34 protein-coding genes, 14 pseudogenes and 1 other annotated feature are annotated in these 46,414 nt (G+C 56.6%); of the genes and pseudogenes, 30 read left to right on the top strand and 18 right to left on the bottom strand.

Annotated elements, in window-relative coordinates:
• Nucleotides 1-690, top strand: a 690-nt coding sequence (locus tag AC4ANK_RS29210; protein WP_031599088.1) for a ParA family protein, incomplete at its 5' end; no start/stop codon positions are given.
• Entirely contained in the window at nucleotides 687-1,019 is a 333-nt protein-coding gene (locus AC4ANK_RS29215) for a hypothetical protein (protein ID WP_031599086.1), read from the top strand. The genes AC4ANK_RS29210 and AC4ANK_RS29215, both read left to right, overlap by 4 nt.
• 241 nt (nucleotides 1,020-1,260) lie before the next feature.
• On the opposite strand, the pseudogene AC4ANK_RS29220 reads toward AC4ANK_RS29215, so the two are convergent.
• Nucleotides 1,261-1,914: pseudogene (locus AC4ANK_RS29220) on the bottom strand (transposase); the annotation flags it as partial.
• Between the two features lie 93 nt (nucleotides 1,915-2,007).
• Here AC4ANK_RS29220 and AC4ANK_RS29225 point away from each other — a divergent pair.
• Both AC4ANK_RS29225 and AC4ANK_RS29230 read left to right on the top strand, forming a co-directional pair.
• Nucleotides 2,008-2,289 carry a hypothetical protein gene (locus AC4ANK_RS29225; RefSeq protein ID WP_460384945.1) on the top strand — a complete coding sequence of 94 codons (282 nt, stop codon included), beginning with the start codon at nucleotides 2,008-2,010 and terminating at the stop codon, nucleotides 2,287-2,289.
• A complete protein-coding gene (locus AC4ANK_RS29230) occupies nucleotides 2,270-3,499 on the top strand; it encodes an IS91 family transposase (RefSeq protein ID WP_460382827.1) in 1,230 nt (409 codons plus the stop codon). The genes AC4ANK_RS29225 and AC4ANK_RS29230 overlap by 20 nt, the downstream gene beginning before the upstream one ends.
• 1,028 nt (nucleotides 3,500-4,527) lie before the next feature.
• On the opposite strand, the pseudogene AC4ANK_RS29235 reads toward AC4ANK_RS29230, so the two are convergent.
• The 3 genes and pseudogenes from AC4ANK_RS29235 to AC4ANK_RS29245 form a co-directional block, all read right to left on the bottom strand.
• Nucleotides 4,528-4,707 (bottom strand): annotated as a pseudogene (locus AC4ANK_RS29235) (hypothetical protein); the annotation flags it as partial.
• Complete coding sequence (locus AC4ANK_RS29240) at nucleotides 4,688-4,969, bottom strand: hypothetical protein (protein WP_460385274.1); 282 nt, start codon at nucleotides 4,967-4,969, stop codon at nucleotides 4,688-4,690. The gene AC4ANK_RS29240 and the pseudogene AC4ANK_RS29235, both read right to left, overlap by 20 nt.
• A gap of 208 nt (nucleotides 4,970-5,177) precedes the next feature.
• Nucleotides 5,178-5,474: pseudogene (locus AC4ANK_RS29245) on the bottom strand (Tn3 family transposase); the annotation flags it as partial.
• Between the two features lie 76 nt (nucleotides 5,475-5,550).
• On the opposite strand from AC4ANK_RS29245, the gene istA (AC4ANK_RS29250) reads away from it, so the two are divergent.
• Nucleotides 5,551-6,573 (top strand): IS21-like element ISPsy4 family transposase, encoded by a 1,023-nt coding sequence (gene istA, locus AC4ANK_RS29250; RefSeq protein ID WP_002551322.1) that lies wholly within the window; start codon nucleotides 5,551-5,553, stop codon nucleotides 6,571-6,573.
• The gene (gene istB, locus AC4ANK_RS29255) at nucleotides 6,570-7,379 is read left to right on the top strand and encodes an IS21-like element ISPsy4 family helper ATPase IstB (RefSeq protein WP_005741073.1); all 810 of its coding nucleotides are present in this window, start codon (nucleotides 6,570-6,572) and stop codon (nucleotides 7,377-7,379) included. The genes istA (AC4ANK_RS29250) and istB (AC4ANK_RS29255) overlap by 4 nt, the downstream gene beginning before the upstream one ends.
• Nucleotides 7,380-7,798: 419 nt before the next feature.
• Here the strand turns inward: istB (AC4ANK_RS29255) and AC4ANK_RS29260 are convergent, their stop codons facing one another.
• From AC4ANK_RS29260 to AC4ANK_RS29275, 4 genes and pseudogenes are all read right to left on the bottom strand, one after another.
• Nucleotides 7,799-8,188: a hypothetical protein gene (locus AC4ANK_RS29260; protein WP_460385275.1), complete on the bottom strand. Its 390-nt coding sequence runs from the start codon at nucleotides 8,186-8,188 to the stop codon at nucleotides 7,799-7,801.
• Between the two features lie 572 nt (nucleotides 8,189-8,760).
• On the bottom strand, nucleotides 8,761-9,300 hold the full coding sequence (locus AC4ANK_RS29265; RefSeq protein WP_460385276.1) for a hypothetical protein: 540 nt from the start codon (nucleotides 9,298-9,300) through the stop codon (nucleotides 8,761-8,763).
• 58 nt (nucleotides 9,301-9,358) lie between these two features.
• Nucleotides 9,359-10,108 carry an IS5 family transposase gene (locus AC4ANK_RS29270; protein ID WP_460382697.1) on the bottom strand — a complete coding sequence of 250 codons (750 nt, stop codon included), beginning with the start codon at nucleotides 10,106-10,108 and terminating at the stop codon, nucleotides 9,359-9,361.
• Nucleotides 10,109-10,897: 789 nt separating this feature from the next.
• A pseudogene (locus tag AC4ANK_RS29275) lies at nucleotides 10,898-11,038 on the bottom strand (recombinase family protein); the annotation flags it as partial.
• A 467-nt stretch (nucleotides 11,039-11,505) separates the two neighbouring features.
• Between AC4ANK_RS29275 and AC4ANK_RS29280 the strand changes: the two are divergent.
• From AC4ANK_RS29280 to AC4ANK_RS29325, 10 genes and pseudogenes are all read left to right on the top strand, one after another.
• Nucleotides 11,506-11,838, top strand: coding sequence for a type II toxin-antitoxin system RelE/ParE family toxin (locus tag AC4ANK_RS29280; protein ID WP_010216246.1), 333 nt, complete (start codon nucleotides 11,506-11,508; stop codon nucleotides 11,836-11,838).
• Between the two features lies 1 nt (nucleotide 11,839).
• A complete protein-coding gene (nadS, locus tag AC4ANK_RS29285) occupies nucleotides 11,840-12,124 on the top strand; it encodes a NadS family protein (protein WP_024421129.1) in 285 nt (94 codons plus the stop codon).
• A gap of 152 nt (nucleotides 12,125-12,276) precedes the next feature.
• Nucleotides 12,277-12,690, top strand: a complete 414-nt coding sequence (locus tag AC4ANK_RS29290) for a TrfB-related DNA-binding protein (protein WP_060402554.1) — start codon at nucleotides 12,277-12,279, stop codon at nucleotides 12,688-12,690.
• Nucleotides 12,691-12,993: 303 nt separating this feature from the next.
• The gene (locus AC4ANK_RS29295; protein WP_060407305.1) at nucleotides 12,994-13,908 is read left to right on the top strand and encodes a hypothetical protein; all 915 of its coding nucleotides are present in this window, start codon (nucleotides 12,994-12,996) and stop codon (nucleotides 13,906-13,908) included.
• Between the two features lie 474 nt (nucleotides 13,909-14,382).
• Entirely contained in the window at nucleotides 14,383-14,760 is a 378-nt protein-coding gene (locus AC4ANK_RS29300; RefSeq protein ID WP_002556034.1) for a hypothetical protein, read from the top strand.
• Nucleotides 14,761-14,856: 96 nt separating this feature from the next.
• Nucleotides 14,857-15,387, top strand: a pseudogene (istA, locus tag AC4ANK_RS29305) (IS21-like element ISPsy4 family transposase); the annotation flags it as partial.
• A gap of 48 nt (nucleotides 15,388-15,435) precedes the next feature.
• A protein-coding gene (locus AC4ANK_RS29310) for an IS3-like element IS51 family transposase (RefSeq protein ID WP_095178853.1) occupies nucleotides 15,436-16,658 on the top strand; the annotation gives its coding sequence in 2 pieces (ribosomal slippage) (nucleotides 15,436-15,721 and nucleotides 15,721-16,658; 1,224 coding nt in all).
• Nucleotides 15,714-15,830, top strand: a sequence feature (AL1L pseudoknot). Its footprint overlaps the gene before it by 117 nt.
• Before the next feature lie 41 nt (nucleotides 16,659-16,699).
• Nucleotides 16,700-17,194 (top strand): annotated as a pseudogene (gene istA / locus AC4ANK_RS29315) (IS21-like element ISPsy4 family transposase); the annotation flags it as partial.
• A complete protein-coding gene (istB, locus tag AC4ANK_RS29320; protein WP_460383631.1) occupies nucleotides 17,191-18,000 on the top strand; it encodes an IS21-like element ISPsy4 family helper ATPase IstB in 810 nt (269 codons plus the stop codon). The pseudogene istA (AC4ANK_RS29315) and the gene istB (AC4ANK_RS29320), both read left to right, overlap by 4 nt.
• Nucleotides 18,001-18,050: 50 nt before the next feature.
• Nucleotides 18,051-18,770 (top strand): annotated as a pseudogene (locus AC4ANK_RS29325) (IS5 family transposase); the annotation flags it as partial.
• Here the strand turns inward: AC4ANK_RS29325 and idi are convergent.
• Together idi and AC4ANK_RS29335 are read right to left on the bottom strand one after the other, a co-directional pair.
• Nucleotides 18,730-19,224 (bottom strand): isopentenyl-diphosphate Delta-isomerase, encoded by a 495-nt coding sequence (gene idi / locus AC4ANK_RS29330; protein ID WP_460385277.1) that lies wholly within the window; start codon nucleotides 19,222-19,224, stop codon nucleotides 18,730-18,732. The pseudogene AC4ANK_RS29325 and the gene idi sit on opposite strands and share 41 nt — an antisense overlap.
• Nucleotides 19,225-19,246: 22 nt before the next feature.
• Nucleotides 19,247-20,920, bottom strand: a complete 1,674-nt coding sequence (locus AC4ANK_RS29335; RefSeq protein ID WP_015060867.1) for a B12-binding domain-containing radical SAM protein — start codon at nucleotides 20,918-20,920, stop codon at nucleotides 19,247-19,249.
• A 108-nt stretch (nucleotides 20,921-21,028) separates the two neighbouring features.
• Between AC4ANK_RS29335 and AC4ANK_RS29340 the strand changes: the two are divergent.
• Nucleotides 21,029-21,412 (top strand): annotated as a pseudogene (locus AC4ANK_RS29340) (IS5/IS1182 family transposase); the annotation flags it as partial.
• 99 nt (nucleotides 21,413-21,511) lie between these two features.
• Here the strand turns inward: AC4ANK_RS29340 and AC4ANK_RS29345 are convergent.
• The 3 genes from AC4ANK_RS29345 to istA (AC4ANK_RS29355) all read right to left on the bottom strand — a co-directional run bounded on the left by AC4ANK_RS29345 (nucleotide 21,512) and on the right by istA (AC4ANK_RS29355) (nucleotide 24,372).
• The gene (locus tag AC4ANK_RS29345) at nucleotides 21,512-21,994 is read right to left on the bottom strand and encodes a hypothetical protein (RefSeq protein ID WP_460385278.1); all 483 of its coding nucleotides are present in this window, start codon (nucleotides 21,992-21,994) and stop codon (nucleotides 21,512-21,514) included.
• A gap of 87 nt (nucleotides 21,995-22,081) precedes the next feature.
• The gene (gene istB, locus AC4ANK_RS29350) at nucleotides 22,082-22,837 is read right to left on the bottom strand and encodes an IS21-like element ISPsy14 family helper ATPase IstB (RefSeq protein ID WP_002552598.1); all 756 of its coding nucleotides are present in this window, start codon (nucleotides 22,835-22,837) and stop codon (nucleotides 22,082-22,084) included.
• 20 nt (nucleotides 22,838-22,857) lie between these two features.
• Entirely contained in the window at nucleotides 22,858-24,372 is a 1,515-nt protein-coding gene (gene istA / locus AC4ANK_RS29355; RefSeq protein ID WP_054082386.1) for an IS21 family transposase, read from the bottom strand.
• 190 nt (nucleotides 24,373-24,562) lie between these two features.
• Between istA (AC4ANK_RS29355) and AC4ANK_RS29360 the strand changes: the two genes are divergently transcribed.
• Nucleotides 24,563-25,408 (top strand): type III effector, encoded by an 846-nt coding sequence (locus AC4ANK_RS29360; protein ID WP_460414702.1) that lies wholly within the window; start codon nucleotides 24,563-24,565, stop codon nucleotides 25,406-25,408.
• 49 nt (nucleotides 25,409-25,457) lie between these two features.
• On the opposite strand, the gene AC4ANK_RS29365 is transcribed toward AC4ANK_RS29360, so the two are convergent.
• A complete protein-coding gene (locus AC4ANK_RS29365) occupies nucleotides 25,458-26,003 on the bottom strand; it encodes a recombinase family protein (RefSeq protein WP_460385280.1) in 546 nt (181 codons plus the stop codon).
• Between the two features lie 121 nt (nucleotides 26,004-26,124).
• Between AC4ANK_RS29365 and AC4ANK_RS29370 the strand changes: the two are divergent.
• Nucleotides 26,125-26,667: pseudogene (locus AC4ANK_RS29370) on the top strand (DUF4158 domain-containing protein); the annotation flags it as partial.
• Nucleotides 26,668-26,850: 183 nt separating this feature from the next.
• Here the strand turns inward: AC4ANK_RS29370 and AC4ANK_RS29375 are convergent.
• On the bottom strand, nucleotides 26,851-28,080 hold the full coding sequence (locus tag AC4ANK_RS29375) for an IS91 family transposase (protein WP_460385261.1): 1,230 nt from the start codon (nucleotides 28,078-28,080) through the stop codon (nucleotides 26,851-26,853).
• Nucleotides 28,081-28,129: 49 nt separating this feature from the next.
• Nucleotides 28,130-28,342: a hypothetical protein gene (locus AC4ANK_RS29380; protein ID WP_460382897.1), complete on the bottom strand. Its 213-nt coding sequence runs from the start codon at nucleotides 28,340-28,342 to the stop codon at nucleotides 28,130-28,132.
• 93 nt (nucleotides 28,343-28,435) lie between these two features.
• Here AC4ANK_RS29380 and AC4ANK_RS29385 point away from each other — a divergent pair.
• The 6 genes and pseudogenes from AC4ANK_RS29385 to AC4ANK_RS29410 form a co-directional block, all read left to right on the top strand.
• A pseudogene (locus AC4ANK_RS29385) lies at nucleotides 28,436-30,862 on the top strand (Tn3 family transposase); the annotation flags it as partial.
• 201 nt (nucleotides 30,863-31,063) lie between these two features.
• A pseudogene (locus AC4ANK_RS29390) lies at nucleotides 31,064-32,485 on the top strand (TraM recognition domain-containing protein); the annotation flags it as partial.
• Nucleotides 32,486-32,608: 123 nt separating this feature from the next.
• Complete coding sequence (locus tag AC4ANK_RS29395) at nucleotides 32,609-32,767, top strand: hypothetical protein (RefSeq protein WP_460385281.1); 159 nt, start codon at nucleotides 32,609-32,611, stop codon at nucleotides 32,765-32,767.
• Nucleotides 32,768-32,921: 154 nt separating this feature from the next.
• Nucleotides 32,922-33,371, top strand: coding sequence for a GntR family transcriptional regulator (locus AC4ANK_RS29400; protein WP_460385282.1), 450 nt, complete (start codon nucleotides 32,922-32,924; stop codon nucleotides 33,369-33,371).
• Nucleotides 33,372-33,428: 57 nt separating this feature from the next.
• Complete coding sequence (locus AC4ANK_RS29405) at nucleotides 33,429-33,647, top strand: hypothetical protein (protein WP_460385283.1); 219 nt, start codon at nucleotides 33,429-33,431, stop codon at nucleotides 33,645-33,647.
• Between the two features lie 399 nt (nucleotides 33,648-34,046).
• Entirely contained in the window at nucleotides 34,047-34,865 is an 819-nt protein-coding gene (locus AC4ANK_RS29410; protein WP_460385284.1) for a hypothetical protein, read from the top strand.
• A 913-nt stretch (nucleotides 34,866-35,778) separates the two neighbouring features.
• Here AC4ANK_RS29410 and AC4ANK_RS29415 read toward each other — a convergent pair.
• Nucleotides 35,779-37,008, bottom strand: coding sequence for an IS91 family transposase (locus AC4ANK_RS29415; RefSeq protein ID WP_460382827.1), 1,230 nt, complete (start codon nucleotides 37,006-37,008; stop codon nucleotides 35,779-35,781).
• On the bottom strand, nucleotides 36,989-37,270 hold the full coding sequence (locus tag AC4ANK_RS29420) for a hypothetical protein (protein ID WP_460384945.1): 282 nt from the start codon (nucleotides 37,268-37,270) through the stop codon (nucleotides 36,989-36,991). The genes AC4ANK_RS29415 and AC4ANK_RS29420 overlap by 20 nt, the downstream gene beginning before the upstream one ends.
• Nucleotides 37,271-37,354: 84 nt before the next feature.
• Between AC4ANK_RS29420 and AC4ANK_RS29425 the strand changes: the two are divergent.
• From AC4ANK_RS29425 to AC4ANK_RS29445, 5 genes and pseudogenes are all read left to right on the top strand, one after another.
• Nucleotides 37,355-37,516, top strand: a pseudogene (locus tag AC4ANK_RS29425) (2OG-Fe(II) oxygenase family protein); the annotation flags it as partial.
• A 1-nt stretch (nucleotide 37,517) separates the two neighbouring features.
• Nucleotides 37,518-37,904: a VOC family protein gene (locus AC4ANK_RS29430; protein ID WP_002553400.1), complete on the top strand. Its 387-nt coding sequence runs from the start codon at nucleotides 37,518-37,520 to the stop codon at nucleotides 37,902-37,904.
• A 921-nt stretch (nucleotides 37,905-38,825) separates the two neighbouring features.
• Nucleotides 38,826-44,485: pseudogene (xopAD, locus tag AC4ANK_RS29435) on the top strand (XopAD/skwp family type III secretion system effector); the annotation flags it as partial.
• An 89-nt stretch (nucleotides 44,486-44,574) separates the two neighbouring features.
• Nucleotides 44,575-44,856: a hypothetical protein gene (locus tag AC4ANK_RS29440; RefSeq protein ID WP_104720438.1), complete on the top strand. Its 282-nt coding sequence runs from the start codon at nucleotides 44,575-44,577 to the stop codon at nucleotides 44,854-44,856.
• Nucleotides 44,837-45,730, top strand: a pseudogene (locus AC4ANK_RS29445) (IS91 family transposase); the annotation flags it as partial. The gene AC4ANK_RS29440 and the pseudogene AC4ANK_RS29445, both read left to right, overlap by 20 nt.
• Nucleotides 45,731-46,414: the final 684 nt, after the last annotated feature.

Consider the following 46,414-nt stretch of genomic DNA (forward strand, 5'->3'; position numbering starts at 1 on the left):
ATGCCAACAGTGCCTTTTATATGCCCGAAGGGCGGTGTCGGGAAGACAACAACCTGTCTTACGGTAGCTTTGCAGCTAGTAAAAGAGGGAGCAAGCGTCACCATCATCGATGCAGACCCCAATATGCCGATGACAAAGTGGGCAGCCGGTGGCTTTTGTCCGCCTGGACTTCGGATCATTTCGGGCATAACCGAGAACAACATTGCAGGAAAAATTCGCGAGGCTGCGAAGGTCGATCCTTTCGTTTTTGTGGACCTTGAAGGAACAGCTGCAAAAATCGTTGTCCATGCGCTGATGGAAGCGGATTACGTCATCGTACCAATGCGCGGTTCGTACCTGGATGCGGAGGAGGCGGCTAAGGCGATTGCACTCATTCATGACCAAGAGTTATCCCTTCAAAGGCACGCACCAAACTACCGACTTCCGTACGCGATCTTGTTCACGGGAACGCCAACGGCTTATACAACGCGTACAACGACCAGTTTACGGAAAAGCCTCACCAGCCAAGGTATCTCCATCTTCGACACCGAAATGTGCGAGCGGGATGCTTTCCGGGCACTGTTCACGTTCAAACGTCCGTTGGAGCAACAGGATCCAGACTTGGTACCCGGTTTAGAGCAAGCTTCTGCGAATGCGAAAGCTGTGGCGTGTGAAGTACTTGAAAGGTTATCGAAGGAGATAGCAGCATGACCAATGAAGACAATGGCGGCCGGCCAAATCCGTTTGAGTTGCTGACAAAATTCAAGGCTAAAGAGGGTGATCGCGCACCAGTGCTATCAGCTGATATTGATCGACTATCGATTAATAACGATTTTCCATCGCGTGAGGCGCCTTCGTCAGAACCCGCGAAAATCAAACGTTTCAGAGACGCAATCCCACCGAAAGCCCAATTAAACTTCCGGGCAGAGGTCTCGGATAGAGAGCGTTTTTATGAACTTGCACAACAGCACGGCTACCAGAAGCTCGGCGATTTGTTCAAACAATGCCTTGATGCCTTTGAAGAAAAAATGCGGAAGTAGGGGGCCGGGGAGCAATGGAACAAGGGTGGCAATCCTCTGTGCAATTAGTGGCCCACTCTTGATGCATAGGAATTTCAAAATGCCTATGCATCAAGCTGACGCTATGAAGGAGGCGTCATGCCTTCATAGCGATGCGTAGTAAGACGCAGATGCGTTACTTATGCAGTGAAAATCCCTATCAAAAAGCGTTAATACAGGTTATTTCACCGCGAAGCCTAGGTGCGGACGCACCTTCCCCCTGTCAGGGCTTCACGTACCTCATCTGCGCGATCGCCTGAGCGTTGAGGACCAGTCCCTGCACCGTCAGCCCGCTGATTGCCGCCGTGTATACCATCCGTGCGCCACACAGCACGCAACGGAACGGATCGACGTTTAGAAAGGCTTTGGCCATCTGCGCAAAATACAGCTTTGGTACCGGTCCTGGCGTCGCCATCTTCAGTGCTTCATAGACCTTCGGCAGGTATTTCCCACACACCCGATTGGCCAGAAAACCAAAATACCGGATCATCCGGAAATGCTTTTCCGGGATGTGCTGCACCACCCGGCGCAGCATGTCGGCCTGGCTCAGCGTTTCCTGCTGATAGGTCTGCGTGCGGTGATCCAGGTAGGTAAAGCTCAACGTGGCTCCGGAGGTGTAATGCGCCAGACGACTGCCCGAGATGGGCGGTTTTTTCAGGTAGCGGCCCAGGTAATTGACGGTCTTTCGGCCGTTTTCCGTCTTCTTCGACAAGTGGATGTGCCAGTGCTGGCCGCCAGCGGTCAGTATCAGACGGCGCCAGTCGCTTTCACAGAGGATGTGGGCCAGCGGCGGCGGCATCGTCAGTTGCGAAAGCGGCTGTCCCAGCAGGTAATCGCGCACCAGCCACATCCAGCGCCGCCGCAGGGCCTCTTTGTGGAACTGGGCAGCCTGCGGCTGCAAATTGTGGGATTTTGAAATCGGTTATCATAGCCAAAATTGAGTCGATCCCTCCTCAGCACAGGCTTACACATGGCGTCAGAGACAAAAAAACGTAAACGGGCAAGCCGGGCAAAAGCCAAGGCAAAGCAGACCCGTCTCCAACGCGCCGGGCATACCACCTTCGTTCCCGATACCGACTTTTCCTTCGATGTCGATCCTTTGGGTGATGTCGATCTTTGTAGTTGCTGCCAGACAGCGTATCTGAACGACAGGTTTCCCGACGCTTCTTGCGTAAGCGTTTCGATGAGAGAAGGGCCAGGCGGATTCGCCATCACCGCCGTCATTCACCACGATGAGGAGCCATCCTGCTGACGTGGCCTCTGCACCGCCTGCTTACAAACCTCGACCGCTCAAAAACCTCTTCACGGCCAACGGCTGCTGGGCAGATTTGCTGGAAGCCGGCGGTCTGCGCCAAATCGAAGTGGAGTCGATCAGCAAAATGCTCGCCTGCGGCACCTCGATACTGGGCGTCAAACACTACACCTGTGGCAATGAGCATTGCCCACACGTCAAATACCTGTGCAACACCTGCCATTGCCGGGCCTGTCCTTCCTGCGGCAAAAAGGCCACCGACCAGTGGATCGCCGTGCAAAACAACCGTCTGCCCGACTGCCCCTGGCAGCATCTGGTGTTCACGCTGCCCGACACGCTGTGGTCCCTGTTCTTCTACAACCGCTGGCTGCTCGATGCGCTGTTTCGTCTGGCGGCCGATAACCTGATCTACACCGCCAAGCGGCGCGGTTTGCGCGTCGGGATTTTCGGTGCGCTGCACACCTATGGCCGGCGGCTCAACTGGCATCCCCACGTCCACCTGTCGGTGACCGCGGGCGGCCTGGATGAGCAGGGCGTCTGGAAAAATCTGTCGTTCCACAAAGAGGCCCTGCGGCGGCGCTGGATGTGGCTGGTGCGCGATTACCTGCTGGGACAGCCGCTTTCGCAACTGACGATGCCGCCGCAGCTGGCCCACATCCACTGTGAAAGCGACTGGCGCCGTTTGATACTGACCGCTGGTGGCCAGCACTGGCACATCCACTTGTCGAAGAAGACGGAAAACGGCCGAAAGACCGTCAATTACCTGGGCCGCTACCTGAAAAAACCGCCGATCTCGGGCAGTCGTCTGGCGCATTACACCTGCGGGGCCACGTTGAGCTTTACCTACCTGGATCACCGCACGCAGACCTATCAGCAGGAAACGCTGAGCCAGGCCGACATGCTGCGCCGGGTGGTCCAGCACATCCCGGAAAAGCATTTCCGGATGATCCGGTATTTTGGTTTTCTGGCCAATCGGGTGTGTGGGAAATACCTGCCGAAGGTGTATGAAGCACTGAAGATGGCGACGCCAGGACCGGTACCAAAGCTGTATTTTGCGCCGATGGCCAAAGCCTTTCTAAACGTCGATCCGTTCCGCTGCGTGCTGTGTGGCGCGCGGATGGTATACACGGCAGCGATCAGCGGGCTGACGGTGCAGGGACTGGTCCTCAACGCTCAGGCGATCGCGCAGATGAGGTACGTGAAGCCCTGACAGGGGGAAGGTGCGTCCGCACCTAGGCTCAGCGGTAAAATAAACTGTGTTAATGCGGATTTATAGGGATTTTCACTGCATAAGTAACGCATCAGCGTCTTCCTACGCATCGCTATGAAGGCATGACGCCTCCTTCACAGCGTCAGGTTCATGCATAGGCATTTTGAAATTCCTATGCATGAACTGGTCCTCTTCACTGAAAGACCGGTTTGTGCTCAATGCGTTTAGATTGACGTTGGGGATTCTCATGCCTGCAATTAGTCCATCCGAATTTAGTCGTTGTCACGGTTGAGTTGCACTGGGCCGTGGTTCTTGGCGGTCAAGGCGTTGTGGATCTGATGCAATACGACCTTTAGCTCTTGCACCTTATCCGCTCCTCCAACAGGGTCACCTCAGTGGCCAGTGGCGCGTCCAGCCAAGGTGCCGTTTGGCCGCTTCACGCCTCGCGTTCGAACTGCAGTGATGTCTCTACGCGGCTGTGTAATAAGCGAGCCAGCCTCTTGCCGGGCCTGCTGAGCGGTTGGCTATTTTTGCAGCGTTGCCTTAAAAAGGTTTTTGACCGCCGACGCAGAAGTTATGTAGCCACCAAATTTTCATTAAAAGTGTCGCGTTGTGTGGCCTTTTGGACGGATTCGGTTCCTTGCGAACGTGGGCCAACGCCAAAGCTTTTAAACGTCGGTGGGGGGGGCATATCAGGGAGCACGAAACATCAAACGCGCGACGCCCGGGAGACCGTGCGTGAAAACGAGGGTTCTTGCTACATTCAGACCTTAACTTTAGCCTGGTTCTGTGCCCAGACACGCTTTAGGGGTTGTAAGCCGGAATCCCAGAAATTTCCGTCATGGGCGAGAAGCCAGTACTGGTGCGGATTGACGCCAAACAGTTATTTTCCGGCTGCGACGTCGCCAAGCCGAAAACTGTTTGATTGAGCGGCCAAAACATGTACGGAAAACCGTGTCGGATAGCAAAAGCAGCCGTAAACCGCTCTGGTGACGTTTTCCGACGGAATTTTCCGGGGTTCCGGCTTACACCCCCAGTATCGAGGTGCCGCAGGCGAGCATTTTGCTGATCGACTCCACTTCGATGTGGCGCAGACCGCCGGCTTCCAGCAAATCTGCCCAGCAGCCGTTGGCCGTGAAGAGGTTTTTGAGCGGTCGAGGTTTGTAAGCAGGCGGTGCAGAGGCCACGTCAGCAGGATGGCTCCTCATCGTGGTGAATGACGGCGGTGATGGCCAATCCGCCTGGCCCTTCTCTCATCGAAACGTTTACGCAAGAAGCGTCGGGAAACCTGTCGTTCAGATACGCTGTCTGGCAGCCACTACAAAGATCGACATCACCGAAAGGATTGATATCGAAGGAAAAGTCGGTATCGGGCACGAAGGTGGTATGCCCGGCGCGTTGGAGACGGGTCTGCTTTGCCTTGGCTTTTGCCCGGCTCGCCCGTTTACGTTTTTTGGTCTCTGACGCCATGTGTAAGCCTGTGCTGAGGAGGGATCGACTCAATTTCGGCTATGATAACCGATTTCAAAATCTCACAATTTGCAGCCGCAGGCTGCCCTGTTCTTGAGCTGACACCAGAAGGAACACAGGCCGGCGAGTTTTTGATGCCTTGTCCAGCAGGGCGTACCGCACTGCTGACGTGGATGGGGTCGCCTCAGAAAACGGATTTTAAAGTACGTTAAGCTGATTTCTGTCGTCGTAATGGCCGGAATCTTCCTCCACCAACCTTGACGGTGCTGCGCCACAGGTAATCACCAGTTAGGTTGATGTGCTCCCAGCCCAGCGGCGACAGGTACTGCAGCAGCGATTCATCGACAGCGGTGCTATGTCCGCGTAATGCGTTTGCGGACCGCTCCAGGTAAACCGTGTTCCACAGCACTATTGCAGCAGTCACCAAGTTGAGGCCGCTGGCACGGTAGCGTTGCTGTTCGAAGCTACGGTCTCGGATTTCGCCCAGCCGGTTAAATGTCACCGCCACTGTAAAAATGACCCCCTAACGCCAACCTAGAATTGACCCCCCTGGGTAAAACTGGCGGCTTTGAGCTGCCAATATGTTGACCCAGGAGCAGTCTGTGGAAATTAAAGTGTTGGCCCGTCAGGGCCATGGCATCAAATTCATCGCCCGTGAGCTGGGTATTTCGCGTAACACCGTGCGCAAGTACCTGCGAAAGGCCCGGTCGCTACCCAGTGACAAGGTGAGACCCGCACGTCCGTGCAAAATCGACCCCTTCAAGGACTACCTGCACGAGCGTATTGAGGCGGCGCGCCCACACTGGATTCCGGCGACCGTCCTGCTGCGTGAGATCACGGCATTGGGGTACAGCGGCGGCGTCAGTCGTCTGAAGGCTTATATTCGCCCCTTCAAACGTAAGGCAGAAGAGCCGGTGGTACGTTTCGAGACACTGCCCGGCAAGCAGATACAGGTGGACTTCACCACCATTCGACGAGGCCGTCAGCCGCTTAAGGCGTTCGTGGCGACACTTGGTTTTAGTCGAGCAAGCTTTGTCCGTTTCTCCGAGCGAGAGGACAGCGAAGCCTGGCTGACAGGGCTTCGGGAGGCGTTCGCTTACTTTGGCGGCGTGCCCGAGCAGGCATTGTTTGATAACGCCGGAACCATCATCACCGAGCGAGATGCTTTTGGGGAGGGCCAGCACCGTTGGCATCCCCGATTGGCTGCGCTGGCCGATGAGTTTGGTTTTATTCCCAAGGTCTGCCGCCCTTACCGTGCCCAGACCAAGGGCAAGGTTGAGCGCTTCAACGGGTATCTGAAGGGCAGTTTCATTACCCCGTTGGCCGCTACGCTCAAGAGTGCGGGTCTGACGCTGGATGTGGTGACGGCCAACGCACATATCGGCCAATGGCTCGACGAAGTCGCTCATCAGCGGATTCACGGCACGACGGGTGTTCAACCGGCGGTACGTCTGGCCCAAGAGCAGCAGGTACTATTACCACTGCCAACACAGAGCCTGCGCCCACAACCCGCCCAAGGCCTACGCCTGGGACGGGTCCTGCCGTACGAGAGCTTGCAGCATCCGCTGTCGGTTTATGAGCAACTGCTGGAGGTGAGAGCATGAACCTTCAACATGCTCGCCTGACAGAACTATGCAAGGGGCTAAAGCTTGAGCGCGTCGGGGTGGACTGGCCGCACCTGGCCCAACAAGCAGCAAGCGGCGAAGACAGCTTTGCCGACTTCCTCGAAAAGCTGCTGGCTGCCGAGACCGATGCCCGAAGTGAACGCTCTCGACAGGCCCTGCTGAAAACTGCCGCGCTGCCCGCTGTGAAAACGCTGGAGCAATACGACTTCGCGTTTGCCACCGGCGTCCCCCGGGCACAGCTCCAGGAGCTGGCAGCACTGAGTTTTGTTGGACGTGCCGAGAACATCGTGTTCCTGGGGCCTAGTGGTGTAGGCAAGAGCCACCTGGCTATCGCCCTGGCCTACCGGGCAGTGATGGCCGGTATCAAAACCCGCTTCGTCACGGCGGCTGACTTGATGCTGCAACTGACCGCTGCGCACCGCCAGGAACGGCTCAAGGAATACTTCAGTCGTGTGGTGATGGCCCCTGGGTTGTTGGTCATCGATGAAATCGGCTACCTGCCGTTTGGTCGTGATGAAGCCAACCTGTTCTTCAATGTTGTCGCCAAGCGCTACGAGCAAGGCAGCCTGATCCTCACGAGTAACTTGCCGTTTACCCAGTGGGCCGGAACCTTTGCGGATGATCAAACACTGACAGCGGCCATGCTGGACAGGCTGTTACATCATGCCCATATCGTGCAGATGACAGGTGAAAGCTATCGACTCAAGGACAAGCGCAAAGCAGGAACCAAATCTTCTCGGGCCGAACCGGCTCGAAAATATGAACCCGAGGGGGGTCAAAACTAAGTTGGCGATTTAGCACGGAAGGGGGTCACTTTTTAGTTGGCGTTGACAGCAACTGAACCAGCACCGGTTAGCACGTCCAACAAACGAGGGTTTGTTGGACAAAAACCGCGCTCCAGGCGCAGGTATGGTAGGGCTGGGGTGACGGAGTCCAGCAAATCTGTATATATTTCAACGTCCAGAAAATGTGTATTACCACGAGTTTCTGCACGCACATTCAGTTGCAAAAAGCGTGAGCCGGGCAACCTGAAATTTGAGCTGGTCGCAAATATCGTGAGCTGGAATGCAGATAATCTGAGCCAGCTGCACCGGATACATGCAAATAATCTGAGCCGAAAAAGGCGCTGATTGCGAGCACGCGTGTTTTCCAACGCGAGCCGCTACAGCTAGCGTACGTTTTTTTCCGTTTTCTCTATTCGCCCCTAGTAGGCCGAACCAAACGAGCCCATTGGGCGCTTGCTTACTTTTGCTGCTTCTGCACTTTCGTAAGCATCAATCACAGCCTGTTTCTTCTTTTGTACCGTGTCTCTTTCTTGGAGCAATGCCTGCTGCTTCCTAGTGCATTTGAGGTCTTCGGCGTCTATGTATGCGGCCCCCTTGGCCTTTATTGCTTCAATACGGGAAAGAGCTTGGGGGATGTCTTCAATTTCATCACTCCCACTCCATGGGTGAGCATTCCCGAACTGCTCGATTGTCGCAGCATCCCTACGAAAATCTGCATCTGTCTGGGCTTTGGTCTTTACCGGTATATTAGCCTGGCATCCACTTACCAAGAACCCTAATGCAATTGTTACTGCTATCCCTGCTTTCATGGCTGCTCTTTAACTGAATGTGCTGTCCGGCAATACTACCTGCAATGGCCTGCGACAAGCGTGGCTTCGGGCAGATCAACTGCAAATGGCCTGGGCCTCAGATCGGCAACCCCGCCGCCAGCATCCTGTCGCGCAGTTCTGTAGTGCAAGCCGGATCGAGTGCGTTGCTGAACGAAATCTTGATCGCTTGTGGAAACGCGAGCGTATCCGTAAAGGGCCATCGTCAAGTTTGTCTCTTTAGGCTCTAGAAGCTGAGAACTTACCATATCAGAAATGAAAAGCCACCCTATTGAGACGCAAAAAGCGCCTCAGCCAAGCGTCTCACAAGGGTGTACTTAAATGAGACAGAAACCGCGAGTGGTCACTCGCAAATAATTCCGGTTCATGACGGTCGATTGCAGGTCTAACCAGATGAATGCAGGTTCATTCGCAAATAATCCCGGTTTGCTGGCTCGGATAGACGCAATCAATCCCGGTCGAAAAACGCGATGATTGCAGGTCGAGGCCATTTCGATTGCAGGTCGTTACAGCTAACAGCTGCCTGACAAAAACCCCTCTTCGGAGGGGTTTTTTTATGCTGAACCAGCGCTGGTATAGCGCACGTACTGATCAGTGATCATCTTCAGCATGTGTTCATTGGTTAGCGGCTCTCCGTCTTGGACGAACAATCGCGTGTGCAACAGAGATGCCTGGTTACGGTCGACCGCCGAAAACTCTGGCAAGGCATCGAATACCGAAGTCATTTGAATTTGAAATTGGGGGCTGTTGTCGGGCATGGACGATTTAAAGAAGAAGCCGCCAACAATTTTTTTAGATTGAGGACCGTTGATGGCCACGCTTACACAGTAAAGACTGGTCATAGCGCGGTACATGTCGATGTCGTAGGCTCGGTACTCCGTATAATTGATGTCCTGAACAGCATCTATGGAGCATGAATACAGCAGCAGTGGAGGCGCATTTACTTGGTCGTCGACCAGCTTCAAGATCTGATCCAGAAATCCACCGTCTTGGAGAGCGTTCGCTGTCCAGCCAAGTATCAGTACGGGAATTCCGGGGTCCATAGCGATCGTTTGAATCGAGTTATCCTGCCTAAAAATCAGATTTAGGTTCAATACGCCTTGTTCGATCGAGCACGTCATGTGGCTAACGATACTAGGGTCTGTTCCCGTTTCACATTGGCAGCCACAGAAAAGCGCAGGCCATTGCTATGACGCTTTCATAGTTTCTCTTGAGTTTGTCGAACCGAGAAGCCGCCGCCCGGAAATGCTTCAACCGGGCAAAGGCGTTTTCTACGAGATGTCGATTGCGATATAACCCTTTGTCCAGATCTGCGTTCCCTTTCAGAGAATTGCGCTTTCGTGGAATCACCACTTTGCTGCCTTGCTGCTCGACCTGAGCGCGTATCGCTTCAGTGTCGTAGCCCTTGTCCGCAATGATCACTTCTGCATTGGGCATCTTGGCAATCAACGAGGCCGCCTGCGAACAATCATTGGTCTGGCCTCCGGTCACGTCAAATGCAATGGGCAGCCCACAAGCGTCTACAGCCAGGTGAATCTTGCTGGTGTTACCGGCTCGGCTTTTTCCGATGGCCTGGTCCTGCGTGCTGGCAGCACCTGCACTGTGCTGATGAGCCTTTACATAGCTGCCATCAATGAAAACCCACTCCATGTCAGGATCGGTCATCAGCACCTCAAGCACCTTGACCCACTTGCCTGAAGCAGACCAGGCATTGAACCGCTTGTAGACCTTGCTCCAGTTTCCAAACGCTTTCGGCAGGTCTCGCCAAGGGCAACCCACACGCATGCGGTACAGCATGCCTTCAACCGTGGTGCGCAAATCTCGCTTGTTGTAGATCGATTCGTGCAGCAAAATTTCTCGAAGCTTCGGCCAGTGCTCATCACTGAGCATTAATCGGGGCATTGCAGGCTCGTATTGGTGTTGTGTGAGAACTCCAACAATACGGGCCTGTTCTCATAGAGATCAATGGGTTACGTCGAAACGGGAACAGACCCTAGCTAGGCAGGGGGCTTCGACATCGTCTCGCGTCATTTCAGGGGTGTTCTGTTTGAAGAGTTCTTCATCAGCGTCAGAGGGTTCAGGCAGCTCCCCTTTATTGGCGTGATGGGTGAGAAGCGCAATCATCTGGGCTACAGCAGATTGGCCCCAGCTCGCCAGGAGCTCTGAACCGTCATCGAACTTGAACCTGTGGACTATGGCAGCGAATTGCCCCTTGTGCGTCGTAAGACCGACAGCTGAACCTATCAATTTCCTGCTCATTCCCTTACCTCAGTGAACTCTGTCTCATCGTTGAGAAGCCCAACCTACCTTAACTGCCGTTCAAAAAAAACCGCCGTTCTCCGGTCCATATTGTTTGATGCCATCCGGTTACCGCTTTGCGAAGGTGCGCACATCATCGTGCGAGGAACCCTTGATGAGCGTCCCAAAATTACTCCCTTCCCGAACCACCAGACGTCGCAAGGGGTTGCAGGAAGGTGCTTGGCTTAAGTGCACTTTCTGTTCCGTTATTCCCCAGACCCCTATGACCCCCTTGATAGCCTCGTCCTGAACCGGTGGGTTTTTTCAAAAGCGGGCTGGGTACTTCGTGACGTTGAGTAGGTCAGTGCCATTGGCCTTAACCGACTAACGTTGCGCCAGCTCGTCGCGGACCTTCATGACGGTCGTAGTTGAACACGCAGCGTGCCTCGCTACTGCGCGGATACCACTGGCATTTTCCATGTAGCACGATGCGATGGCCTTGCCGTAGCCGGAGACAAACGTTTCCAAATAATCACGCGCTCGACTTGCGTCCTGGTCATCGGTCGATGCTCGAAGGTATGCACGAATGAACATCGGTAGATCTGTCTCATTTTGGGTGTAGTCAAATCATTGTATCAAATTGGGTGTGCGTTAAGTGCGCAAAGCTGAAATCGGGTCGTGCTGATTTTCGTGTCACTTGGGGTAGACCCAAAAGTGACGAGATAAAAAGGTTACAAGTAGTGACATTTTTTGCCTAGCGCTAGAGTACCATTTTGGATACACCTTAAGTTGACATGTGTATCGGTGGCTAGAAGCGGTGCCCCAGTCGCTGAAGTCTTTTGGAGCGTTAGGAATCATTAGCTAGCCTATAGCGCCTGCCGATGTATTTTTGGAATGGGCGGATGGCGGCTTCGGTGTTACCGATGATATTCACCATGACTTCCCGTTTGACTGCGGAATCAGGTCAGCTCTTCGTATGCGTGTGGCCGGATGACGCTGCTGGTCTATGCTGGACACTGTTTTTGGTGTACTATGTACTCCTATGGACAAGGATCGCATCTGTGAGCAACGCTATTGAATTCATCGAAACTTCGATGTTCACACGCCAGATCAAGGCTCTCGCAACAGATGATGAACTGAGAAGCCTTCAGGCGATTTTGATCGAGTCTCCGGACAGAGGTGATTTGATCACCAACACAGGAGGGCTCCGCAAGGTACGCATGGCCACGGGTAACCAAGGCAAGAGCGGCAGTGCGAGAGTAATATACTTTCTGGCTACACCTGAGGTGATCTACCTGGTGATGGCATACCCGAAAAGCACCAAAGACAGCCTGACTGGTGCTGAAAAAACAGAGCTGAAGCTGCTCACTCAAAAGCTGAAAAAAGAGGTGTGATATGAGCTTTTTTAACGAGTTGAAGGCCTCTCTTGAAGAAGCCGTAGATATCAAGAGCGGTGTTAAGCCGGCTGCTCGGCGAACTCAATACGAGTTGGCCGACGTGAAAGCGATCCGAGCCCAGTTGAATGTTACCCAGGGTGAGATGGCAAAGGTCTTGGGCACCAGTATTGATACGGTGAAAAGCTGGGAAAATGGACGGCGTAATCCTACGGGCCTTGCAGCCAAGGTTCTTGCCACGGTGAAGGCAAATCCTGATTTTTTCCGAGAGCTGTCCGTACATTAAGACGTGCCGCGCTTGAACGCACCGAGCGGCCCCTCCCTGCGCTCAGGACTGGTCTTTTGGCCGCGTGTGAAGACTCGAACTGCGGCTTGTTACAGGTTACATGTGGTTGCGGTTACGGTAGATTCGACTTTCATCAACCTGGACCTATTATCATGGCTGTCGATCCTGACCCGCTAGGTCTTGCAACAAAGATCATCCAACACTACAGCAACGCCCAGATCGCCCAGTTGATCAGGATGATCAGTCCTGTTTCACCCTGCGCCCTGATGGCCGCGGACGAATTTGAGCGGGTCATGGCCGTGCTTGCGGGCCAGAATCGACGTCGGGCGTTCTCTGATCGTTCGATAAATGCTGCCAGGCTTGTCCTGGTCATGGGTGCCAGCGTTTCCGAAGCAGCCTTGGAGACTGGATTGACCCGGCAGGTGGTTCACAGGCTTATGGCACGCATTCGGGCGCGCCTGGAGGATTTGCCGGCTGATTGGGTCAAGGTTGAAGCCTGGCTTCCCCCTGCAGCTGCAGGTGACGTTCTGGCTTTGGCTCAATCACTCAGATCTGCTCGATCGTAATAGGAGAGGCGTGCCCTGGCTGTTTCAGCCTCGGTGCAGCTTGACCGCTGACAACCTCTGACGTGCGTTCCCTTCGCTGCGCTCAGGGCCGGGCTTTCGTGCTGCGCATCGAGCCAGGCCTTGAAGCCGACCCGTCTCGCCCCTTCGGGCTTCAATCCACGCCGGCAAGCCGGCTCTAACGCCTCCGGCCTCTTGGCCTGCGCGCTGTGCAGACCAAGCGCGCCCGTAATCCTCTATCCGAGCGGGTTGGGGGAAGATCATTGATGCGATACCCTTGCGATCTTTGGATCCAAGGACGCAGGTATGAAGCTCTATCACTACACCTCAGTGCCCCTTGCGGGCGTGATTTTTAACACCGAACTCAAGGGATCACCTTACCGAACCCAGGATGGTCGGACTGTCGGCCCGTGTGTCTGGCTTACGACCAGCCCTAGCCCCCTCGGTCATGGGCTTTTGACGGGTGAGAAACTGACCCCCTCCAACGTGGAGTATCTGAAGAGGATCGGGCGTCCGCCCAAAAATCTTACAACCCATAAAAAAACGTTGGTGCGCATTCAGATCGAATCTGAGTCGCTATCTAAATGGGCACTTGAAAGCTCTACTCCTTCTGGTCTGATCCCATATGTGAAGTTCAGCAAGCTGCTCGGAGAAAGCAAGCTCTGGAGAAAATCCATGGGGTTGTCGTGTTACTACGATCTGAAGGCATTGAGTGACGAGGAGTTAGTTCGGCACTATAAAAAAACCAAAACTATGGAGGAGACCTGGTGGTTGAACTTCGATTCAATACCTGCAGAACTCATCGAAGCGGTAGCGTTTCAGACCCAAAGTGGTTATGTCCCGTACGACTTTGAGGAGCATGGCCGGGCACAGTTCGAAGATAGCGGGCTTTACGTGGCGCCCAAGCCTCTCCTGGATGAGTTTCATGAGCTGTGCCCGCCGTTGAACAGGTTTGATACTCCACAAGCTACAGTTTTCTGTGCCTCCGCTGACAGTCGACCGACCGTGGCATTCCAAGCAAGAGGCGCCGCCTGGGACATCGACCTCGAAGCGCTCACTATTAGCACGCGGATAGGACCTCTCCCTTCCAACATCAGCGAAATCGTCGGTTGGGTGGACCGGCATCGCAATACACTGCTTGGGCTCTGGCCGGCCGCTGTGGATACATATAATCGGTATTACCCCGATCTACCCGCTGAGCTGCCGTCGAAAGCTATTTAGGGGTCTTTGTTGTGCGCCTTAACCACATTGGTATGAGGCGCTGCGGTGCAGCTCGATCGCTGACAACCTGTGACGTGCGTTCCCTTCGCTGCGCTCAGGGCCGTGCTTTCGTGCTGCGCATCGAGCCAGGCCTTGAAGCCGGCCCGTCTCGCCCCTTCGGGCTTCAATCCTCGCCGGCAAGCCGGCTCTAACGCCTCCGGCCTCTCGGCCTGCGCGCTCCGCTTGCCGTCGCTGCCTGTACCTCCCGTATCACCTGCAGGCTTTGCTGCGCACCTTTCGCCGTGCGCTTGACGGTAGATCGAGCGCGGCACCTGACAAGGGTTCGGCTGCGCCCGCGACACTCCCCCGTTCAGACTCGCTTCGCTCCCTTAGCTGCGGCCTCGCATCGCGCCCTTGTCACGCACCTATGCGCCCGATCGACCTAAGCGCATCGGCGAAAGGCACTCAGCTAAGCCAGCACAGAGGTGAGACGAAATGAACAGACAAGCAAAGCAACAGCTGATGAAGCGCTTCACAAGCGGTCAGGTCGAGATCTGCAAAAAGCTGCTGAAACTGAGTCGCCAGGTACACAAGTTCAATGCCCGCGTCGAGTTCCTGGTGCTGACGTTCAAGCATGACCTGGTAGACGCCGTAGTCCGGTATGAACTTTGGGACAACGGTTTCGAAGGCCTGGGCGAACGCCAGTTCGACAACTGCTTTGAAATGGGTGACTCGGCCGAGGTGGTCGCCGAACTAATCACCACAGCGCGTCGTGAAGGCTTCGTGGAAAAAATTCAGACCTGGTGCGGCAACGAATCGTTTGCCCGCTGGTGCAGCTACGCCGACCGCCAGGGTGACCTTTTCGCCGCTTAACCCCGCTTACGTGTCACCGCCACTGTAAAAATGACCCCCTAACGCCAACCTAGAATTGACCCCCCTGGGTAAAACTGGCGGCTTTGAGCTGCCAATATGTTGACCCAGGAGCAGTCTGTGGAAATTAAAGTGTTGGCCCGTCAGGGCCATGGCATCAAATTCATCGCCCGTGAGCTGGGTATTTCGCGTAACACCGTGCGCAAGTACCTGCGAAAGGCCCGGTCGCTACCCAGTGACAAGGTGAGACCCGCACGTCCGTGCAAAATCGACCCCTTCAAGGACTACCTGCACGAGCGTATTGAGGCGGCGCGCCCACACTGGATTCCGGCGACCGTCCTGCTGCGTGAGATCACGGCATTGGGGTACAGCGGCGGCGTCAGTCGTCTGAAGGCTTATATTCGCCCCTTCAAACGTAAGGCAGAAGAGCCGGTGGTACGTTTCGAGACACTGCCCGGCAAGCAGATACAGGTGGACTTCACCACCATTCGACGAGGCCGTCAGCCGCTTAAGGCGTTCGTGGCGACACTTGGTTTTAGTCGAGCAAGCTTTGTCCGTTTCTCCGAGCGAGAGGACAGCGAAGCCTGGCTGACAGGGCTTCGGGAGGCGTTCGCTTACTTTGGCGGCGTGAACCGCCCCGGGTTTCTCGGAGACTCCAACCTTTGAGAGGATGGAGCGATGAAAAAACTACCGAAGTATTCCCCAGAGGTCCGTGAGCGGGCCATCAGGATGGTTTTCGAACACCTTCCTGAGTACGAGTCGCAGTGGGCCACCATCAGTGCCATTGCCCCCAAGATCGGCTGCACGCCCGAGACATTACGGCTGTGGGTTCGCCAATCTGAGCGCAACAGCGGCCAGCGTGATGGGCTGAGCACAGTCGAACGTGAGCGAGTCAAGCTCTTGGAGCGTGAGAACCGTCAGTTGCGTCAAGCTAACGAGATCTTGCGTAAGGCCTCAGCCTATTTTGCCCAGGCGGAGCTCGACCGCCCATTCAAACGATGAAGACGTTTATTGATGAAAACCGCCAGTCTTACGGGGTCGAGCCGATTTGCAAGGTGTTGCCAATCGCCCCGTCGACGTACTACCGGTACGCTGCTCAGCAGGCTGACCCCAGCCAGCAGTCAGCGCGTGCGCAGCGTGACCAGGAACTGGGTGAGCACATCCAGCGAGTCTGGGATGAGCACTTCCAGGTATATGGCGTGCGCAAGGTCTGGCGACAATTGCTGCGTGACGGACTGCAAGTCGCCCGCTGTACGGTGCAACGTCTGATGGGAGAGCTGGGCCTGCAAGGCGTGGTACGCGGCAAGCCCGTCAAGACGACGGTCAGCGACCAAGCCAGGCCGTGCCCGCAGGATCATGTCAACCGTCAGTTTGTGGCTGAGTGCCCGAACGCCCTATGGGTATCGGACTTTACCTACGTCAGTACCTGGCAGGGTTTTGTTTACGTGGCCTTCATCATTGATGTCTTTGCCCGATTCATCGTCGGTTGGAAGGTGTCCAGTTCAGCGCGTACCGATTTTGTACTCGATGCACTGGAGCAAGCCCTTTACGCCCGTCGCCCAGTCAAGCAGGGTGGACTCATTCACCACAGTGACCGTGGCGTGCAGTACGTGTCCATTCGCTATACCGAGCGTCTTGTCGAAGCCGGTATTGAGCCATCGGTCGGGAGTGTCGGTGACTCTTACGACAATGCTTTGGCTGAGACCATCAATGGTCTTTACAAGGCTGAAGTGATTCATCGACGCTCTTGGCCCACACGGGGGGCGGTGGAGCTGGAAACCCTGAAATGGGTGGACTGGTTCAATCACCGCCGCCTGCTGGAGCCAATCGGTCATATTCCACCGGTCGAAGCAGAAGCAATCTATTATCAGCAACTCACCGAGTCTGCCCAGGTGGCATGACTCAAACAAAAGGGTCTCCGAGAAACCCGGGGCGGTTCAGCGTGCCCGAGCAGGCATTGTTTGATAACGCCGGAACCATCATCACCGAGCGAGATGCTTTTGGGGAGGGCCAGCACCGTTGGCATCCCCGATTGGCTGCGCTGGCCGATGAGTTTGGTTTTATTCCCAAGGTCTGCCGCCCTTACCGTGCCCAGACCAAGGGCAAGGTTGAGCGCTTCAACGGGTATCTGAAGGGCAGTTTCATTACCCCGTTGGCCGCTACGCTCAAGAGTGCGGGTCTGACGCTGGATGTGGTGACGGCCAACGCACATATCGGCCAATGGCTCGACGAAGTCGCTCATCAGCGGATTCACGGCACGACGGGTGTTCAACCGGCGGTACGTCTGGCCCAAGAGCAGCAGGTACTATTACCACTGCCAACACAGAGCCTGCGCCCACAACCCGCCCAAGGCCTACGCCTGGGACGGGTCCTGCCGTACGAGAGCTTGCAGCATCCGCTGTCGGTTTATGAGCAACTGCTGGAGGTGAGAGCATGAACCTTCAACATGCTCGCCTGACAGAACTATGCAAGGGGCTAAAGCTTGAGCGCGTCGGGGTGGACTGGCCGCACCTTGCCCAACAAGCAGCAAGCGGCGAAGACAGCTTTGCCGACTTCCTCGAAAAGCTGCTGGCTGCCGAGACCGATGCCCGAAGTGAACGCTCTCGACAGGCCCTGCTGAAAACTGCCGCGCTGCCCGCCGTGAAAACGCTGGAGCAATACGACTTCGCGTTTGCCACCGGCGTCCCCCGGGCACAGCTCCAGGAGCTGGCAGCATTGAGTTTTGTTGGGCGTACCGAGAACATCGTGTTCCTGGGGCCTAGTGGTGTAGGCAAGAGCCACCTGGCCATCGCCCTGGCCTACCGGGCAGTGATGGCCGGTATCAAAACCCGCTTCGTCACTGCGGCTGACTTGATGCTGCAACTGACCGCTGCGCACCGCCAGGAACGGCTCAAGGAATACTTCAGTCGTGTGGTGATGGCCCCCGGGTTGTTGGTCATCGATGAAATCGGTTACCTGCCGTTTGGTCGTGATGAAGCCAACCTGTTCTTCAATGTTGTCGCCAAGCGCTACGAGCAAGGCAGCCTGATCCTCACGAGTAACTTGCCGTTTACCCAGTGGGCCGGAACCTTTGCGGATGATCAAACACTGACAGCGGCCATGCTGGACAGGCTGTTACATCATGCCCATATCGTGCAGATGACAGGTGAAAGCTATCGACTCAAGGACAAGCGCAAAGCAGGAACCAAATCTTCTCGGGCCGAACCGGCTCGAAAATATGAACCCGAGGGGGGTCAAAACTAAGTTGGCGATTTAGCACGGAAGGGGGTCACTTTTTAGTTGGCGTTGACAACTGGCCGAAGCTTCGAGAAATTTTGCTGCACGAATCGATCTACAACAAGCGAGATTTGCGCACCACGGTTGAAGGCATGCTGTACCGCATGCGTGTGGGTTGCCCTTGGCGAGACCTGCCGAAAGCGTTTGGAAACTGGAGCAAGGTCTACAAGCGGTTCAATGCCTGGTCTGCTTCAGGCAAGTGGGTCAAGGTGCTTGAGGTGCTGATGACCGATCCTGACATGGAGTGGGTTTTCATTGATGGCAGCTATGTAAAGGCTCATCAGCACAGTGCAGGTGCTGCCAGCACGCAGGACCAGGCCATCGGAAAAAGCCGAGCCGGTAACACCAGCAAGATTCACCTGGCTGTAGACGCTTGTGGGCTGCCCATTGCATTTGACGTGACCGGAGGCCAGACCAATGATTGTTCGCAGGCGGCCTCGTTGATTGCCAAGATGCCCAATGCAGAAGTGATCATTGCGGACAAGGGCTACGACACTGAAGCGATACGCGCTCAGGTCGAGCAGCAAGGCAGCAAAGTGGTGATTCCACGAAAGCGCAATTCTCTGAAAGGGAACGCAGATCTGGACAAAGGGTTATATCGCAATCGACATCTCGTAGAAAACGCCTTTGCCCGGTTGAAGCATTTCCGGGCGGCGGCTTCTCGGTTCGACAAACTCAAGAGAAACTATGAAAGCGTCATAGCAATGGCCTGCGCTTTTCTGTGGCTGCCAATGTGAAACGGGAACAGACCCTAGAGAGAATTGAACGTGGATATTCTAAGTGGATTTCGGAAACCTCATCCGGATTCAAGCTGTAAGAGCCCGTGAAGCAGCCAGTGAAAAGGTGCACATATTCGTTTTCTTTCATTTCTTCGTTAATTATGGCCTCATAACAAATATGTCCCCATGAGTTAAGCTCGGAATGAATACCCAATTCTTCCTGGAGACGCCGAACTGCAGCGTCTATCGGCAGCTCCCCAGGACGCGGATGTCCGCAGCAACTATTTGCCCAAAGTCCTGCCGCGTGATATTTGCTTGCCGACCTACGCTGCAGAAGCAGGCGTCCGTCTTTGTCAAAAAGAAAGACCGATATAGCTCGATGCAAAAGACCTGATTGATGAGCCTCAATCTTCTCAGCCATCCCGCAAGGATGGTCGTCGTTGTCGACTAATACGACATACTCATCACTCACTACCGGCTACTCCCTTTCGTTATTATTTCTCAGCTTTTTGCATATAACCGCTCAAACCGGCATCAGGGACAACCGATATACCATGCGCAGTCAGCTTGCTTGTAATCTCGACTTCAAGTTTGCGCGCCTGTTGCTCACTGCTAATGTCCACGCTGATCATGCCAAGTCGATCAACTAGTTTTTCCAGGCTGGTGTTCTCCTGCCGTGTCCTATCAGGAATCAGCGGAGACTCGAAATCATGTTGCCATGACCTGAAGATCGCGTTGTCATTGTTCCAACGAACTTCACGCAATGTCTCCAATTGCAACTGCCTCGCAGTTTTAGAGTCCATGCCGCTGTGGCTCCAGATACGCGCCTCTCCGCTAGGGTCATCAACCTGTATATTAAACTTTTCCGCATCGTCCCAAAGCGGCATAGTCTCGTCTTGCAACATACAAACATACAAAGCAAATTCGCCAGAAAACTCATTTACAAGAAATCGTCTGGTCGCCTCGAAGAGCTCAGGGCTTTCTCCAGGATAGCCGACTATAAAAGAGACAAAATGTTTTATCGAGCTTTCAGTCAAAAGCTCAAGCGCTAAACGATTCGCACGTGATGTCACTTTTTTATCCATGTACTGCAAGGTAGTGTCACTCATTGATTCGAACCCCAGAAACAATGAACTGCACCCGGAGTTTTCGAGCTGATGAACAAGCTCCGTGCTGTTGATGGAGTTGGCACGTGTATAGGCTTCCCACTGAATCTTAATGGCCTCGACCTTCGGAAGCAGCGACCTGAGGCGTGTTGGCGGAACGGTGAATGTAGAGTCAAGTGCCTTAATGTAGTGAGCACCGTTGTGGATCTTGTACCGCTCCCAGTCTCGCGCGATCTTGTCGGCTGACTTGTACCTCCATTTAGGTGACGCGGCCGGGAATGAACAGAATTTACAGGTGAATGGGCACCCCCGCATTGACTCATAGGGCACAACGGGCGAAAAGCCATTGGGTGACGGGGAGGGTTGCAAATCAAGATCAACATACCCAATTGGCGTCAGGCATATCTCGTCGTTGGCGCCACGGAAGACAAGATTGGGAACGCTCGCTATATCACCCCGTTTCCTGAGCTTTCGAAGCAAATCAGGCAGCGCAATCTCCGCATCGCCTCTAATAATAAAGTTGACCGCTTTATGTTCTCTCATGATTTGATTAAACTTAAGATTACTGTATTGCCCGCCCAATATCAGTTTACTGCCAGGGAAACGCTGTCCGATCCACGCGATGGCTCGCCGCAGCGTTTGCTGATCCCAAATAAAGGTGGTCGACAAAAGGACCGTATCGTACTCGCCTGTCGGTTCAAATCCAGTATTATTCCAAATGTGTTCGGTCGACATTGAATCAAAGTCAATATCGGCGCCCGTGAGAATTGACTCTAATGTAAAACTGGTAAGGTGAAAGGTTCTCTTGGGCTCTTTTGATATTTTATCGTCGACGGACATGGGCACACCGGCCGCCCTGGCACCGCCCCCGTCCTTACGTTTACGGAGCAAGGGTAAAACCAGGCCGCCTGCTGTCTTATAATGCAGCCTATTTAGGTCAAACTTAGACCGCCCCGCGTTGGCAGCTACCGCAGGATTAAGCAGGGCCTCGAACGATGAATCTCGAAGCAATTGATTATCAGGGTACTCGGGCCCCATTCCAGAAATGAGTAACGCCGTCATAATTCTCTCCTGGGCTCAACGATGGTTTCGGCCATCATAAAGGAAATCCTGAAAAAGACTTCCTGATTTGGCAAAATCTCCGGATACCAATCGCCGAGCTTTTCGATGATGAAGCAGATGACCTTCGCCGACGCCGAATACGCAGGCAAGCGCAAGCAGACCCGCAAGGAATTGTTCCTGATCGAGATGGATCGGGTCGTACCCTGGAAGGGGTTGATTGCCCTGATCGAACCTCATTACCCGAAGGGCGAAGGTGGTCGTCCGGCCTATCCGTTGATGGCGATGTTACGGGTTCATCTCATGCAGAACTGGTTCGGTTACAGCGATCCTGCGATGGAAGAAGCGCTGTACGAGACGACGATCTTGCGCCAGTTTTCCGGTCTGAGCCTGGAGCGGATTCCGGATGAAACCACCATCCTCAACTTCCGTCGCCTGCTGGAAAAACACGAGTTGGCCGCTGGTATTCTCGGCGTGATCAATGGCTATCTGGGGTCGCCTCAGAAAACGGATTTTAAAGTACGCTAAGCGATTTCACTCGTCGTAATGGTCAGAATTTCCCCGCGCTGTTGCCGCTAAAGCTGGATTTCCACATCAGTGAAAGCTCTGCGCGCAGATTAATGTTGCTTCAGCGGCTATGGCATAGATTAGGGAACTTGCTTGGTGGGAACTGACCCGGCCAAATGACGACATAGCTAGCATGATGAAAGTATTTAATTCGTTGAGATAAAATGAAAATACATAACGCTGGCCTAACCCCACCTTTGCCGGGCATTTCGAATGGAAACGTTGGAAAGGCGGCGCAATCATCAATGACTCAACCGCAGAGCCAACAAGGCTCTCATAGCTTGCCACCAGAAAGCTCTGAGACTCGCCCTGATAGAGCGCGTGCGAACTATCCATATTCATCAGTACAAACACGGTTGCCGCCCGTTGCGTCTGCTGGGAAACCGCTACCTGATACACCATCTTCTTTGCCCGGCTACTTACTGTTGCGAAGGCTGGACCATCGCCCTGTGGATCAGGAAGGTACCAAAAGTCTGATCCCGGCAGACAAGGCTGCGAATTCCACGTCATCCGGACACTCAGCCCACCAACATCCGGACACTCGTTCCACGCTTATCCGGACAGGCAGTCGGAGCGCAGCGACGCAGGTTTGCATTGTTAGTCTGAAGCCCCTGCCGCCGTCAATTTCGTTGCGCGCCTGCGCATCGATTCACCCTTCAGTTCAATTCGATAAGCGTTATGCACCAGCCGGTCGAGGATCGCATCGCCCAAGGTCGGATCGCCGATCAACGCATGCCATTTGTCCACTGGCATTTGGCTGGTCACCAGCGTCGAGCGGTTGCCGTAGCGGTCGTCCAGCAGCTCAAGCATGTCGCGCCGTTGCGCGGCGGTAAACGGTGCCAGGCCCCAGTCGTCCAGGATCAGCAGGTCAGTCTTGGCGTAGCCGGCCATCAATTTGGCGAAGCGGCCATCGCCGTGGGCCAGGCCTAGTTCTTCCATCAAGCGCGGCAGACGCAGATAGCGCACGCTGTAACCGTCGCGGCAGGCTTTGTGAGCCAGCGCGCAGGCAAGCCAGGTTTTACCTACGCCCGTCGGCCCGCCGATGATCAGGTTCAGGCCATCGCGCAGCCATTGGCCGCTGCCCAGTTGCAGGATCAAGGCCTTATCCAGGCCACGCGGGCTGCGGTAGTCGATGTCTTCCAGGCAGGCGTTGTGGCGCAACCGCGCGGCTTTGAGGCGGGTGGTCAGGCGGGCGTCTTCGCGCTCGGTCAGCTCGCGATCGACCATCAGACCGAAGCGTTCGTCGAAGCTCAGATCATTGATATCAGGCGTTGCGTGTTGTTCGCCCAGCGACTTGATCATGCCGTGCAGGCGCAAGGTTTGTAGCTTGTCGAGCGTTGGATTCGGTAGCATTTCGAAGCTCCTTTCTCAGGTCAGTGGTAGTAGCCCGGGCCACGCAGGTTGATGTGCTCGTCAGGCAGCAGCGGCAGGTTTTGCTGGGCCAGCGGCAGGCGCTCCAGCCCTTGGCGCAGGATCGACTCGAGGCTTTTGTAGCTGCATGCGCCCAGTGCCAGCGCCCGCTGGCACGCGGCTTCCAGCCGCGCTTCGCCGTGCTGTTTGCTCAGGCGCAGGATGCCCAGGCAGGCGCGGAAGCCGTGTTGCGGATGGATTCGGCGTTCGAGGATGTAGGTGATGACGCCGGCGGTGTTAGGCCCGGTCTGCTCTGCCCAGCGGATCAGCCGTTGCGGTGTCCATTCGGCGTGCTCGCGGTGGCTCTTGGGCATGTGCTCGGTTTGGGTGGTGTGGCGGCCTTTGTGCTGCGAGCGAAGGTGGCTGGCCACGCGCTGGTTGGCGTGGAAGCACTCGACGGTCTGGGCCGTGAGCCGCACTTCGACTTGGTGCTTCACCAGCTGGTACGGCACCGAGTAAAAGTGGCCATCGACCTCAACGTGATAGTCGATATGGACGCGTACCTTTTTCCATTCGGCATAGACGTACGGGTGTTCCGGCAGGCCTTCCAGGGCCGGTTGGTCGATGGCCTCGAAGGCTGACCGGCGTGAGCCGGGCAGCTTTTTGAAGGGCTTGTGGTTGAGGCGATCCAGCAGTAGCGCGATGGCTGTGTTGAGTTCGCCAAGCGAGAAGAACTGGCGGTTGCGCAGCACCGCCAGGATCCAGCGTTCGACCACTTGCACGCCGACTTCGACCTTGGCTTTGTCCTTGGGCTTGCGCGAGCGAGCAGGCAAGACGGCGACGCCGTAATGCTCGGCCAGATCGCGGTAGCTGGGGTTGATATCCGGCTCGTAACGGTGCGCTTTAGTCACGCCACTGCGCAGATTATCGGGCACCAGGATCTGCGTTGTGCCGCCGAAAAAAGCAAAGCATCGGACGTGCGAGCCCAGCCAGTCGGGCAGTTTCTGCGACCAGGTGGCCTCGGCAAAGGTGTAGCTGGACGCGCCGAGAACGGCGACGAAGATCTGAGCCTGACGGATCTCGCCGGTTTGTCGGTCGATGACCGGCGCTGTTTGCCCGGCGTAATCGACGAACAGCTTTTCGCCAGCACGATGCTCCTGGCGCATGACCACGTCGACCTTGGCGGTCCAAAGGCGGTAGTGCTCGCAGAACCAGCTGTATTGGAAGCCTTGCGGGTGAGCGAGTCGATATTCCTGCCAGAGCAAGGCCAAAGTGACGCCGGGGCGGCGCAACTCCGCGTGTACCCATGCCCAGTCAGGCATTGGGCGCTGGTCGGTCGGCACTGGCACTGCCGGTGGAAACAGCCGTCGATTCAACTCCGCGTCAGAAATATCGATGGGCCACTGAAGCCCACTGGCGGCGAACCGGCAAAGGTAATCCCCTGCACTCGAATGGCCGATGGATAAGCTGGCGGCGATCTTGCGCACGGACAGGCCAGCGTCGAACTTTAGGCGTAGTACCTCTCGGATTTTACGCATGGATAAACGCTCCACGACGACCTCTTCGCTTCGAAAAAAGAGGTCGATAGTAGTGAATAGTCCTGCGTTGCTGCCTGCCTGAAAGTGTCCGGATGGCCGTGGAATCGGTGTCCAGATGCTTGTGGAATGAGTGTCCGGATCAGCATGGAATCAGTGTCCGGATGTTGGTGGAATGGGTGTCCGGATAGTCGTGGAATCCGCAGACAAGGCTGTGGCTGAAGCGCGCCGTGCATTGCCCTTTGGAAGAGGCAATATTGATGTGGATGCGCAACTTTCCAATTTGGAAAGTGGAGCCCGCACCCTTGCAGCAAGGTGCTTGAGAAAAGATGCCGAGGCCGCCGGTCATGAGCCGATGCCTGCGAATGAGCCGATGAACTGGCATGTTCTTGTTGCGATGTCAGGCCAGGTGTTCGGCGCGGGCAACTGTGGCGAACATGCTCGTATAGCGAGCTTCGCCTATGGAGCTTTGGCCCAGGAAAACGGACGATCTGAATATGAAAACATCTACTTGGCTGCATCGACTGAGGAAGATCATGTGTGGGCTGAAACCGACGAATCCCAGTCTGGCACCTCAACGATTGTCATGGATCCGTGGTCAAATGGTTCAGCCATATTTGCGGAGGACAGTAGGTTTGCGAAAAATCGAAATGCTGTAGAGCGTACGGATACGTTTAATCTTTCAACCGCAGCCGAAGCGGGCAAAATTACGCGTGAGACAGCCGAGAAGGCTTTGACGCAGGTCACAACCCGATTGCAGAAACGCCTGGCGGATCAGCAGGAGCAAGTCTCGCCCATCAAAAGTGGTCGCTATCGACCAGAAAAATCGGTACTTGATGATGCATTTGTCCGCAGAGTGAGCGACAAGTTGACCTCCCCTGATTTGCGGCGTGCACTACAGGTAGATATTGAAGCGGTCGGAGTCGCAATGTCGCTCGGCACCAAGGGCGTCAAGGACGCTACTCGACAAGCCCGACCTTTGGTTGAGCTTGCAGTGAAGGTCGCCTCTCCTCAAGGCTTGGCGAGACGAGATGTCTGAAACCTGAACTCGCATTTTAAAGTACGTTAAGAATAAGCGCCCCATTCATTCACGATACCAGCGCTTTGTAGACCGTCGAACGACCGATCTTCAGCTGCCTGGCAATCTCCATCGCACTGACACCCTGATCGTGCAGGGTGAAGACATCGGCCTTATTCACCTTAGGTTTACGGCCAAATTTCACGCCCTTGGCCTTGGCTTCCAAACGACCTTCGTTGGTACGTTCCAGTATGCGCAGGCGCTCGGCCTGAGCCACCGCAGACAGGATGGTGACCACCATTTTTCCCATGGTCCCCTCTGTACTGATGCCATCATCCAGAAAACGGATGGCCACGCCCATGTCGTCGAACTCTTTGATGAGCTGAATCATGTCCGCAGTATTGCGACCTAATCGGTCAAGTTTTTTTACCAAGACAACATCGCCCTCTTCGACCTTGAGCCGCAGCAGCTTGAGGCCTTCGCGGTTCACATGACTGCCCGAGACCTTGTCAGTAAAAATCCTTGCTGCGCTGACGTTTTCAGCCTTGAGCGCGTTTATCTGTACGTCAAGGGACTGTTGGCTGGTGGAGACGCGGGCATAACCAAAAAGTCGCATGGGAAATGTCTCATAAGTCGATTTATAGATACCCCGTCTACGAAGTATAAGCAAACGAATTTATAGACGTGAGTGGAGGATCATTTTACCGTGTCCAGAAACTTATGAGTAAGGAGACTGCATGCCACGTCGCTCGATTCTTTCCCTTGCGGAGCGGGAAAGCTTACTGGCGTTGCCAGATTCCCAAGATGAAATGATTCGTCACTACTCTTTCAGCGAAACCGACCTCGCCATCATCCGCCAACGGCGTGGGTCTGCAAATCGGCTGGGCTTCGCTGTACAGCTCTGTTACATGCGCTATCCCGGGGTAACACTTGCTATGGATGAAGAACCATTCGAGCCATTGCTGCGCTTGGTGGCCACGCAACTGAAGGTGCCGCCTGAAGCATGGGCTGACTATGGGCAACGCGCCGAGACGCGCCGCGAGCACCTGTTGGAATTACAAGCTCTTTTTGAGTTTCAGCCATTCACAACAAGACATTATCGTCCCTGCGTTCATAGTTTGGATGAACTGGCATGGCAGTCCGACAAAGGCTTCGTGTTGGCGACGGAGTTGGTTGAAGGGTTGCGACGACAGAACATATTGCTTCCATCACCAGGTGTGATCGAGCGCATTTGTGCTGAGGCAATCACCCGCGCCAATCGGCGGATCTATGAAGCCTTGCAATGTATAGGAATTTCAATAATTCCTATACAAGGTAATCCGCCAAAAAAGGTCCCCTCGGCGTGATGCCAACGTGGCGTCGATGGCGGCAAAAAGCTTTTTTTACCCATCACCCACGCCGAAAAATGGATTGAAAGCGACTTTTCTTTACCTTTTCCAGATTTTGGACGCACCTCTCCCGTATCAGGCCGGCACGTACCTCAATTGCGCGATGCTGTGGGCATTGTTGACCAGGCCCTGCACGGTCAGGCCGGCGATGGCTGCGGTGTACACCATCCGCGCTCCGCACAGCACGCAGCTGAACGGATCCCGATGCAAGAACGCTTTACTCATCTGCGCAAAATACAGTTTTGGCGCTTTGCCACGCCTTTCCATGCGTAGCGCCTCATACACCCGGGGTAGCTGTCGGCCACAGACGCGGTTGGCCAGAAATCCAAAATACCGGATCATCCGAAAGTGCTTCTCCGGGATGTGCTGCACCACCCGGCGCAGCATGTCGGTCTGGCTCAGCGTTTCCTGCTGATAGGTCTGCGTGCGGTGATCCAGGTAGGTAAAACTCAAGGTCGCGCTGTTGGTGTAATGGGCCAATCGGCTGCCCGAGATGGGCGGTTTTTTCAGGTAGCGGCCCAGGTAATTGACGGTCTTTCGGCCGTTTTTCGTCTTCTTCGACAAGTGGATGTGCCAGTGCTGGCCACCAGCGGTCAGTATCAGACGGCGCCAGTCGCTTTCACAGTGGATGTGGGCCAGCTGCGGCGGCATCGTCAATTGCGAAAGCGGCTGTCCCAGCAGGTAATCGCGCACCAGCCACATCCAGCGCCGCCGCAGGGCCTCTTTGTGGAACGACAGATTTTTCCAGACGCCCTGCTCATCCAGGCCGCCCGCGGTCACCGACAGGTGGACGTGGGGATGCCAGTTGAGCCGCCGGCCATAGGTGTGCAGCGCACCGAAAATCCCGACGCGCAAACCGCGCCGCTTGGCGGTGTAGATCAGGTTATCGGCCGCCAGACGAAACAGCGCATCGAGCAGCCAGCGGTTGTAGAAGAACAGGGACCACAGCGTGTCGGGCAGCGTGAACACCAGATGCTGCCAGGGGCAGTCGGGCAGACGGTTGTTTTGCACGGCGATCCACTGGTCGGTGGCCTTTTTGCCGCAGGAAGGACAGGCCCGGCAATGGCAGGTGTTGCACAGGTATTTGACGTGCGGGCAATGCTCATTGGCACAGGTGTAGTGTTTGACGCCCAGTATCGAGGTGCCGCAGGCGAGCATTTTGCTGATCGACTCCACTTCGATTTGGCGCAGACCGCCGGCTTCCAGCAAATCTGCCCAGCAGCCGTTGGCCGTGAAGAGGTTTTTGAGCGGTCGAGGTTTGTAAGCAGGCGGTGCAGAGGCCACGTCAGCAGGGCGGCTCCTCATCGTGGTGAATGACGGCGGTGATGGCGAATCCGCCTGGCCCTTCTCTCATCTAAACGCTTACGCAAGAAGCGTCGGGAAACATGTCGTTCAGATACGTTGTCTGGCAGCAACTACAAAGATCGACATCACCGAAAGGATCGATATCGAAGGAAAAGTCGGTATCGGGCACGAAGGTAGTATGCCCGGCGCGTTGGAGACGGGTCTGCTTTGCCTTGGCTTTTGCCCGGCTCGCCCGTTTACGTTTTTTGGTCTCTGACGCCATGTGTAAGCCTGTGCTGAGGAGGGATCGACTCGATTTCGGCTATGATAACCGATTTCAAAATCCCACAATTTGCAGCCGCAGGCTGCCCAGTTCTCCGAGCCTCTTTCGAATACACACCGCCGTTGCCTCGATGGCCTCCTTAGACGCCGAGACAAAGGCCAGACCACCTGGTTGGCCTGGTTACGCCAGTCGCCAGTTAAACCGAACTCACGGCACATGCTTGAACATATCGAGCGCCTCAAAGCATGGCAGGCTCTCGATCTACCAGCAGGCATTGAGCTGCTGGTTCACCAGAATCGCCTGCTCAAAATTGCCCGTGAAGGCGGCCAAATGACACCTGCTGACTTGTCCAAGTTCGAATTGCAACGACGCTACGCTACCCTTGTGGCACTGGCCATCGAGGGCATGGCCACCGTCACTGACGAAATCATCGACCTGCACGATCGTATCCTGGGCAAGCTGTTTAACGCAGCCAAGAATAAACACCAGAAACAGTTCCAGGCATCCGGAAAAGCGATCAACGCAAAGGTGCGAATTTATGGACGCATCGGCCAAGCCCTGCTGGAGGCCAAGCAAAACGGCTGCGATCCGTTTGCTGCCATCGAAGCGGTCATGTCTTGGGAGGCTTTCGCCAAGAGTGTCACCGAAGCGCAAAAACTTGCACAGCCCGAAGACTTCGACTTCCTGCACCGCATCGGCGAGAGCTACGCCACGTTGCGCCGCTATGCTCCGCAGTTTCTCGACGTACTCAAGCTGCGGGCTGCGCCCGCAGCCAAGGACGTGTTTGAAGGCATTGAGGTATTGCGCGCAATGAACACTGACAACGCCCGTAAGGTTCCCGTCGATGCCCCGATCGGGTTCATCAAGAAGCGCTGGAAGAAACTGGTTATAACCGACGGCGGTATCGACCGGCGCTACTACGAACTGTGCGTGATGTCGGAACTAAAGAACGCGCTGCGCTCTGGAGATATTTGGGTGCAGGGATCGCGTCAGTTCAAGGACTTCGAGGATTACCTGATGCCATCCGAGAAATTCGCCCATCTCAAGCTGGCCCATGAATTGCCTCTGGCCGTAGCCACCGACTGCGACAAATACCTGAACGACCGGTTGACGCTGTTGGAAGCTCAGCTTGCCACCGTGAACCGCATGGCTCTAGCCAATGACTTACCGGATGCCATCATCACCGAGTCTGGTTTGAAGATCACGCCTCTGGATGCGGCAGTGCCAGATACCGCACAGGCGTTGATTGATCAAACCGCAATGGCTATGCCGCATATCAAGATCACCGAATTGTTGTTGGAGGTGGACGAGTGGACAGGATTCACCCGGCATTTCGCACATCTGAAATCGGGTGACCTGGCCAAGGATAAGCACTTACTGTTGTCCACCATCCTGGCTGATGCGATCAACCTAGGCCTGGCTAAAATGGCCGAGTCTTGCCCTGGCACCACCTACGCAAAACTGTCCTGGCTACAAGCCTGGCACATCCGTGACGAAACCTATTCGGCCGCGCTGGCTGAGCTAGTAAACGCGCAGCTCCAACATCCTTTTTCCAAGCATTGGGGTGACGGTACCACATCATCGTCAGATGGACAGAATTTCAGAACTGGCAGCAAAGCCGAGAGTACGGGTCACATCAATCCCAAATACGGCAGCAGCCCGGGACGAACTTTTTACACCCACATTTCTGACCAGTACGCCCCGTATCACCTGAAGGTGGTCAACGTTGGCGTGCGCGATTCTACCTATGTGCTTGACGGGCTTCTGTATCACGAATCTGACCTGCGTATTGAGGAGCACTACACGGATACTGCGGGCTTCACAGATCACGTCTTCGGTCTGATGCATTTACTGGGTTTTCGCTTTGCACCGCGCATCCGCGACCTAGGCGATACCAAGCTGTTCGTGCCCCAAGGAAATATCGATTATGACGCGATTAAGTCAATGATTAGTAAAGAAAAAATGGATATCCAGGCCATTCGGACGCACTGGGATGAAATTCTGAGGCTGGCCACCTCGATCAAACAAGGTACCGTGACTGCCTCGCTGATGTTGCGCAAGCTGGGTAGTTATCCTCGGCAGAACGGCTTAGCCGTTGCCCTTCGCGAAATCGGTCGCATCGAACGCACGCTATTCATTTTGGACTGGCTACAAAGTGCCGAGCTGCGCCGTCGTGTGAATGCAGGACTGAACAAGGGCGAAGCGCGCAATGCGCTGGCCAGGGCCGTCTTCTTTAACCGGCTGGGCGAAATCCGAGACCGTAGCTTCGAACAGCAACGCTACCGTGCCAGCGGCCTCAACTTGGTGACTGCTGCAATAGTGCTGTGGAACACGGTTTACCTGGAGCGGTCCGCAAACGCATTACGCGGACATAGCACCGCTGTCGATGAATCGCTGCTGCAGTACCTGTCGCCGCTGGGCTGGGAGCACATCAACCTAACTGGTGATTACCTGTGGCGCAGCACCGTCAAGGTTGGTGGAGGAAGATTCCGGCCATTACGACGACTGAAATCAGCTTAACGTACTTTAAAATCCGTTTTCTGAGGCGACCCCTACATCATCAACCTGATGGATTCGATGTTGCCTCCTGCGGGCAACGATGCGGGCTGGCAAGAGAAAGCCCGTGCCATGATTCAGGCTTTGGTGTTCTCCCTGGTGTACAAGTGCCGGCGTGAAGGCACGGTCATGTCCCAGCGCACGATCCAGGCGCATTTGCCGTTGCGGGCCATTGCCAAGCTCTACATCCAGTCGGTGGAACAGCAATGGCATGAAGACGCCCAGTTACCCCTGAAAAACTACCTGGGCACATTGTCCGGTTTTGACCTGGCCAAGGTGGATTCGCCGGAGGAATGGGCGACCACCGCGTTGGATCAGCATGGTTTTCTGATCCAGCAGTTCACCCGCATGCTGGCCTTGTTCAATGACACCTACGGCCATGTGTTTGCTCGTGACGCCGGCGACATAGACCTCAAGGACGTGGTGCATAACGATCGCATCCTGGTGGTCCTGATCCCTGCGCTGGAAATCTCCTCGACCGAGGCCGCGACTCTTGGGCGTCTGTACGTGTCGCAGCTGGCCATGATCCTGAGCCAGGATCTGGGGGAGAAACTGGAGGGCAAACCCGAAGACATCCTGGTGATCCGCAAGTACAAGGACCGCTTTCCGTTCTTGTGGATCTGCGACGAGGTCGGGGCCTACTACACCGAAAAGCTCGGCGAGCTGGGCACGCAGGTACGCTCCCTGGGGTTTTGCCTGCTCCTGGCCTGTCAGGAGGCGCAGCGCCTCAAGTCGGCGGCTGGCGACAAGGTGTGGACGCTGATCGGGAACATGGGGGTCCGAATCACCGGCAAGATCATGGACCCCAAGGACACTCTCGAAATACTGCAGTTGATGGCCGGTACCGAGTACCTGCCAGTGATGAGCGGTATGGTGCGTCAGGCCGGAATCATGGGGGCCAGCTGGGAGGAAGCAGACACACTGAGCCTGAAAGATGAGAAGAAAGTCAGCGTCGAGGAAGTGCAGCAGCTCAAGGAGGGGGAAAACATCACGCTGTTCAACGGGCAAGTGATTCGCGGCAGCTCCTTGTACATTCACGATGCTGACAAGCTGTCCAAGGAAGCGATCCGCATTAACCGCTTCATCGAGGTGGCCCCGCCAGCGCTGGACACCTTGTTGGCCGGTGCGCCTGCTCACATTCGGCGCAGCTATCCGCGCGCGGACCGCGTGCAGCAGATCCTGTACCACCTGGCGATGAAGCCTGGCCGTTCAGACCTTGAAAACCTGGTGCTGACAGATCCGACGTTGGTCGTCTTGAACGAGCTGGGAGAAGAGTGGCGGCTGATCTGGCGTCGCCGTCCTGGAGCGGCAGTGCGCAGCACCTTGTTATGGCACACAGCGCTGGAGCATGTGCCCAAGCGCGGAAGCGGCTACGTGGCGCAATCGTCCACGGCGCTGGATCTGACCGTCGGCAGCAAGCGGTTGCAGGCCTACCAGGCGCAGCACATCGATCCGGCCAGAGCGCCGAAAGTGAAGGGCAAGGCGACTGCACCTAGAGCCACAACGCCTGTGCCACCACGCCACGACCAGTCACCGCCCTATTTCGATGATGGATCTTATTCGCCGGCGCCGTTCGACTGGGATTAATAGACCGTAAGGGCAGGAGCGCGTCCAGGTCGCATACGTCAAAGAGGTCAAGGATATGAATACAGTGTTGCCAACTAACAGAGCGCCTGGAAGATACAGCGACAGGCACAGGCTGGCTTGCGTATGAAAGACTCTATCGCCTTGCTCGCCACCGCTGCTGTCATGGCGTTTTTCGCCTGGCTGTTCTGGAGCTCTCTGGGGCAGGATGCGTTCGCTGTTCTCGGAGTGCTGATGGTGGTCGTACTGATCGTCGACAACGTTCGCTTGCGCCGCCACCGCTAAAAGCCAGCCTGATCACCGACTGATAGATCCGCCCCGCTCTTCGGGGCTCTCAAGCGATTCCTGATACGCATCACAACCCCGCCAATCATGTGCAGCGCTGAGCCCAGCGCTACAGCGCAGGGGCCAGTTCGCATCCGTTAAAGAGGTGAAGGACATGATTAACCACAGAACGCAAAAACTGCACGCTCAGCAGGTGCTTGAACACCTGGCCTACGGCCTGGCACAGCCTATAGCGCTGCCCCGCGAGACCATCGAAGAAGCGCTTCGCGCAGCCATCATGGACGGACGACTTGAACCGGGTGAACGGCTCACGCAGCAAGCCATTGCCAATGCCTTCCAGGTCAGCCGGATGCCCGTGCGCGAAGCGTTGCGGTCATTGGAGACGCAGGGCTACATCGCGACGGCGTATCACAAAAGCTATCGGGTCACGAACGGCCAGGAACTGCCCCTGCACGGTCATCTGCCCGGCTTGCTGAGGTGCGTGGCAGAACGGCATACGCAGCTGGGCGACTTTGAAGCAAAAGTCGCCTTTGAAAACGAAATCCTGCGCGTCTTGGGCCGACTGCGCCCAACCCCGAGCGGATGCTCCTGTGGGGCGCTGTAGGTCTGGCAGTTCTGCATCCAGCTATTGGCACTGAAACGCGAACAAGGAATGACAACAATGACAAACCACCTTTGTGAATTCATCCACTACGACGATGGCTGCAACAACGAAGAGTCTCAGCTGGTCAGCCAGGATCGGCTCGGCGGTGCGCCTCGGGACGCCAGTGCCGCCTGGCTTGACGCTGCTGATTTTCAGCGGTTACGGCGCGGGCTTTACCCACGGCTGTTGAGCAAATCGAGCCATGAAGGGCCGGTGGAGTCCAGGAGAGCGTCCTAGCTCGTTGAAAGCAACGGATTTTGTAAGGCGAAAAGCGGAGGTCCCATGCTACTATCCGGCACAGTTTTATTTGCAGGAAAGCGACGATGTAGATTCACGAATCGCAGAAACCAAAAAGCCCCGCCTGGCAGCGGGGCTTTTTGGAAAATCTTGAACAGGCCGTTTGCAAATGGCGGAAACCTGTTCAACACACATAACGTGAGCTGATTATGGCGTTCACTGAGGCTTTGTGCAAGCCGTCAAAAGTGAAGCCTTCAGTTCACCGCTGAACGGTGGACTTATGGAAAAGATTCTTCAGCAGGCTGTGCCCCTTCTAAAGGCAGACCTGTACCCCCAGCATCACCAAAACTTGACACTTTTTACCGTAGCGCATGGCCTTCATGGCCAAGGCGGTGAAGCATGAGGCACCTCAAGGCCGTCAGGCTCTCCCCTTCTGACCCTCACTCTGCTTTACGTCGCCACGGTCGGGCAAAGCCTGCCCGTTACGCGGCTCCCCGTCACCTCTCTGAACAACAGCTTAAAAATCCCCTGATCCGCTCGGCCTATGAGCGCCTGAGCAACATGGACAGCTACCGGGGCCAATACCTGCGCCGCCTGGATGGCGTTCACGGCGATCGGCGTACCCGGCGAGAGAAGTTTCTGGCCATTGAGCGCGTGGCCGAGCAGCTGCTGGTGCGTCTGGACCTGGCCACCAGCGTGCTGGGCTACATCGACCCTGCCAATGGCCGTTATGTGCTGAACACTCAGTGTGGCATTGCCGAGGATGCCGGTATCTCTGCACCAGCGCTGTGTCGCCTGATGAAAACCCTGGATGATGCGGGGTATGTGTACCGCCGTATCGAGCGCATTCGCCTGGACGAGAAGGACGATAACGGTCTGCACCTGGTGCGCACCCGCGTCCTGATCCGCTTCACCAAGCTTTTCTGGAAAGACCTTGGCCTGGCCTATGTTCATGAACGCGTGCAGAAGTCGGCCAGGAAGCGTCGCGATGCTCAGCTGCGCGACATAGGGCAACAGCGCTTGGCGGACATGGAAAAGCACTCTCTGGAACTCCAGCGCCGTGAAACGTCGCGTCAGCGCTGGCAGGCCAAGGAAAATCGGGAGGCGGGCGTAGCCGGAACACAAGGTGCAGCGAGTCCCAGCACATCGCCGCCAGTGAGCAACACCGTGTCCAGTGCGCTGGATAGGCTCCTGGCGTCGAGGAGCAAAAAAGCCTAACAGGCCCCACGTTGTCTGAAAACTGCATCCGCTCACGCGGAGGCATTGTCACGCCTGCGATTTAAGGGCGGTTGGTGGCCTTATGGCCAGGCACCACAATAACCGCTCGACGGCGCTGGTTGTGCCGTTTTTTGGCTGTGCCAACGGCTCTTTTTGGCCACGCTGGAGGTGGCGCACTGGAGTGTTTGAAATAAATGAAATTTTATCCCCCCTTCAGTTACCCCTTTCAGGGAAAACAGGGATTTACGCGGTGGAAACCCACCTCATAAAGCGGTAATGCACGCGCAAGTCGTGCCTTCGGCACGGCGCGTATGTCTGCGCCTATACGTCAGTGAAACAGCCTGTCTAAGCGGCCCAGGGCGATGAAGCTGCCCTGCCCTGGCCTGCGGCCACCCTACGGGCGCTAAGACCCGGATAAATCGGCCTGGAACGGCAAGCCGCCCCAGTCCTCAACCGGGCGCGTGTGCGCGCAGGCTGCTCAAATAATTATGTGCATGGTCAATCGCCCTTTGCCTTCAATGAAGGCATGCGTTTTGCGCAGCTGGTCGGCTTGACATGAGTTACTTCTTGTTTGGTTATGCACTAGTTTGGTTATGCACTAGCCAAGCGCATGACCTTCAAATCGGTACGTGGGGTCTGGGGAGCAATGGAGCAGCCAACCGACTTAAGGAGCCGCAGGACTCTCCTGCGCTCACAGTAATCCGCTCAATACGCTGTCCGAAGAGGATCGTTCATGCATAGGAATTTCAAAATGCCTATGCATGAACCTGACGCTGTGAAGGAGGCGTCATGCCTTCATAGCGATGCGTAGGAAGACGCTGATGCGTTACTTATGCAGTGAAAATCCCTATAAATCCGCATTAACACAGTTTATTTTACCGCTGAGCCTAGGTGCGGACGCACCTTCCCCCTGTCAGGGCTTCACGTACCTCATCTGCGCGATCGCCTGAGCGTTGAGGACCAGTCCCTGCACCGTCAGCCCGCTGATCGCTGCCGTGTATACCATCCGCGCGCCACACAGCACGCAGCGGAACGGATCGACGTTTAGAAAGGCTTTGGCCATCGGCGCAAAATACAGCTTTGGTACCGGTCCTGGCGTCGCCATCTTCAGTGCTTCATACACCTTCGGCAGGTATTTCCCACACACCCGATTGGCCAGAAAACCAAAATACCGGATCATCCGGAAATGCTTTTCCGGGATGTGCTGGACCACCCGGCGCAGCATGTCGGCCTGGCTCAGCGTTTCCTGCTGATAGGTCTGCGTGCGGTGATCCAGGTAGGTAAAGCTCAACGTGGCCCCGCAGGTGTAATGCGCCAGACGACTGCCCGAGATCGGCGGTTTTTTCAGGTAGCGGCCCAGGTAATTGACGGTCTTTCGGCCGTTTTCCGTCTTCTTCGACAAGTGGATGTGCCAGTGCTGGCCACCAGCGGTCAGTATCAAACGGCGCCAGTCGCTTTCACAGTGGATGTGGGCCAGCTGCGGCGGCATCGTCAGTTGCGAAAGCGGCTGTCCCAGCAGGTAATCGCGCACCAGCCACATCCAGCGCCGCCGCAGGGCCTCTTTGTGGAACGACAGATTTTTCCAGACGCCCTGCTCATCCAGGCCGCCCGCGGTCACCGACAGGTGGACGTGGGGATGCCAGTTGAGCCGCCGGCCATAGGTGTGCAGCGCACCGAAAATCCCGACGCGCAAACCGCGCCGCTTGGCGGTGTAGATCAGGTTATCGGCCGCCAGACGAAACAGCGCATCGAGCAGCCAGCGGTTGTAGAAGAACAGGGACCACAGCGTGTCGGGCAGCGTGAACACCAGATGCTGCCAGGGGCAGTCGGGCAGACGGTTGTTTTGCACGGCGATCCACTGGTCGGTGGCCTTTTTGCCGCAGGAAGGACAGGCCCGGCAATGGCAGGTGTTGCACAGGTATTTGACGTGTGGGCAATGCTCATTGCCACAGGTGTAGTGTTTGACGCCCAGTATCGAGGTGCCGCAGGCGAGCATTTTGCTGATCGACTCCACTTCGATTTGGCGCAGACCGCCGGCTTCCAGCAAATCTGCCCAGCAGCCGTTGGCCGTGAAGAGGTTTTTGAGCGGTCGAGGTTTGTAAGCAGGCGGTGCAGAGGCCACGTCAGCAGGATGGCTCCTCATCGTGGTGAATGACGGCGGTGATGGCGAATCCGCCTGGCCCTTCTCTCATCGAAACGCTTACGCAAGAAGCGTCGGGAAACCTGTCGTTCAGATACGCTGTCTGGCAGCAACTACAAAGATCGACATCACCCAAAGGATCGACATCGAAGGAAAAGTCGGTATCGGGAACGAAGGTGGTATGCCCGGCGCGTTGGAGACGGGTCTGCTTTGCCTTGGCTTTTGCCCGGCTTGCCCGTTTACGTTTTTTTGTCTCTGACGCCATGTGTAAGCCTGTGCTGAGGAGGGATCGACTCAATTTTGGCTATGATAACCGATTTCAAAATCCCACAATTTGCAGCCGCAGGCTGCCCAGTTCTTCCATCAACCCAACTATGACACCTTGATCGAGTGCCTGCCCGGTTGCCTGCCGCCTGGCACCACGCCACGGCACGCGCCGGTGACTTCGGGCGATCACTTGCTGGCCAAGTTCGTCAAACAGACGACCTTCGGCGGCAGCAAGGTAGCCTGATATGAGCACACTTTCATACGTCAACGTGTTCGCGCAGGACATCATCGGTTTAAGCGGTTTTTACTCGAAGCTGTTCGGCTTCAGTGAAATAGAGGCCATCAGGTCGCCTATTTTTCGTGGGCTGGATACAGGCAAATCCTGCATCGGTTTCAATGCACTCGATGCCTACGAATTGTTGGGGCTGGATGAGTTTACTGGTAGCACCGGTTGCCGGTTTCTCCTCAACATTGATGTCGATGAGCAATCCGAGGTGGACAGGTTGGTGCCTCAAGCAGTGGCGCTGGGTGCGCGATTGATCAAGGCGCCGTATCTGACGTATTACCATTGGTATCAGGCGGTTTTGCTGGACCCCGAGGGGAATATATTTCGGATTAACTTCATGCTTTAAGTGCTGCGGGCACGTACAACAAAGGTGGCGGGTTGGGCAGTTCACCAGCCCTCACGTTTCAGGTTTTCACAGAAAAATCTACTGGCTGTACTGCTAGCTATCCGGCCCATGGAAGCAGGTCTTCAATTGTGCAACAGGCAAGGCATGCCTGATTCAACAATTGAGGATATGGAAATGAGTGAATCTGATAGTAAGCAACCCAGGCACGGTAGGGTAACCAATCCTGAATCCCGTGGTTCTTATGCCATAAAAAAAGGCCTATTGCTGGAATGGGAAGTGGTCGCTATGGAAGGTGGCAAAAACTTTCCCGACCTGGAACCTGGTCTTGCACACGACTTCCCTGGTGTCGATGAACCTAAGTTTGATCCTGCTTCGGCTGCTAAACCACCAGCAGACGGATTTATACTGAGTGGCGGGCAAACTGATAACCGGAGATTCGTAAATCTTACTGATAACGGTATTGTTGAAGAAATAAAAAAACAAAACCCGGGTCAGCAAGATGAGGCGTGGCCTCGCTTGAGCGTCAAGCGCGGAGAAGAGTTTAAGGTGACATGGTTCAGGCAGACCGGGGATCAGCCGGAAGCCAGTACCGGCACCAGCTGCAATGAGCGGCAGCCGGCCAAACGGCGACGGGTGGAGCAGGATGAACCTGGAGCCGGTGGCCGCGCACGGGACAGGGACGCTCGGCAACAGCCTACCATTCACGCGCACTTGCGCAACGATATCACCGACCGACATCGTACCAAGTCCGAGCGGCCCCATGACAGAGCGCCCGCTGACGTCAGTGCATCGTCATCGCATCGTAGGCCACAAAGAACAACGCATGGCTGGGAGGCGCGCTTGGCCGAACACACGTTCGACCGGGCGGAAGGAAAACGACCTCGGGAAGAGCGAGAGCCGTATCGGCAGCCAAAGCGGCCAATGCATGACTTGGAGTGGACGGCGGCGGATCTTCACCAGGCCGAACATCAGCTCGATCTAGCTGCAAAAGAGCAGCTGCAGGAACAGCGAGAGCAGTATCGGAAATGGCTGAGTGCCCCCAGCCGAGTGCCTCAGAACCACAACGCTCGCTTGTGCGTGTCGGTGGCAAAGGAAAACGCGCTGGCGCGTCACATCGGTTGCGGGCTGGCGCTGCCTTTCCTGGATGAGAGCGTCAAAGCGCAAACCAATGCGCAGTGGCTCGACAAATACCTTCTGATGATTGCCAGTGCAAGGCGCGCCACAGGGGCAGGCGTAACGCATAGCGAGCTCGATCGTTGCACGGAGGTTGCGGCGCAGTATCTCTGCAAGACCAAGTGGTTTGACGGTGCATCGCTGACGCAGCTGGCCCATGTGGGCAACAAGCTGAGCAAGCATCCGAACCAGCAAGCGTGCATGGATGCAATCGCGTGGATCGCCGGACAGCTCAATCAGGCAGATGATTTATCGGGACTGGATGGCCGCCACTCAGTCCTACTCCTGAACGCCTTCGCCAAGAACTTCAACAGCGGCAGGTGTGAACGCGCGGTGGCTCGTCTGGCACGTCACCTGCAACGTAACCATCCTGCCCGGTCGTCGCTGGACGCGCAGAACATCGGCCTGGCACTCAATGCATTCAGCAAGTGGCCCGACAATCCGGACTGCCAATCCATGGCGTACTTGCTTGCTGATATGCTCGCAAGCAAAAGCCGCTTGCGTCATGCGATGGATGGGCAGAGCGTCGCGAACGCGCTCAACGCCCTGAGCAAATGGCCCGACACACCGCACTGCGCGGACGCCGCCAACGCACTGGCCTTGAGGCTGGCCAATGATCGCAACTTGCGCTACGTCCTCAAACCGCAAGAATTCGGAAACACATTGAATGCCCTGAGCAAATGGCCTGACACGCCGGACTGCACTGCCGCCGTCAAGGCGCTGGCCTCGCGCTGGCCGGGCGACTGGAAGTCGAGTCCCAATTGCGCAATGCTCTAGACCCGCAACACATAACCAAAACGCTCAACGCCCTTAACAAATGGCCCGACACGCCGGATTGCGCGGACGCGGCCAACGCACTGGCCTCGCGACTGGCCAATGATCGCAGCTTGCGCAACGCCCAAGCCCCGCAACACATGGCCAACGCGCTCAACGCCCTGAGCAAATGGCCCGACACGCCGGACTGCACTGCCGCCGTCAAGGCGCTGGCCTCGCGGCTGGCCGACGAGCGCAGTTTGCGCAACGCCCTTGACCCGCAAGGCGTGGCCAACGTGCTCAATGCCCTGAGCAAATGGCCCGACACGCCGGACTGCACTGCCGCCGTCAAGGCGCTGGCCTCGCGGCTGGCCGACGAGCGCAGTTTGCGCAACGCCCTTGACCCGCAAGGTGTGGCCAACGTGCTCAATGCCCTGAGCAAATGGCCCGACACGCCGGACTGCACTGCCGCCGTCAAGGCGCAGGCCTCGCGACTGGCCAACAATCGCGATTTACGTAACGCCCTCACCCCGCAAGAACTGGCCAACGCGCTCAACGCCCTGAGCAAATGGCCCGACACGCCGGACTGCGCGGACGCTGCCAACGCGCTGGCCTCGCGACTGGCCAATGATCGCGAGTTACGCAACGCCCTCAACCCGCAAGGCGTGGCTAACGTGCTCAACGCCCTGAGCAAATGGCCCAACACGCCGGACTGCAAGAACGCTGCCAACGCGCTGGCCGGGCGACTGGAAGTCGAGTCCCAATTGCGCAATGCTCTAGACCCGCAACACATAACCAACGCGCTCAACGCCCTGAGCAAATGGCCCGACACGCCGGACTGCGCGGACGCTGCCAACGCGCTGGCCTCGCGACTGGCCAATGATCGCGAGTTACGCAACGCCCTCAACCCGCAAGGCGTGGCTAACGTGCTCAACGCCCTGAGCAAATGGCCCGACGTGGACGTTAGCCAGGCCTCCGCTGACGCCTTGGCCTCGCGACTGGCCAATGATCGCGAGTTACGCAACGCCCTCAGTCCTATCGGCGTGACTCAAGCACTCAACGCCTTGAGCAAATGGCCCGAACGTGCGAACTGCGAGAAGGCCACCGATGTCTTGGCAGGCAGGCTGGCGGAGGACAACGATCTGCGACAAGCCATGGATGGGCACCACGTGGCTGTGTTGCTCAATGCACTGAGCAAATGCCTCGGAAGGCCGGCGTGTCATCCGGCAGTGTTGCTGCTCGCCGAACGCGCCGGCTCGGCAGAGTTGCCGTGGCAGCAGTTCGAGATGGGTGAGCTCGCCATGGTGGCCAACGCGATGTCCCGTCTGCTGCACCTGGATGAGGAACAGTTCCAGATTTTGGGACGCGCCAAACTGCTGGCAATGGCCGGGCACCTGGAGCTGCACCGTGAGCGTTTTGAGTCTGCCTCCGCGCAAGACATTGGTATGCTCTTCAAGGCCCTTTCATCGGCGCAACTCCATCGCCAGATGCGTCCGCTGGCGCGGTCGGCCCTGGAGCGGGTTGCGGTGCTCGCGCAGGACGACGGATTACGGGAAACCAACCTTGAGGGTCTCGGCAGCCTGTGCATGGGATTTTTGCCGTTGATCCGCAGCCCAGAGTTGACCTCTCGCCATCGGGGGCACGCATTGCGCGTGTTCAATACGTTGCAGCCCATCATCGAGCGCAAGATCGACTTGTACCTTACCGGCGGTGTCCCGCCGTCTTCGACCGACCTCGAACAGTACGCCACTCGATGCCCGGCGCTGACCTTCTTCCAGGTGCTCAAGGCTTACAGCATGGTGAGCCGGCAATGCAAGCCGCGCCACATCGAAGGCTCGCGCCAGGAAATTCGCCAACGTCGCGAAGAGTTGGGGAAATGGGTTGACAGGACGCTGGAGCGGACACGCGAGGCCATCGAGGAGGACCTCGGCGAGATGAGCTGGAACTTGATCGCGCAGATCGAGGCCGGTGACATCGTATTTGACGCCTTGGACCTGCGCCTCGCGAAGGAAGCGAAGAAGATTACGCAGGCCCATCCACCGAGCCAGTTCGACCTTGACACCGGGCGCCTGAGCATGCGGTCGGAACCCGGCGAACCCGTCACGCCGGCACCCGGCAACGGCAGCACGACCCACATCGTGGTCGATCTGCGTGGCAAGGAAGTGTCGACCAATGCGACCGAAACGAACAAGCCGTACTCGCTGTTTACACGGCTGACGGGCTTGCCGCTGGTGGAGGTCCAACTGCCTGGGGCGATTTCGACGTTCATGCTCGCGCGTACGCTCACCTACCAGGACGAACCCTGGCGCTTTGACATGTTCGGCGGCAGCCGCGCCACGCGAGGCAACACGAGTCGCCCCGCCCAGTTGCTGTCCGGCACATCCGGAGCACCGTCGCTGCTGCCGGCAATGCGCTATACAGACACCGCGCCGGGCAGTAGCCTGATGCAGCTCATCGCCAAGCTTGCCCCGCAGCGCGAAGACTGGTCGCGGATGCAGCGCTCGCTACTAGAGATGGTGCCGACCGATCACGTCATTGAGGGCACACTGCGTCTGGGATTTTTTGAAGACGTCAGCGGCCCTGCGCACCCGTTCAAGCCAACAGCACCGGACGGGCATGCATTGGCGCTGTGCCCCAACGATGGTTGCGGCTTCCTGAAGCTGGAGGTGGCACTACGCATACCGGCCTTCCGTGAGTACTTCTCTGCCTGGCAAGCAGTGCAGGCCGGTGAGGCCAGCCAGAAGCAGCGTGACCTGATTGCCAAGGATAAGGGACCCACGCGGCTGGCACCGCAGGCGCTGCAGCACTTCCCACGTGACGAGGCGGCACTGCAGGAGGCGCGCGAGGCGATGCAGAGCCGGTTGCAGGCGCTGCCGTCGGAGTTGAGTCAACTCACGTTGTACGAACTGGCCACCAGCGGCGGCTACCAGGGCCAAAGAGTCAGGGCGGTGCCTGCTGCCGACGACAAGGTGCACCTACCGAGCGAGCGCAGCCAGGCCTTCGACGCCGCAGGCGGCGCCTTGCTGATCGGCAAGCCGCCCTACGACAAGGAGAACCTGCTGCCCGTGCCGGAAGAACGCGTCGCGACAGTGGCGCAGAGCGACGCCACCGCCGAATTCCTCTCGCAGTCCTTTGGTATCCAGTACAGCTACACAGGCTTCGACGACAGATCGGGCAGCGATGCCGAGATGCTGCACAGCAAGGGCATGCTCATCGTGGTGCCATCAAAGAACTGGCCAGCCAATTTTGCGGACATGGATCTGGCCTGCTCGAAGGAGGACCTCAAGACCTTATCGCGCTGGACGACCGGTCGCGACCGCAGTGCCGTGCCGCAGGACATGCTCAGCACCGGCAGCCTGCGGCTCAAGGACATCGTGGAGCCCGGACGCATGGGCGCACTGCCTATCCCGGAACTGCGCAAGCGCAACATGGACACCGACGGCGACGACGCGTTCGTGTACGCGGGCTACCCCAAGCTGGCCGCGCTGATTTCGCGCGAGATGGCTGATCGCGAGGTACGCCGCGGCCAGCCACGTTCCTTCAAGCCGCCGAAAACGGCCACGCCGGCCATTGATCCTGACAACGGCCATTACCAGGCGGGGCGGCTGTCCGAGATCATGTCTCTGCAACGTGGAGGCCAGATCATGGGGGCGGCCAGCACCTTGGCAGCGCGCTTCATGGCGCAGCCTGACCACCTGCGTGAGGCAATGGCGCGCAATATGATGTTCGGCACTTATGACGGCATTGAGCGCGACCTGCGTAACGGTCTACGTGTAGCACTCGACGGCAAAGCCAGAGATCCTCAGGTGTTGACGGAACTGCGCAACCAGGCATACAACGCCATCGGGCGCGCCCACCTGCCCGAGGCACGTGAAGCCGCCGAGCTCCTGCATGCACAACTGCTTCGACTGGAGCCGGGGGCATCATCGCGTGCCGAAGTGCCGGATGCGCTGGGCGAGGCCTTCCCACGCCTCGCCCAGGCGTACCTTGCTGCGCCTGATACTGAGGCACGGATTCACGCCATCATCGACAACTACCCGGTGTGCAGGCTCTCGCACGCGCAGTTCCCGGCCGGGCAACCGGGACTCATCCCCGGCGAGCCGGAACTGAGCATGCGCAACCTCTTCACCATCGCGATCAAGGTGGGCACCGATGCGCTGAAGTCTGACACCGGCACGGCGCTGTTCGCCAAGATCGTGGAGTCGTGCGAACGATCCGAGCGAGGGTTCGCTGATCGGGTTCGCAGCGTACCGTATGGCAAGGTGACTGCTCGGGCCATGCATGATGGTCGCTTCGACGCCGAGCAGACCCAGGTGGACCTGCAGAACATGCCGACGATGGCTGCGGGCGTCATGCAAGACGCGCTACACTCGCTGCGGCAAGCAGGCCTGATCGACCCACCGCCACCGCCCACCGAGCGCCTGCGCGCTGTGCAGCCAGAGGACATTGCGCTTGAGGCGCAGAACTTACTGACGCGTGCTCGCGAGATGGAACCCAGGGTCACTCACATGCTGAGGCGCGTCGCCGAGTCCCATGCTGGGCAACTGGCGGGCATGGACCATCAACTGAAGTCGGTCGGCTCGTTGAAAGAAAAGCTAATGCAGCAGATGGCTTTGAAAAACAAGACCCTGGAAGATGCCGTGGCCGGCGTGAACTGGGCAGCCTGCGGCTGCAAATTGTGGGATTTTGAAATCGGTTATCATAGCCAAAATTGAGTCGATCCCTCCTCAGCACAGGCTTACACATGGCGTCAGAGACAAAAAAACGTAAACGGGCAAGCCGGGCAAAAGCCAAGGCAAAGCAGACCCGTCTCCAACGCGCCGGGCATACCACCTTCGTTCCCGATACCGAATTTTTCTTCGATGTCGATCCTTTGGGTGATGTCGATCTTTGTAGTGGCTGCCAGACAGCGTATCTGAACGACAGGTTTCCCGACGCTTCTTGCGTAAGCGTTTCGATGAGAGAAGGGCCAGGCGGATTCGCCATCACCGCCGTCATTCACCACGATGAGGAGCCATCCTGCTGACGTGGCCTCTGCACCGCCTGCTTACAAACCTCGACCGCTCAAAAACCTCTTCACGGCCAACGGCTGCTGGGCAGATTTGCTGGAAGCCGGCGGTCTGCGCCAAATCGAAGTGGAGTCGATCAGCAAAATGCTCGCCTGCGGCACCTCGATACTGGGCGTCAAACACTACACCTGTGGCAATGAGCATTGCCCACACGTCAAATACCTGTGCAACACCTGCCATTGCCGGGCCTGTCCTTCCTGCGGCAAAAAGGCCACCGACCAGTGGATCGCCGTGCAAAACAACCGTCTGCCCGACTGCCCCTGGCAGCATCTGGTGTTCACGCTGCCCGACACGCTGTGGTCCCTGTTCTTCTACAACCGCTGGCTGCTCGATGCGCTGTTTCGTCTGGCGGCCGATAACCTGATCTACACCGCCAAGCGGCGCGGTTTGCGCGTCGGGATTTTCGGTGCGCTGCACACCTATGGCCGGCGGCTCAACTGGCATCCCCACGTCCACCTGTCGGTGACCGCGGGCGGCCTGGATGAGCAGGGCGTCTGGAAAAATCTGTCGTTCCACAAAGAGGCCCTGCGGCGGCGCTGGATGTGGCTGGTGCGCGATTACCTGCTGGGACAGCCGCTTTCGCAACTGACGATGCCGCCGCAGCTGGCCCACATCCACTGTGAAAGCGACTGGCGCCGTTTGATACTGACCGCTGGTGGCCAGCACTGGCACATCCACTTGTCGAAGAAGACGGAAAACGGCCGAAAGACCGTCAATTACCTGGGCCGCTACCTGAAAAAACCGCCGATCTCGGGCAGTCGTCTGGCGCATTACACCTGCGGGGCCACGTTGAGCTTTACCTACCTGGATCACCGCACGCAGACCTATCAGGGGTTGTAAGCCGGAATCCCAGAAATTTCCGTCATGGGCGAGAAGCCAGTACTGGTGCGGATTGACGCCAAACAGTTATTTTCCGGCTGCGACGTCGCCAAGCCGAAAACTGTTTGATTGAGCGGCCAAAACATGTACGGAAAACCGTGTCGGATAGCAAAAGCAGCCGTAAACCGCTCTGGTGACGTTTTCCGACGGAATTTTCCGGGGTTCCGGCTTACACCCCCTAAGCAATCGATCGGTCAAGACCCGTAAATACGCTGCATTAGGCGTCTCATTTAGCTGGTACTAAATTTATTGCGTTGAAGGGACCTCTTTCGGACAGGCAATAAGGGTGCAAATTCTGAGAAAAACGGATCGCCACCACCTTAGGCTCTGTACGAAAAGTCGGCGAGCGAAGGTCAGGCGAGGCAAAAACAGGCGAGGAACGGCCGGGGTCGCGTTCGACTCTACGTGTTGTAGATGCATTCCGAGCCTGTTTTTAACGAAGCATCACCGAGCGCAGCCACTTTTCGTACAGAGCCTAAGTCGGTTGGCTGCTCCATTGCTCCCCGGACCCCTACGTCAGCCTGATATCAATATCGGTCAATATCATACGATATCGTTTTAATATTTATTGATATTAATACAGCGCTAGCGTATGATATTGGCTACTATTACGTAATATCGGAGAGGTGGCGCATC

Source organism: Pseudomonas sp. Pmew2 (assembly GCF_058129885.1).

Bases quoted from the DNA above. Each gene is read 5' to 3' on its own strand.
- AC4ANK_RS29290 (WP_060402554.1), top strand. From the start codon at position 12,277: ATGGCTGTCGATCCTGACCCGCTAGGTCTTGCAACAAAGATCATCCAA.
- AC4ANK_RS29295 (WP_060407305.1), top strand. From the start codon at position 12,994: ATGAAGCTCTATCACTACACCTCAGTGCCCCTTGCGGGCGTGATTTTT.
- AC4ANK_RS29270 (WP_460382697.1), bottom strand. From the start codon at position 10,108: ATGCCCCGATTAATGCTCAGTGATGAGCACTGGCCGAAGCTTCGAGAA.
- istA (WP_054082386.1), bottom strand. From the start codon at position 24,372: ATGCGTAAAATCCGAGAGGTACTACGCCTAAAGTTCGACGCTGGCCTG.
- AC4ANK_RS29430 (WP_002553400.1), top strand. From the start codon at position 37,518: ATGAGCACACTTTCATACGTCAACGTGTTCGCGCAGGACATCATCGGT.
- AC4ANK_RS29395 (WP_460385281.1), top strand. From the start codon at position 32,609: ATGAAAGACTCTATCGCCTTGCTCGCCACCGCTGCTGTCATGGCGTTT.
- AC4ANK_RS29225 (WP_460384945.1), top strand. From the start codon at position 2,008: ATGGCGTCAGAGACAAAAAAACGTAAACGGGCAAGCCGGGCAAAAGCC.
- istA (WP_002551322.1), top strand. From the start codon at position 5,551: ATGTTGACCCAGGAGCAGTCTGTGGAAATTAAAGTGTTGGCCCGTCAG.
- AC4ANK_RS29240 (WP_460385274.1), bottom strand. From the start codon at position 4,969: ATGGCGTCAGAGACCAAAAAACGTAAACGGGCGAGCCGGGCAAAAGCC.
- istB (WP_005741073.1), top strand. From the start codon at position 6,570: ATGAACCTTCAACATGCTCGCCTGACAGAACTATGCAAGGGGCTAAAG.
- AC4ANK_RS29380 (WP_460382897.1), bottom strand. From the start codon at position 28,342: ATGGCGTCAGAGACCAAAAAACGTAAACGGGCGAGCCGGGCAAAAGCC.
- istB (WP_002552598.1), bottom strand. From the start codon at position 22,837: ATGCTACCGAATCCAACGCTCGACAAGCTACAAACCTTGCGCCTGCAC.
- AC4ANK_RS29410 (WP_460385284.1), top strand. From the start codon at position 34,047: ATGAGGCACCTCAAGGCCGTCAGGCTCTCCCCTTCTGACCCTCACTCT.
- AC4ANK_RS29215 (WP_031599086.1), top strand. From the start codon at position 687: ATGACCAATGAAGACAATGGCGGCCGGCCAAATCCGTTTGAGTTGCTG.
- AC4ANK_RS29420 (WP_460384945.1), bottom strand. From the start codon at position 37,270: ATGGCGTCAGAGACAAAAAAACGTAAACGGGCAAGCCGGGCAAAAGCC.
- nadS (WP_024421129.1), top strand. From the start codon at position 11,840: ATGAGCTTTTTTAACGAGTTGAAGGCCTCTCTTGAAGAAGCCGTAGAT.
- AC4ANK_RS29335 (WP_015060867.1), bottom strand. From the start codon at position 20,920: ATGACGGCGTTACTCATTTCTGGAATGGGGCCCGAGTACCCTGATAAT.
- AC4ANK_RS29345 (WP_460385278.1), bottom strand. From the start codon at position 21,994: ATGACGTGGAATTCGCAGCCTTGTCTGCCGGGATCAGACTTTTGGTAC.
- AC4ANK_RS29375 (WP_460385261.1), bottom strand. From the start codon at position 28,080: ATGAGGAGCCGCCCTGCTGACGTGGCCTCTGCACCGCCTGCTTACAAA.
- AC4ANK_RS29400 (WP_460385282.1), top strand. From the start codon at position 32,922: ATGATTAACCACAGAACGCAAAAACTGCACGCTCAGCAGGTGCTTGAA.
- AC4ANK_RS29365 (WP_460385280.1), bottom strand. From the start codon at position 26,003: ATGCGACTTTTTGGTTATGCCCGCGTCTCCACCAGCCAACAGTCCCTT.
- AC4ANK_RS29230 (WP_460382827.1), top strand. From the start codon at position 2,270: ATGAGGAGCCATCCTGCTGACGTGGCCTCTGCACCGCCTGCTTACAAA.
- AC4ANK_RS29260 (WP_460385275.1), bottom strand. From the start codon at position 8,188: ATGAAAGCAGGGATAGCAGTAACAATTGCATTAGGGTTCTTGGTAAGT.
- AC4ANK_RS29405 (WP_460385283.1), top strand. From the start codon at position 33,429: ATGACAAACCACCTTTGTGAATTCATCCACTACGACGATGGCTGCAAC.
- AC4ANK_RS29440 (WP_104720438.1), top strand. From the start codon at position 44,575: ATGGCGTCAGAGACAAAAAAACGTAAACGGGCAAGCCGGGCAAAAGCC.
- istB (WP_460383631.1), top strand. From the start codon at position 17,191: ATGAACCTTCAACATGCTCGCCTGACAGAACTATGCAAGGGGCTAAAG.
- AC4ANK_RS29300 (WP_002556034.1), top strand. From the start codon at position 14,383: ATGAACAGACAAGCAAAGCAACAGCTGATGAAGCGCTTCACAAGCGGT.
- AC4ANK_RS29415 (WP_460382827.1), bottom strand. From the start codon at position 37,008: ATGAGGAGCCATCCTGCTGACGTGGCCTCTGCACCGCCTGCTTACAAA.